The sequence below is a fragment of the Aquitalea sp. S1-19 genome, assembly GCF_024343515.1.
This window is the reverse complement of sequence record NZ_RJTZ01000012.1, coordinates 1-49,000: the sequence shown is the minus strand read 5'-3', so window position 1 is coordinate 49,000 and position 49,000 is coordinate 1. Positions and strand designations below refer to the sequence as shown.

The window sequence follows — 49,000 nt, the reverse complement described above, 5'->3', positions numbered from 1 at the left end:
CATCAGCGCCGCCATACGCAGCGCAAGTCGTGGGTGAACACCCAGATCGGGTTGATCTTCATCAGCGCCGCCATACGCAGCGCATTGCGCGCGTATTCGCTGAACATCAGGAAGGTGCCGCCATACGGACGGATGCCGCCGTGCAGCGCCATGCCGTTCATGATGGCGGACATGCCGAATTCGCGCACGCCGTAGCTGATGTAGTTGCCGTTGCCTTCTGCATCTATCCATTCCGAACCGGACCAGTTGGTCAGGTTGGAGCCGGTCAGATCGGCCGAGCCGCCGACAAACTCGGGGAACAGTGGCGAGAATGCCTCGATGGCAATCTGGCTGGCCTTGCGGGTGGCGACGGTCTGGGCGGCTTCATTAATGCGCGCCAAGGCGGCGGCTTTGTGCTCGGCCCAGCGTGCCGGCAGCTCGCCTGCCATGCGGCGGGTAAATTCGGCCGCCAGCTCGGGATAGGCGCGGCGGTATTCGGCAAAGCGCTCGTTCCAGGCGGCTTCGCGCTTGGCGCCGGCTTCGCGGGCATCCCATGCGCTGTAAACCTCGGCCGGACTCTCGAATGGCGCATGCGGCCACTTGAGGTTTTCGCGTGCGGCGGCGATTTCGGCGGCACCCAGCGGCGCGCCGTGTACATCGTGGCCGCCTTGCTTGTTGGGTGCACCAAAACCGATGGTGGTCTTGCAGCAGATCAGGGTCGGGCGCGCGCCTTCTTTCTTGGCGGTATCGATGGCGGTTTGCAGCTCGACTGCATCATGGCCGTCCACGCCGCGGATCACTTGCCAGCCGTAGGCTTCGAAGCGGGCCGGGGTGTCGTCGGTAAACCAGCCTTCCACATCGCCGTCGATGGAGATGCCGTTATCGTCCCAGAACGCGATCAGCTTGCCCAGGCCCCAGGTGCCGGCCAGGCTGCAAGCTTCGTGGCTGATGCCTTCCATCAGGCAGCCGTCGCCGAGGAAGGTCCAGGTGTGGTGGTCTACGATGGTGTGGCCGGCGCGGTTGAATTCGGCCGCCAGCATTTTCTCGGCCAGCGCCATGCCTACCGCGTTGGTGATGCCCTGACCCAGCGGGCCGGTAGTGGTTTCCACGCCCGGTGCGTAGCCGTATTCCGGATGGCCCGGGGTCTTGCTGTGCAACTGGCGGAAGTTTTTCAGGTCGTCGATGGACAGCTCATAGCCGCTGAGATGCAGCAGGCTGTAAATCAGCATCGAGCCGTGGCCATTGGACAGCACAAAGCGGTCGCGGTCGGCCCAGTCCGGGTTGGCCGGGTTGTGGCTCAGATGATCGCGCCACAGCACTTCGGCGATGTCGGCCATGCCCATAGGGGCACCGGGGTGACCGGATTTGGCCTTCTCGACTGCGTCCATAGCCAGAAAGCGGATCGCGTTGGCGAGCTCGGTACGGGAGACCATGCGAAAAACCTCGAGAGAGTTAGCAAGACGGCGATGGACGGGGTATCCGCCCATCAGAAAGTGGCGAAATTATCGCTGTTATGTCGCATTGCGGCAACCAGCCACGGCGACAGACATTGACGAAAGCATCTTTTCTGCCGACTCTTTAAGCAATATCAGAAAATTTTTGCCGGAGAATTCAAGCCATGTCCGATTTTGAAATGACGCCCGCGCCGGTTGCGCGCCCATCCGGCCCGCGCCAGTTGCCTGCCGGTCAAGGCTGGCAGTGGATTGTTGCCGCCTTTCGTCTGGTGCGCGAACAGCCGGTGACCTGGATACTGCTGGCGCTGGTGTATCTGGTCATCCATATCGGCGTCAGCATGATTCCCATGATCGGCGGGCTATTGCCCTTGCTGTTGTCGCCCATTTTTGCCGGCGGTTTTATTCTGGCGGCGAAAAAAGCCGAAGCCGGCGGCGAGCTGGAGCTGTCCGATCTGTTTGCCGGTTTTCGCGACCAGCCCAAGCCGCTGTTGGGGGTGGCGCTGGTTTATCTGGCGCTGTGCATGGTTGCGGTGATGGTTATGGTGGCCCTGGCCCTGCTGTTGGGCGGCATGGGCTTGATGGTGATGCCGGCCGAGGGCGAAACGCCTGGCACGGCCTCCATGCTGATGATGCTGCTGGTGTTCGGCGTGCCGATGTTTATTGTCAGCATGGCTTACTGGTTTGCGCCGGCGCTGGTGGTGATGCAGGGGCTGGCCCCGATTGCCGCCTGTCGCGCCAGCCTCAAGGCCGGCCTGTCCAACTGGAAGGCGCTGCTGATTTGCGGCCTGATGCTGGCTGTCATGCTGTTCCTGGCCATGCTGCCCTTTTTCCTCGGCCTGCTGTTATGGTTTCCGGTGATGTATGTCACCAGCTACACCAGCTGGAAGGCGGTGTTTGGGGGCTGATGTGGCTGTTGTCGCCCGCTGTGCGGGCTCCTACAGAGATACCCCGTAGGAGCCCGCATAGCGGGCGATTTCTGTTCAGTCGCGGCGCATGGTCACATGCAGGATGCCGCCATCGTCGTAGGGCTCGCTCACCGCTTTGAAGCCGAATGTCTGGTAGAAGCCCAGTTTGTCGGCTTGCGCCGACAGCATGACCGGACTGTCCGGCCAGTGGATTTCGCACTGGCGTACCGCTTCGGCCAGCAACGTTTTACCCAGGCCTGTGCCACGCAAGGCCGGCTCCAGCACTACGCGGCCTATGGCGCTGGCACCCTCGTATTTGTCGCCGGGGGCGATCAGGCGGGCATAGGCAGCCAGCCGGCCTTGTCCATCGTAGGCGCACAGGTGCAGACAGTCCGGGTCGACCCCGTCGATATCGCCATAGATGGAGTCCTGTTCCACCACAAATACCCGGTCGCGCAAGGCCAGTGCTGCGTATAGGGTGTGGATGGAAAAGCCGTCAAAACCGTGGCAGTGCCACGTCAGCGAAGTTGCCATAGTACAATCTCCCCCAAGTATTAATCTCACCAACATATCATGGCCGCCCTAGTGGCGGAACTGCCTGCCAGATGAACGACGAACCCGATCTGTTTGCCCCTGTCCCGGACGCTGCCCAGCCGCCTGTCCCGCCCGCTCCCGTGGTGGAGACGGAAGAGGAAGGCGATGGCTGGATTGCGCTGGATCATTATGCCGAGCGTGCCTATCTCGAATACGCGATGAGCGTGGTTAAAGGGCGTGCGCTGCCGGAGGTGGCCGATGGCCAGAAGCCGGTACAGCGCCGCATCCTGTACGCCATGCGCGATATGGGGCTGGTGGCCGGTGCCAAACCGGTGAAGTCGGCGCGCGTGGTCGGCGAGATTCTGGGTAAATATCACCCGCACGGCGACAGCTCGGCCTATGAAGCCATGGTGCGTATGGCGCAGGACTTTACCTTGCGCTACCCGCTGGTCGACGGTCAGGGCAACTTCGGTTCGCGCGATGGCGACGGTGCGGCGGCGATGCGTTACACCGAGGCGCGGCTGACGCCGATTTCCGAGTTGCTGCTGTCTGAAATCGACATGGGCACCGTCGACTTCGTGCCCAACTACGACGGCGCATTCGACGAGCCGGCGCTGCTGCCGGCACGCCTGCCCATGGTGCTGCTCAATGGCGCATCCGGCATCGCGGTGGGGATGGCGACCGAGATCCCGCCGCACAATCTGACCGAAGTGGCGCGCGCCGCGCTGGCGCTATTGGCCAAGCCGGAGCTGACGACCTCCGAGCTGATGGCCTATGTGCCGGGGCCGGACTTTCCCGGTGGTGGCCAGATCATTACCCCCGAAGCCGATATCCTGTCTGCCTATGAAGGCGGGCGCGGTTCGGTGCGCGTGCGTGCCAAGTGGGAAATCGAGCGGCTGGCGCGTGGCCAGTGGCGCGTGATCGTGACCGAGCTGCCGCCGGGCTCCAGCGCGCAGAAGGTTCTGGCCGAAATTGAAGAGGCGACCAACCCCAAGGTCAAATCGGGTAAAAAGACGCTGTCGCTGGACCAGCAGAATCTCAAGAGCCTGATGCTGTCCATGCTGGATAGGGTGCGCGACGAATCGGACAGCGCCTGCCCGGTGCGGCTGGTGTTCGAGCCTAAATCCAGCCGGCAGAATCCGGACGAATTCATCAATACCTTGCTGGTTCAGACCAGTCTTGAAGGCAATGTGTCGATGAATATGGTGATGATAGGGCTGGATGGGCGACCCGGGCAGAAGGGGCTGAAAGCCATTCTGTCCGAGTGGCTGGACTTCCGCCACACCACCGTCACCCGCCGCCTGAACTACCGCCTGGACAAGGTCGGTCAGCGTATCCACATTCTGGAAGGGCGCATGATCGCCTTTATCCATATCGATGAAGTGATACGCGTGATCCGCGAGGCGGACGAGCCCAAGCCTGATCTGATGCGGGCCTTCGGCCTGTCCGAGTTGCAGGCCGACGATATTCTCGAGATCCGCCTGCGCCAGCTGGCCCGCCTCGAAGGCTTCAAGCTGGAAAAGGAACTGGCCGAGTTGCGCGAAGAGCGCGATGCATTGCGCCATCTGCTGGCCGACCCGGAAGCATTCCGCGCCCTGCTGTCTGACGAAATCCGCAAGGATGCCGCCAAATATGGCGATGCACGCCGTACCGAAATCAGGGCTGCCGAGCGTGCGGTGCTTAACCAGACCGTTGCCGACGAGCCGATGACGCTGATCCTGTCGCAAAAGGGCTGGCTGCGCGCGCGCGTTGGCCACAATGTCGACTTGTCTGCCTTGTCGTTCAAGGATGGCGACAGTCTGGCCTGCGTGGTGGAAACGCGCACGGTGTGGCCGGTGGTGGTGCTCGACACCAAGGGTCGCGCCTACACCATCGATGCGGCGGCGGTGCCGACCGGGCGCGGTGACGGTGCGCCGGTCACTTCGCTGCTTGATATGCAGGAGGGTGCCAAGCTGGCGCAATTGCTGGCCGCGCCTGACGATACGCGCTTTGTGGTCGCAAGCTCGGGCGGTTACGGCTTCGTGGCCAAGGTGTCGGACATGACCGGCCGGGTCAAGGCGGGCAAGGCCTTCCTGACGCTGGACGAGCACGACACGGTGCTGCCGCCGGTGCGGGTTGGCACGGCGCTGGATAGCTGCAAGCTGGTTGCCGCCAGCAGCCATGGCCGTCTGCTGGCCTTCCCCGCCAGCGAGCTGAAAGAGCTGGCCAAGGGCCGTGGCCTGATGCTGATGGCGCTGGAAGAGGGGGACGCGCTGACCGCCGTGGGCTTAGTGGCCGGCGAGAAGGCCTTGCTTGCCACGACTTCGGTGCGCGGCAAGGTGGCCGACGAGAAGCTGAGCCTGGGCGAGTTTGAAGGCAAGCGCGGCCGCAAGGGCAAAGCCATGCCCAAGCGCTGGCAGGTGAGCGCGATTACCGATCTGTAAGACAGGGGAGTAGGGAGTAGGGAGTAGGGAGTAGGGAGTAGGGAGTAGGGAGTAGGGAGTGTGGCTGTTGGTCATCACAGCATCAAGCGCCGCGACTCCCCATTCCCCACTCCCCGATTTTATTCAAACTCCGGAATCACATTTTGCTGCTCGGGCAAGCCCGGGCCGCCGACTTTGTGTCCCTGCTCGAGTATCCAGTTACGGAAAGCAAGAAAGACGGGCGACTCCAGCAGTTCTTCGCGGTAGCACAGATAGTGGCCCTGATCGAGCACTTCGGCGCTGTCGAACGGCTCGATGATGCGGCCACTGGCGATTTCTCCCTCGACCAGACAACGCGGTACCAGCGCATACCCCATACCGATCTCGACGGCACTGATCAGCGAGCTGTAATGCTCGAAGCGTGCGCTGCTGCGCAAGGGTTGCGCGGCCAGACCGCGGACATTGCACCATTGCGCCCAGATATCGGGTTCGCCCTGGTGGATCAGAATGCGGGCCTGTGCAAGATCGGAGGCCGAGCGTGGCAGTGCGGCTGCATCAGCCTGCTGTGCCGAAGCAACCAGAATAAAGTGGCGGCCGGCGATATTGTCGGCAACGATACCCGGCCAGTGGCCGCTGCCGTAGCGGATGGCGATATCGACGTCGTGTGGTTGTGCCTGACGGCCGGACAGGTGCTGGTGAAAGGCCAGCGTGACTTGCGGGTAAGCGCTGCTGAAAGCCGGCAGGCGCGGACTCAGCCACTTGGTCATAAAGGTCGGCACGCATGATACGGACAGCGTGCCATGGCCATGCTGGCTGCTGGCCAGATCGTGGGTTGCTCTCTCCAGCATGCGCAGTGCCGGCTGGATACGCTGCAGGTAGTGGCGGCCGGTATGGGTCAGTACGAAGGCGCGGCCGACACGGGCAAGCAGTTCGACACCGAGGAACATTTCCAGCCCGGAAAGCTGTCGGCTGACCGCGCTGGGGGTGACGCACAGCTCGTCGGCCGCCTGCGTCACCGACAGGTGACGGGCCACGGCTTCGAATGCCAGCAGTTCGTGGATACTGGGGCAGGCTCGTTTCATTGCGCTCCATCATCATCTTTGCGTCAATCGCAAGCATGGGATGCCGTTTAATCATTCGGATGTAAACGGTCGCTAATATAATACCGGCTTTGCTGACTATTCGCAGGCTTCTCCAAGGCGACCCATGTTTATCCGGCTGGTTTCCCTGAGCTATATGCTCTACCTCGTTCTGCCCATCGCGCTGATTCTGGTCGGCTCATTTGGCGAGACCTGGGTGAATGCGCTATTGCCCGAAGGCTCGACCACGCAGTGGTATCTGGAGCTGTGGGAAGACCGCAGCTTTATCCGCGCTTTTGTCACCAGCCTGATTGTCGGGGCGGCATCGTGTGCGATCAATACGCTGCTGTGTGTGCCGCTGGCCTATTCGCTGGTGCATGGCGCCAAGCAGAAAAACCGCTTCGCCACCCGCTTGCTGACCCTGCTGCCAGTGGCGGTGCCGACCATCACCCTGGGCTTCGGCTACATTCTGGTATTCAACACCGATGCCATGCCATGGCTGGGCAGCACGCCCTTGCTGATTGCCGCCCATGTGGTGCTGACCCTGCCATATCTGACACAGGCCCTGGTGACCGACCTGCGCCACCAGCGGCTGGACCGGCTGGAAGAAGCTGCCGCTACATTGGGCGCGCGTCCGATCCAGCGCTTTTTCGGCATCATCGTTCCCAATCTGCGCGCCAGCTTGCTATCGGGTCTGGTGATGGTGGCGGCGCTGTCCATTGGTGAATTCCAGCTGTCCAATCTGATCGTCGGTTTCCAGAACCGTACTTATCCGGTCGTGCTGCTGCAGGCCTTTTATGGTGCAACCGGCTTTGCCTGTGCTGCGACCGTGATCCTGCTGCTGCTGGCGACCGTGGCTTCCCTGACCTCTACCCTGGCATCGAAAAAAGCATGAGCCTCTCATTCGAACAAGTCGGTTTCCAATACCGCGGCACGTCTATCGGCGTGCACGATGTGTCGCTGTCGCTTGCCAGCGGCGAACTGGTGGCCCTGATCGGCCCGTCCGGATCGGGCAAGACCACCTTGCTGCGCCTGACGGCCGGCCTGATTAGCGGCCATAGCGGCCGCATCGTTCTGGACGGGCGTGACCTGTCGGGCATGCCAGTGCACGAGCGCCATATCGGCATGATGTTCCAGCACTACGCGCTGTTTCCGCATCTGACGGTGCTGGAAAATGTCGGCTACGGCCTGAAGATGGCCGGTGTCGAGGCCGGCGCGCGGCGCAAGAAGTCGCAGGAAATGCTTGATCTGGTCGGCTTGGGACAACTGGCCGGGCGTCGTCCGGCACAGCTTTCCGGCGGCCAGCAGCAGCGCGTGGCGCTGGCACGGGCGCTGGCCTATAGCCCGCAGGCACTGTTGCTGGACGAGCCTTTGTCGGCACTGGACGCGTCGATTCGTGGCCAGCTGCGCGACCAGATCCGCCAGTTGCAGCAGCAGTTCGGCGCGACCACCTTGCTGGTCACCCACGATCAGGAAGAGGCGCTGGCCATGGCCGACCGCATCGCCCTGCTTGATCAGGGCCGTGTGCTGCAATACGGCACGCCGACCGAGCTGTATGAAAACCCGCTGAACGAAACCGTGGCCCGCTTTGTCGGTTTGTCGACCATCGGCACGGCAACCGTCTGTGGCGAGGGCGAGATCGATACCGGCTATGCCCGTTTGCGTTGTGACACCGGTGCGCGCGCGCCGGGCGAGCAGGTCAAGCTTCTGGTCCGTCCCGAGCATATCGAGGCCGATCCGCCACTGTTTGCGGTCAACCGCATGGAAGGCCACGTCACGCTCAACCGCTATCTCGGTTCGTTCAACCGTTACGATTTTATGCCGCACGGTGCGCAACAGCCGTGGCTGGGCGAGGCGCGCAGCGCCCCGGCTGACGCCATTGCCGTGGCCCCCGAACATATCCGCCTGCTGGCGGCCTGAACCCATCCCAAGTCCCGGAGAGAAGCTTCATGTCCTTGTTGAACCGTCGCCATATTCTGGCTGCATCGCTTGCCACGCTGTTTGCCCTGCCTGCACAGGCATTTACCGGCCCCGAGCTGTACTCGGGCGAAAAGGCGCTGTATCAGGCTGCCAGCAAAGAGGGCATTGTGGTGTCGTTCGATACCGGACCGGAATGGGCCAACTGGAAGTCGCTGTTCAAGGACTTCAAGCAGCGCTATCCGGAAGTAGAGCTGACCTATAACGACCTGGGCTCGGCCGCGACCGTGGTGGCGCTGGACAAGACCCGTCGCCGTCCGCAAGCCGATACTGCCTACTACTTTGCCCAGTCTGCCGTCGATGCCGTCGCCAAGGACGTGGTTGCGCCGTTCAAGCCGGTGAATTTCGACAAGGTCAGCCCGGTGATGCGCGAAGCGTCCGGCAAGTGGTTCGGCGTGCATTCGCTCAACGTCGCCTTCCTGGTCAACAAGAAGCTGGTGAAGAACGTGCCGCAAGGCTGGGCCGACCTCCTCAAGCCCGAGTACAAGAACAGCGTGGTCTACCTCGACCCGCGCTCGACCGGTCAGGGCCAGGTCGCGGTGCTGGCTGCTGCCTTCGGTAATGGCGGCTCGATGGACAAGCCGCTTGCTGGTACCGACTACCTGGGCAAGTTGCACAAGGCCGGCAATGTGCTGCGCGTTGAAGGCACGACGCCTTACGCCAAGTTCCTCAAGGGCGAGATCCCGATCTGGATCGGTTACGAGAACGACGGCCTCAAGGCCAAGTATATGGACGGCATGAAGGACAGCATCGCCGTGGTGATTCCGAAAGAGGGCAGCGCGGCCGCACCGTATGGCATGAGCCTGGTGAAGAATGCACCTAACCCGAACGCAGGCAAGCTGTGGCTGAACTTCGTAATGAGCAGCAAGGGTCAGGCGCTGTTTGCCGAAGGTTTCGTGCGCCCGGCGGTGGCGGGTGTTGCCCTGCCGGCGGCGGTGCAGGCCAAGATGCCGGCCGCGCCGCAGGTGAAGCCGGTTGATGTGATCCGCGCGCAAAAGCATAAGGCGGCGATTGACGCTGCCTGGACGCGCGCCGCCCTGTCCAAGTAAGGAAACGCATCATGATGCAGCGGTTCGGCGCGTGGCCCGCGCTTACCTTTATCGGCCTGTTTTTCGTGTTGCCGCTTCTGGCACTGGTCCCCGAGGCGGTGTCGGAAAATGGCGCAGCGTTCGGGCGTATGCTGGCCGACCCGCTGTTCTGGCCTGCGCTGACCAATTCGGTGTTGCTGGGACTGTCGGCCGGCGTGCTCTCTACGTTGGTCGGCGTGGCGGTAGCCTGGCAGCTGGCGCAGGCATCGCCGTTCTGGCGTGACAAGCTGATGGCCTTGCTGGGGCTGCCGCTGGCTTTCTCCGGCATGGTGATTGCCTACGGCTTCATCCTCGCCTTCGGCCGGGCCGGCTTTGTGACCCAGATTCTGGGTTATCTCGGTGCCGATACCGCCGAGATCGGCGGCTGGGTGTATACGGTCGGCGGGCTGACCTTCGCCTACGCCTACTATCTGATCCCGCGTGTTGCGCTGACACTGTACCCGGTGTTTGCCAACCTCGATCTGCGCCCGATTGAAGCGGCCCGAACCTTGGGCGCGACGCCGCGTCGTGCTTTTCTCGATGTGGTGGTGCCCGAGGTAGGCCCGTCGGTGCTGGGCTCGTGTGCCGTAGTCAGTGCGCTGGCAATGGGCACTTACGGCACGGCACTGGCCCTGGTCGGCACCCAGGTCAATATTCTGCCGTTGCTGCTATACGCCAAAATCGGCGATGGCGGCGCGGACTTCCCTGTTACCTCTGCTCTGTCCATTATCCTGCTTGCCTTGTGCTCGCTGGTGCTGGGTCTGGGCGATCACTTCAGTCAACGCCGTGAACATGCAACATTCGAATAAAGTCGCCACCGCCCTTGCTTCTCTTGCCGAGCGACAGAAGGGACGCGGGCGTTTAGCCCAGCCGGTTGCCATTGTCGGCCCGCGCGAGGCCTCGGCCGAGCAAGAAGCTACCGCCTACCGTCTGGCTCATGCGCTGGCCAGTGCCGGCGTACCGCTGGTGTGTGGTGGAAAGATAGGCGTGATGCAGGCCGCGGCTCGCGCTGCCAGTGATGTTGGTGGCACCTGCATCGGCTTGCTGCCGGAAGAAGACGCAGCCTACGGCAACCCCTATCTGACCGTGGCGTTGCCAACCGGCATCGGCCTGTCGCGCAATATGCTGGTGGCGCGTGCCGGCGCCTGCCTGATTGCCGTTGGCGGCGGTCTGGGAACCTTGTCTGAAATCGCGATGGCGCTGCAGTGGAAAAAACCGGTATTTGCCATCCGTGATGCACCGGATGTACCCGGCATGCAGGTGTTTGACGATGAAGATGCCCTGCTTGAGGCGGTCACCGATTGGCTGGCAGGCTTCCTGCCCGAGGGATGCCACGATCTGGGCGGTTAAAAGCGCTTGTGCACTCAGCTGTGATCAAAGCCACCCGGTACTATGGGTGGCTTTTTATTGGCTGTTCTCGCGGCGGGCGCGCCTTGCTGGCGCAAGCTAGTTGCTGTCCACCATCAGGATGGGGATCAGCTTACGCTGGATCAGGCAGTCGTAATCGCCTTCCTGATATTCGCGGCATACCCATGGACGCTGGGCGTAGATGGTGCACAGCATGGTGCGCCGGTCCAGCGCCGCGCACCAGCCGTCGTTCCGCCGGCGCAGCGTTTCTGCGCCCCAGTCATCCTCCACGATATAACGCGCTGGTACCGCGTCGTCGCCGGCCATCAGAATCACTTCCAGCTGGCAGCAGCAGGCCTTGCAGGTGCTGCAGGAGATGGTGGCGTCTATCGTGTCCGGCGCGCTAGGGTCGGCCATGTTCAGGCCGTGTCTTTGGCATCGGGGCGCAGTTTGAGCGTCAGCCCGCGCAGCAGGTTGCGCAGGAACTGGTCGCCGCATTCGCGGTAGTGCTTGTGATCGGGTTTGCGGAACAGCGCACCCAGTTCGGCGCTGCTGACGGTGAGCCCCGCACGCAAGATCAGCTCCTGAATGTCCTCCTGCTTCAGTTCGAACGCAATGCGCAGCTTTTTCAGGATCAGGTTGTTGGACATGCGTTGCGGTGCGGCGGGGGCTGCGCCGGCGGCCGGTTCGCGCGCGCCGCGCTTAAGTGTGATGACGCCGTCGAGAAATGCCGACAGCACGCGGTCGTTGCACGGCTTGAAGCCTTCGTCGTCATCGCGCTTAAGCAGGGCCGGGATGTCCAGATCGGCCGGATCGAGGCCGCCTTGCTGGATCAGCTTGGGTAGCTGGTTGTCGCGCAGGTCGAGAATAAAGCGCACGCTGCGCAGGATATCGTTATTAAGCATGAGGGTCTTTGCCTAGTAGGGGCGTAGTGGGCCGGGAGCAGAGAGTCGCCGCAGTGACTCCCCGCCCCCTATTCGCTACTCCCGCTGTTTCTTAGGGTGCCAGCCGCACTTTGTGCCAGCTGGCATCGCTGTTCAGTGTGTATTGTACGCGGTCATGCAGGCGGCTCGGGCGGCCTTGCCAGAATTCGATGCGATCGGCCACGACCGCATAACCGCCCCAGTGCGCGGGGCGCGGTACACCCAGCGGAAATTTGACGCCGAACATGGCCGCGCGCTTGACCAGCTCGGCCTTGGACGGGATTTCCGTACTTTGCTCCGAAGCCCATGCCCCCAGGCGGCTGGTATAGGGCCGGCTGGCAAAATAGGCATCGGATACTTCGGGGGCGACACGCGTCACCTTGCCCTCGATGCGCACCTGCCGCTCAAGCTCAGGCCAGAAAAAGGTCAGGGCGATCCACGGGTTGGCATCCAGCTGCTGGCCCTTGCGGCTGGCGTAGTTGGTGTAGAACAGGAACTGGCCTTGTTCTACGCCCTTGAGCAGTACGATGCGGCTGCTGGGGCGTCCGTCGCTGCCTACGCTGGCGACATGCATGGCAGTCGGTTCCATGACTTCGGCGCTGATGGCTTCTTGCAGCCAAAGCTGGAACTGGGCGACGGGGTCGCTCAGGCAGTCTTCCGGTGACAGTTCTTTTTTGGCGTAATCCTGACGGATGTCGGCGAGATTGAGCGACATGGCGGTCTCCTTTGGCCGCTATGATAGCGCGACTGCCGGCCCTCCGGCTTTGGCGTAGTGTGCTGTTTTGATGGGCAGGAGTGTGTAGCAAGTCGTCCTGAATGGCGGCATTTACGTTAAAATGCCGCTTTTATCCTGCGGCACACCGCTTCATGCACCTCGTCGCCTTCGGCCTTAACCATTTATCTGCCCCTGTTGCCATCCGTGAAAAGCTCGCTTTTCCGGCCGAGGTGCTGCCTGCGGCATTGACCGGTCGGGTCGACTCGCAGGCGGCCAAAGAGGTGGCCATTGTGTCGACGTGCAACCGCACCGAGATCTACTGCAATAGTCAGGATCCGTCGGCGGCATTGCTATGGCTGGCACGTTACCATGATGTGTCGCTGGATACGCTGAAACCCTATCTCTACCAGCTGGATGCGCCGGCAGCGGCACGCCATGCCTTTCGCGTGGCATCGGGGCTGGATTCGATGGTGCTGGGCGAGACGCAGATTCTGGGCCAGCTCAAGGATGCGGTGCGGGCGGCGGAAAATAGCGGCACGCTGGGCATTTTGCTCAACACCCTGTTCCAGAAAAGCTTTGCCGTCGCCAAAGAAGTACGCAGCCAGACCGGCGTGGGCGCAAGCTCGGTGTCGATGGCCGCGGCTGCGGTGCGGCTGGCCGAACAGATTTTCCCGACCGTGGGCGAACTCAAGGTGCTGTTTATCGGGGCCGGCGAGATGATCGAGCTGGTGGCGACCCACTTTGCGGCGCGCAACCCGCGCCAGATCACCATTGCCAACCGCACGCTTGCCCGTGGTCATGCGCTGGCCGAACGCCTGCCGGGCAATACCAATGCGGTGACGCTGGCCGAATTGCCCGAGCTGCTGGCGCAATACGATGTGGTGGTCAGTTCGACCGCCAGCCAGCTGCCGATTATCGGCAAGGGTCTGGTTGAGCGTGCGGTCAAAGCACGGCGCCATCGCCCCATCTTTATGCTGGATCTGGCTGTGCCGCGCGATATCGAGGCCGAGGTGGCCGAACTGGATGATGTGTTCCTGTATTCGGTGGACGACATCGCCGACATTGTCGAAGTCGGGCGTGAGGCGCGGCAGCAGGCGGCGGGCCACGCCGAGACCATTATCGGCGCGCGTGTGGCCGAATTTTCCGACTGGCTGCGCCAGCGCGAACGTGTGCCCCTGATCCGCAGCCTGCGCGACCATGCCGAGCAGCAGCGGCAGCAGGCGCTCAAAGTGGCGCTAAAACAGCTCGCGCGCGGCGAAGCACCCGAGGCGGTGCTGGAGCTATTGTCGCAGCAGCTGACCAATAAACTGATGCACCCGCCGACCCGGGCCTTGTCCGGCGGCAAGGGGGCTGATCCTGACGCGCTGGCCGATGCGGTGGTGCGTCTTTACCGTTTACATCCGGAGTCGTAATGAAACCGTCGATTGCCGCCAAACTGACGCAGTTGGCTGAACGACTTGAAGAAGTCACCCATTTGCTGGCCAGCGAACACGCGACCCGCGATATGGATGCGTTCAGGAAGCTGACGCGCGAGCATGCCGATCTGACCCCGGTGGTCGAGACCTTTGCTGCCTACCAGCAGTGCGAGCAGGATATGGTCGACGCCGGCGAAATGCTGTCCGACCCGGACATGAAGGAATTCGCCCAGGCCGAGATCGAAGAAGGCAAGGCGCGGATCGCCGCGCTGGATACCGAGCTGCAAAAGCTGCTGCTGCCCAAAGACCCGAACGACGACAAGAATATCTTTCTGGAAATCCGTGCCGGCACCGGCGGTGACGAGGCGGCCCTGTTTGCCGGCGACCTGCTGCGCATGTATACCCGCTACGCCGAGCGCAATCGCTGGCAGGTGGAGGTGGTGTCGGCGTCCGAGTCTGACCTTGGCGGCTACCGCGAGGTGATTGTGCGCCTGATCGGCCAGGGCGCGTTTTCGCGCCTGAAGTTCGAGTCCGGAGCCCATCGCGTGCAGCGCGTGCCGGCAACCGAGACGCAAGGCCGTATTCATACTTCGGCCTGTACCGTGGCGGTGATGCCGGAGGCGGACGAGATTGCCGAGGTGGTGCTCAACCCGGCCGATCTGCGCATCGATACCTACCGTGCCTCCGGTGCCGGCGGCCAGCACATCAACAAGACCGACTCGGCGGTGCGTATCACCCACTTGCCTACCGGCATCGTGGCCGAGTGCCAGGATGGGCGCTCGCAGCATGCCAACAAGGCCTCCGCCATGCAGGTGCTGGCGGCGCGCATTTACGATATCCAGTTGCGCGAGCAGCAGCAAAAAGAAGCGGCCGAGCGCAAGAGTCTGGTCGGCTCCGGCGACCGTTCCGAGCGCATCCGTACCTACAACTATCCACAGGGCCGTATCACCGATCACCGCATCAATCTGACGCTGTACAAGCTGGATCAGATTATGGATGGCGATCTGACCGACCTGACCAATGGCCTGCTGGCCGAACATCAGGCCGAATTGCTGGCCGCGCTGTCGGACTAAGCGCAAGCTGACGGATGGGCCGCCTGCGGGCGGCTTTTTTGCGTCTTGGGTTCATATGCCGCTTTTGCGTTCAATATATTGAAATTAAATATATTGAACAATATAATGAGTGGGCAAACCTGCAGCAAGGAGAACAAGATGCAAAAGAATATTGGTGGTACCGAACGCGTGATCCGCGTGGTTGCCGGTCTGGCGATTACCAGCCTCGCCTTCGTCGGCCCGGCCAGCCCATGGGCTTTTCTGGGTCTGGTGCCGGTCGCGACAGGCTTGATGGGCTGGTGCCCGCCGTATGCGATATTCGGGATTAATACCTGCAAGAAAAAAGCCTGAGCTCATTCAGGGAAAAACGCCGGTGCTAAGCCGGCGTTTTGTTATTCGCCGGCTTCGATCGGCAGCCGGATGCGTATGCTGAAGCCGCCATCGGCCTCATCGATAAAATCGAGCCGGCCATGATGCTGGCTGACAATGCGGGTGACGATGGCCAGCCCCAGCCCGCTGCCGCCATCGGTGCCGCGATGCGAGGCCAGTCGCTCGAACGGTGCCAGCGCGGCCTCGCGCAGTCCGGGGGCGATGCCAGCACCGTGGTCGGTGACGGTCAGCTGTGCCGTGTGATGATCCCGGGCAAGACGGACGGCAAACGGCGGCAGGCCATAGCGGCGGGCATTTTCCAGCAAATTGGACAGCAGCCGCTCCAGCGCCAGCGCATCACCATTGATTTCCAGCCCTTCTTCTATCTCCAGTGCGATTTCCATACCGTTGCGGCCAAAGCGGGCGACCACGCTATCAACCAGTTCGCTCAGCGCAGTCGGGGTCAGCGGGCGGGCTTCGCTGGCGCGGGCGAAATCGGAGAACTGGCTGATAATGCGCGACAGCTCGTCGATATCGTCCAGCATATCGCGCTGGTCGGCCCCCGCTTCCTGCATTTCCAGCATCAGTTTAAGCCGGGTCAGTGGTGTCCTGAGATCGTGTGACAGGCCGGCCAGCATCAGCCGGCGCTCGCGCGCGGTTTCATCCAGACTGTGGCTCATCTGGTTGAAATGCTCGGCCAGTGCGCGGATCTCGCGCGCCCCGCTCTCCGGCAGCGGTAGCGGCGTACGGCCGAGCCCTAGCTCGCGGACGGCGGCAGACAGTCGCGACAAGGGCCGGCTGATCTGCCAGGCAAAGCCGACCGCGAGCAGGGTGGCCAGCAAGGAGGCCAGCAGCGAAGCCAGCCACAGCGAGCCCAGTGGCCGTTCGCTATAACGCCCCAGCGGCATCACCAGCCAGTAGGCCTGATCCAGTACATGAACGGCCAGCCACATTTCCCGCCGCCCGTCGTGGCGGCGCATGCGGATACTGGTTTTTTCGCCCAGCGTCGCCGACAGGCGTTGGGTCAGCGCTTCGGTCATGGGACTGGCTTGGGGCCTGAAGTCCAGACCCTGATCTGCGCTGGCCGGCAGGAGTTGCGGAAAGCCCGGCCGGTTGGTGCTTTGCAGATAGCTAGCGCGTTCTGCTGCCGTTCTGCCGTCCAGTGCGTCTTCGGCACTGGCCAGCGTATCCAGTACCTCGTTGTACAGCTGTTCGCTGATCAGGCGGTGGCGTTCGGCCGAGGCCAGCCACAAGGTGATGCCCTGGGTAATCAGCACGGCGCTGACCACCAGCAGAATCAGGCGCGCACGCAGCGACAGTGAAGACAGGTGCTTCATTCGCCGCTTGTGCCGTCCGGCACGAACACATAGCCGTAACCCCACACCGTCTGGATGTGGCGCGTTTTGCTGTCTTGGCGCTCCAGCGCCTTTCTCAGGCGCGAAATATGGACATCGATGCTGCGGTCCAGCGATTCGCCATTTCCCTTGCCCAGAGCCATTTCCATGAGTTGCTCGCGTGTCAGCGGCCGACGCGGGTGGCGTGCCAGCACAGCAAGGACGGCGTATTCGGCGCTGGTAAGGCTGATCGCCTGGCCGTCGCATAACAGTTCGCGCTGCCCCAGATTCAGGACGAATTCGCCGAAAGCGAGTTTTTCTTCGGCTGTATGGCTGGCACTGAGTGCCGGTGTCGCATGGTGGCGGCGCAGCACCGACTGGATACGGGCGGTCAGCTCGCGCGGGTTGAATGGTTTGGCTAGATAATCATCGGCACCCATTTCCAGCCCCAGAATGCGGTCTATGTCTTCACCGCGCGCGGTCAGCATGATGACCGGAATATTTTCACCCGCTGCACGCAGGCGGCGCACGACGGCCAGCCCGTCATCGCCGGGCATCATTACGTCGAGCACAATCAGGTCGGGACGGTTGCGTGCCAGTTTGCGTTCAAGCTCGCGCGCATCCGGCAGGGTATCGGCGCTAAAGCCTTGCTGGGTCAGAAAGCGCGACAGCAAGTCGCGTAGTTTGGCATCGTCATCGACGACCAGAATCTTGGCGTTTTCCATGGCTCAAGCTTAACGCGTTCACCCGCGGCGGTCAGCCATGGCGTGTACAAGTGTTAAGCAGGGGGCGCTTCTTCACACTCCTTAACATTCGTGGCGGACTCGGGCACATTTGCGCAATACCCGCGCCTTACACTGCAAGTCTCGATACCGAAGCGGAGTGAATTTTCATGAAAAAAACCTTTTCCGTCAGCCTGCTAGTGCTGAGTCTGCTGGCCGGCAGTGCCTTTGCCGTTGAAACCAGCCAGGCCGCCAAGCCGAAAGAGGGCTGCAAGAATAGTGCTCTGCGTGCAGACATTCTGTCTGGTGCCTTGACGGATGCCGAGCTCAAAATCCTGCAAGCCGACCGCGCCGCCATGCGGGCACGTCACCAGGCTTTGAAGCAAGCAGGCCAGCCATTGAGCGAAGCGGCACGTACCGAACTTGGCCAGATGCGCCAACAGTTCAAGGACAAGGCTGCGGCGCTGGCGGCCAATGCCGAGCGCGGTTCTGCGCGCAGTGAAATGCCGGCCAACTGGTGCGCCGGTAAAGGCAAGGGTGGCAAGGCACGCATGGGCATGCCGGCCGGCCTGACACCGGCCCAGCAGCAAGCCTGGCAGCAGGACAGGGCAGCCATGCGCAGCAAGATGCAGGCAGCGCGTGCAGATGGCGTGGTGGATGAGGCTGAACGCGCCGAATTGCAGACGATGCGCACTGCGATGCAGAACAAATATCATCCGGCTGTCGTGGTTAAACCGTAAGATGTATGCTCGGGCGGTGACACCATGCCGTGCCGGACGCTAGAATTCATTCATGAAATCCATCCTTATCCTGCTGCTGGCCTGCTGTTTTACCCTGCCGGCCTATGCAGGCCCCCCCCGGCACAAGGACAAAGGGGCCGAGATACAGGGCTCGCACCGCTTGCGTGAACTACGCTTGCGTCAGGCGCTGAAAAACGGCGATATCAGCCCGCAGGAAGCCAATCAATTGCGCCAGGCGCGCAAGGAGCAGCGCAAAGAGCGGCAGGACGACCGGCGTCAGGGTATGGAAAAGCGGGAAAAGTGGCAGAAGGGTTCGCAACAAGAATTCTGGCGTGAGCAGCGCCGGCAGTTTCAGCGTGGGGCTGACGACGATTGATGGCGAATGCCATGAGTTTCACTCAAAGGGAATGCGATGCACCGCATCTGGCTGATCTTGGTTCTGTTGCTGTCTGCGCCATTGATGGCAGGCGTGGCAGATTGCAGCCAGAGCCAGGTGCCCAAGCGTTGCGAGGTGCTGAGAGCCGGGCAGGCAACGTGTCAGGATGTGGCTCCGGCACAGATGAAGGCCTGTCTGGAGGATTTTACGCCGGAGACCAGCTGCCGCCGTCAGCGTGATGTCGCGCGTTGCGAAGCACTACGCACGGCACAAAGTGCATGCAATACCTTGTCTGGCGCGGCGCGGCGCTTATGTGTGCAGCAGCAATTGCCACTGGCCGATTGTGCGCAGGCCAAGGATGTTGCGCGCTGCCAGCGTTTGGCCGAAGCCGAGGCCGCCTGTGCCGGCCTGTTTGGCGCCGAGCAACGCCAATGCGTGGCCCGGCGTTTTGCACAGTCGAAGTAGGATGCTTCTGCCCTAGCTGCGTGGCGGTTTGCTGCCGAACGGGCCGATATCGACCGAAGGGTCAACCGGCAGGCGGCCATTGTCGATGGCGCGGCGAAACGCGTCGTAATCCGATTCGACCTGATCGGCGTACAGCATCGAATACTGCGCCATCGAGTCGGCAAATTTCCCCGAATTCCCCATATATCCGGCAATCATTGCTGCCTGCCCGCTGGATTTGGCATGGGCACGTGCCAGCGTCCAGGCGCAAGCCTGGGCATAGGCTCTGAGCGTTTCGGCATCGAAGGTCTCCAGCTGGACCGAGGCTTTCATGTCGCGCAGCTGGCGCACATAAAAATCGCGCCCGGCGGGGCCGGTTGTCCAGCCCAGAAACAAATCGCTTGCCGCCTGCATTGTGCGCTGGCCAAACACCACACGCTTGCCCTGATGGCCATGCACGCACGGCTGGGTAAAGCGTTCCAGTACCGATGGCCGCGCTTCTTTCAACTGCAGGAACAGCGGCTGGTCGTAATCGTCCTGTAGCAGAATCACCATGCAGCGGGTGCCGACGCTGCCGACGCCCACCACCTTGAATGCCATATCGACAATGCGGAAACGCTTGACCAACTGGGCGCGATCTTCCTTCAGCGTGCTCAGGTACTTTTCCATCATCGGCGCAACCATGGTCAGGCTGTCCGGCGCTGCCAGCCATTGGTCCCCATCCGGCAGCAGCGTATCCGCCTCGTGCATATGAAATAGCGTGGGCGGCGTATCCTTGAGCCGCAGTGTCACGCCATCATCGGCTGTGATCTTGGGCAGCAGGCGCAAATGGGTACGGTTGCGCGCCCGTTCGCCTATCTTTTCCAGATGGCGGCGCAAATGGTCGGAAGGCGCGCTGTTATAGAGCAGCTCGTGCGAGACCTTGCTATACCAGACATCCATCTGGCTCATGCGCGAATAGTCATGCATGCGCCGGCGGTAAGTGCCGCTGGCCGCCTCGACGATGCCACGTGCAGTCAGATCGCTGATGCCCATGGTGCGGGCGGCCAGTACCAGGCTGACGGTCAATCGTTTGAGATCCCACTCCCATGGCCCTTGATGGGTTTCATCGAAGTCGCAGATATCAAACAGCAGATTGCGTTCGGGCGAAGCGAAAAAGCCGTAGTTCATCAGATGCGCATCGCCACAGGCCTGTACATCTATGCCCGAGTGCCCCTGGCTGGCCAGATCGGCGGCCTGCACCAGTGCAAGACCGCGGAAAAAGGAAAAGGGCGATGCGGCCATGCGGGCATAGCGTAGCGGCACGAGCGCCGGTACGCGCCCGGCGCTCGTGGCTTCGACGAGTGCTACCGGGTCGCGCTCGCTGGCGAGCGAGCATAGCGCCTGGCTGGTACGGGAGCAGAGCTGGCGGCGTGCCTGACCTGCGGCAAAAAGCTCTTCGAAGCGGGGGTGCTGTCTGGATGGCATGATGCGGCTCGGACGATGGACTGTTATTGATTTTACGCGGCCTGAGCGTCGTGTGTGCGTTCAAGTGCATGATTAGGGTCGCGCATGGATGATCGGCGGCTATGGCGAGCCGTAAAAATCGATGCCGTTATGATCTTGGCGGGAGGGCGCCGCCGATCCGGTAATGGCCAGTTTGTACCCCGGCTCGCAGCGCCTTGACCAAGATATCCACATGTATACCACATGCAGCTTGAGTGGCGGAACGGCTGGGTAAAAGTGCCATTAAAGGCGGGGCGTGACTTGTAAATGAAAGCAGGATGATAAGTCTTATGGACTTATCGGTAGCTTAAACTTATGCAATAGGTTTTTTTGTTCGCAATTACAGATAATTATCTATCAAAACAAAACAAAATTTTCGTTTTGTTTTCATGCGCTTGCTTATCTGGGCGGCCGCCATGCACTCCTGTTGTATCCGTCTGTTTTGCACAGTCCATGCCCTGCTTATCCACAAAGTTAGTCACAGGCTTGGCCGGCATGTTGTAGCTGTCGTGGTAGTGAGCTTTTTGTGGAATAGGGAAGGCCGCAATAGCACGAACTTGGGCATGGGAAAATCTGTTTGCTGATGGATCTGGTATCTGAAAAACCGATATTTCATCTTTAATTCTGCACATTGATGCTCTTGTCTGGCTACGAGCTGATATGCCCTGCAAAGCTGTCAGAACAGCTTTCTTTGTGCGACCACGATAGCGTTGATCAATGCAGGTTGATCAGGCATCAGTGTAATGTCAAAGGTATAATGCAGGCCTTTAATACATCTCAATCACCTGCCATGCGCGCCACTACTGACAATACCGAAGCTATGAATGAGAACGGCTATGCTGCCAAGGAGTGGGTGCGCTTATACGCGGATATCCCGCGGGTGTTGCGGGATCGCATCTTTCATTGCGTGGAGAAAAATGGCGAGGCGCTGGCCGATGCTTTCTATAAGCACATGATGGCCGATCCGATGGCGCAGCGTTTTCTCGATCACGAGATGGTCAGTACCCGGCTCCGGCATTCGATGCAGTTGTGGCTGGTTGAATTATTCCGCAGCGAGGATGAACGCTCGGTACAGGCGGCGATCGCTCACCAGCGCCATGTAGGCGAGGTGCACGCACGCATTCATTTGCCTCCACAACTGATGACGCGTGGCGCGCGTCTGTTGCGCAAGAATCTGGGCACCCTGATTGGAAAAGAGGATATCGATCGTGACGCCCTGATCCTGGCCCAGCATTTTATCGCCGAACTGATCGACCTCGCGATGGAGCTGATGAATACCGCGTACAGCAAGAGTGCTGCCCGTCATGCCCGATCCGAGGAAGCCTATCGCCATCATGCGCTTGGGCAGAATATCTCGCTTGAGCGGGAGCGCCAGCGTGCTGCCCTGCTCGAATGGGGGCAGCAGGTCTTGTTTATGCTGCACCTGAGCCACGGCGATTATCATCTGCCATGTATTCGGCGCTCCGAATTCGGCATGTGGATCAATCACAAGGCCAGGGTGATGTTTGAGGGCGCGCCAGAGTTGGAGGACATCGCTGTCCTGATTGAGCGCCTGGATGACACATTGCTGCCGCAATTGAGCAAATATCAGGCCGGAGCACTCGAGCATCAGCGCCAGTTGTCACGCGAACTGCAGGGCGAGATTGACGAGATCCGTTACTTGCTTTCGGCCATGTTCGATCGTTTTGGCGAGGTCGAGAATGGTCGTGATGTACTCACACGCCTGCTTAATCGTCGTTTTCTGCCTGCCGTGCTCGGTCGCGAGATCGCCCTGCACCAGAAATCAGGCAACGAATTTGGTGTGTTGCTGATTGATATCGACCACTTCAAAAACATCAATGACTGCTATGGGCATGAGGGCGGCGATCAGGTACTGCAGCAGGCTGCCCAGCTGATTGGTAATAGCGTACGTTCCGGAGACTTCGTGTTCCGCTATGGCGGCGAAGAAATTCTGGTCGTAGTGGTCGAGGCAAATGCCAAGCAGCAGGCTGCGATTGCGGAAGCACTAAGGCAGGCATTTGCATCCACTTCATTCATGGTCGGTAACGGCAAGCAGACTCAGGTGACGGTCAGCATCGGGACTGCAGGCTATGACGGCCATCCCGATTTCCAGTACCTGATTTCGCGGGCGGATGAGGCGATGTATCGGGCCAAGCATCGTGGACGCAACCGGGTCGAGTTTGCAGAATGAAGCACGTGTTGTTTCCTGTTTGAATACGCATAGCGGCGGCTGCCGCTTTCCCGCACTATCTGGCCTTTTCCAGTCAGGGCAGGAGGCTTGCCATGTGTTGGTTTCTCTATGTGCTCGAATGCCGGGGTGGCAGCTTGTATACCGGGATCAGCCGCAATGTGGCGCAGCGTTTTGCTGCGCATCAGGCGGGCAAAGGCGCACGCTATACCCGCATGCATCCTCCCGAGCGGGTGGTGTTGAGTATGGTGTTTGCCGATAAGCCGGCCGCCTTGCGCGCCGAACATGCGCTCAAGTCTATGAGTACCATGACCAAGCGCGCCTTTGTCCAGAAGCATGGGGTGCTGCAATGCGCTTCACCTCCCGACGCTGGCGTGCCAGAATCAGCAGATTCTGACTGAACCGGTACCCGAGCATGGCGCTGCAATTCGAAGTAATTCCCGTGACCCCGTTCGAGCAAAATGCCACCCTGTTGTGGTGTGATGTGACTTTGCGTGCGGCCGTGGTCGATGCGGGTGGCGATCTGCCGCGCATCCGCGCGCGCATTGCCGCACATGGCCTGACGCTGGATAAATTGTTGCTGACACATGGCCATATCGACCATGCCGGTGCTGCGGCCGAGCTGGCTGTAGAAACGGGTGTCCAGATTGAAGGCCCGCATCAGGCCGAGTCGTTCTGGCTGGATCAGCTGCCGCAACAGGGCAAAATGTTCGGTTTTGCAGCCAGCGCGCCACTGACGCCTGAACGCTGGCTGGCCGAGGGCGATACGGTCAGCGTGGGTAATGAAATACTGGATGTCATTCACTGTCCGGGCCACACCCCGGGCCATGTGGTGTTTTATAGCGCCGATGCCGGCCTGCTGATCGCTGGCGATGTGTTGTTTGCCGGCTCTATCGGCCGGACCGATTTCCCAATGGGTAATCACCAGCAATTGATCTCCGCGATTCGCGACAAGCTGTTCAAGCTGCCTGACGACACTGTGGTGTTGCCCGGACATGGTCCGCTGACTACGCTGGGCGAGGAAAAACGCCATAACCCTTTTGTGGCTGACCCGCGCTTCGGCTGATGTCGCCAGAATTCGAGAGGCGGGTATTGGGTGTCGTGCATGCCATCCCCGCAGGTCGGGTCTCTAGCTATGGCCGTGTGGCAGAGCTGGCCGGTTTCCCGCGCCATGCCCGCCATGTGGGCAAGTTGCTGGCTAATGCAGAAGGGGTGCCGTGGCAAAGGGTGGTAGCGGCCGGTGGGCGTATCGCACGCGCCGGTACCGAGGCTGCCGACTGGCAGCGATTGCTGCTTGAACATGAGGGTATCGTGTTCGAGGAGAGCGGGCGTATTGATCTGGCGCGTTATGGCTGGCCGTAAATTGATGCCATAAGGGTTTAATTGCTGTTATTTACTGCCAAATTGCAATAATTTGGCAGTTTTCGAATCTGCCATTATTCTGCGCGCCTCATGCCTTCAAACCGGCATGTTTTATTTCTCGCTCTCAGGATTTTCAATGTCTATTCGCTCGCTTATCGCGCTTGGCTGCGCACTGGCTGCACCGGCCGCTCTCGCTTCCAACGACTGGTCGTTCAAGAACGTCAGTGTCAACTGGCTGGACTGGTCCAATGGCACCGAGGCTCGTACCCAAAATGGCAAAAAAGATTTTGCCTACTTGGAGCTGGAAGGTGGCTTTGGCGGCAGCTGGGGTGAAGCTTACGGTTTCTTTGATATCGAGAATCCGGGCATGGGCTCGACCGAGACCGATAGTCGTGATCAGCGCCGTTATGCCGCCAAGGCGGTAGCCCGTTTCAATCTGGGCGAAGTGTCCGGCATGCCGGTACAGCTGTATACCCATCTGTACGATGCGCGTGACCACCACAATTTCTTCGACCAGAACCGCGTACTGGGTCTGGGCACCAGCTGGAGCAATGGTAATTTCTGGATCAAGCCTTTCATCGGCGCGCATCAGGAGCTGAAGTCTGGCGTCGGTGCGCACTTCAACGGCTGGATGGCCGGCTATGTGGCGGGCTACAGCTTTACCGCCTTCGGCCAGTCGTTTATGGCCACGCAGTGGCATGAAACCGAATTTGCCCGCAAAGAGCGTTTTATTCCGGAGGGTGGCAAGAAAACCGGCCAGAATGGTGCAGTGGCATTGTGGTGGAATGTGAACAAGGCGCTGACCACCGGCGTACAGTACCGCTACGCCGATGACAAACTGGGTTCCGCAGCCCAGCAGAACGCCATGATCTACTCGGTGAAGTACAACTTCTGATATTCGCACGTGCTAGATGAAGAAAGCCCCGGATAGCTTCCGGGGCCTGATCTTTCCGACAGGCCGGCGTGACCGGCCTGTTTTCACTCCTGGCTCGGGACTTCGCCTTCCGTGCCATCCATGTCCTGATCCACCTGGGCAAACCACTTCTCCACAATCTGCTCTACTGTCTCGCAACCGGATTTTTTCAGGCTGGAAAACAGCTGGATGCTGATCTGCGGGTAGGCCGACAGCTTTTCCTTGACCTCTTTGAGCGCCTTGGCCTGTTCCTGACGCGACAGCTTGTCGGCTTTGGACAGCATGATATGCACCGGACGGTTGGTCTCGATAAAGAAGTGCAGCATCTTCCAGTCCAGCTCTTTCAGCGGATGGCGAATATCCATGATCTGGATCAGGCCAACCAGACTTTCGCGTGTTTGCAGGTAGCGGCCGAGCAATTGCACCCAGTGTGCGCGTACCGCTTCCGGTACCTGGGCAAAACCGTAACCCGGCAAATCGACCAGATAGCGCTCGCTGCCCAGATCGAAAAAGTTGATGTGCTGGGTGCGGCCGGGGGTCTTGGAGACATAGGCCAGGCGGGTCCGGTTGGTCAGTGTATTGATGGCACTGGACTTGCCCGCGTTCGACCGCCCGACAAAAGCCACCTCGGCGCGCGTGGGCGGCAAGTCCTTCAGATGGTTGACAGTGGTATAAAAACTGGCGTTTTGGAAGATAGGCATAGTAGTAATGGACAAGTCAGTTGTTATAGAATAGCACGTTTGAAAATGCCTCTTTTATCGATATTCACGCATTCTCCCTAAGGAGCGACCATGAAACGTAAGATGCTGTTGGCGCTATCGGCTGCTTTGCTGGCCGGTGGTTCCCTGGCCGCAGCACCGACGCTGCAGGCGGATCCGGCCAAGGCCAAAGTTATCGTCGAGCAGGTTTGTGCTGCTTGCCACGGTGTGGATGGCAATAGTGTTGCCGCGATCAACCCGACGTTGGCCGGGCAGAGCCAGCAGTATCTGCATGCCCAGCTCGTCGCCTTCAAGGCGGGCAAGCGCCAGAACCCGACCATGCTGGGTATGGCCTCGACCCTGTCTGAACAGGACATGGTGAACGTAGCCGCCTACTTTAGCCAGCAAAAGGTCAAGCCGCGCGACGCCTCGGATAAGACCCAGCTGGAATTGGGCAAGCAGCTTTACCGCACCGGTAATGCCGCGACCAAGTTGCCGGCCTGTATGTCCTGCCATGGCCCTGCCGGTGCCGGCCTGCCGGAAAAGTATCCGCGTCTGGGCAGCCAGCATGCGAGTTATATCGTCAAGCAGCTGCAGGATTATAAGGGCGCCACGGTTCGCAATAACGTCATCATGACGGATATTGCGGCACGTATGAGTGATGCCGAGATGAAAGCGGTCGCTGAATATATTTCTGGTCTGCGTTAAGCGCAACTTTTGCCTGAGCCAACACTCATAGGGAGGGTGCCCGTTTCGGGCCCCTCTTTTTGTTTTATGCCGATATGAAAATAAAAAATCGCAATTCGCAGTGGTTATACCGAATTTATGAGCTTGTCAGTTCGATGCGCTTTGCCATCGGCCTGCTCACCATCCTGGCCATCGCCTCGATCATAGGAACGGTACTCAAGCAGAACGAACCTTATACCAACTATGCCTTTGAGTTCGGCCAGTTCTGGTTTTTGCTGTTTGAAAAGCTGGGGTTGTACGATGTCTACCACTCGGGCTGGTTCCTGACCATTCTGGCCTTTCTGGTGCTGTCGACCTCGCTGTGTATCGTACGAAACGGGCCGGGCTTCCTTAAGGAAATGAAGGCGTATCGGGAAAAAGCCTCCGATACCTCGTTAAGCCTGATGTCGCACAGTGTCGAGCTCGATGGCGAGGTGGAGCCCGAGGCGGTACGCGAACGCCTGCAGGCGCAGGGTTTCAGCGTCAAGGAGCACCAGCGCGAGGATGGCAGCCGCGTATTGGCGGCCAAGAAGGGCGCTGCCAACAAACTGGGCTATTTCTTTGCCCATATCGCCATGGTGGTGATCTGCATCGGCGGCCTGATGGATGGCAACCTGCCGCTCAAGCTGGGCGAGATGAGCGGGCGAGTGGTGCCGGAAACGCGCAATGTGCCGCAAAGCCAGATTCCGGCGCAAAGTCGTCTCTCTGCCGGCAACCTGTCTTATCGCGGTAATGTCACCATCGCGGAGAACCGCAGTGCCGACGTGGTCTTCCTGAACGCAGGTAAAGGTTATCTGGTACAGGAGCTGCCGTTTGCCGTGACGCTCAAGCAGTTTCATGTCGACTATTACAGCAACGGCATGCCCAAGCTGTTTGCCAGCGATATTGTGGTGACCGACAAGGCCACCGGCAAGGAAACCAAGGCCACGGTCAAGGTCAACCATCCGCTGGTGGTCGATGGCGTCGCCATCTATCAGGCGAGCTTTGGTGATGGCGGCTCGCCGCTGGAGCTGGATGCGTGGAATCTGGCGCAGCCGCAACTGGCACCGGTTGCAATCAAGGGGGTGTCGCAGGCGGCGCAGCCTTTACGCGCCAACGGGCAGGCGTACACGCTGGAGTTTGGCGACCTCAAGGTTTACAACGTCGAGAACATGGCCAAAACCGGCATGGATGGCGACAAAACGCTGGCACAGCGCATGAACGATGCGCGCTCGGTGAAGCACGAGAAGGCGCTGCAGAATGTCGGTCCAGCCATCACCTATAAGCTGCGCGATGGTCAGGGGCAGGCGCACGAATACCATCAGTATATGGCGCCCATTATGCAGGAGGGCGCCAGCTACCAGATCTCGGGTGTGCGCCGTCAGGTATCCGAGCCCTTCCAGTATCTGCGTCTGCCGCTGGATGACGAGCTGTCAATCAAGCGCTTTATGCGGCTGAATGCCGCGTTTGCCACGCCGGCCTTGTATGACGAGGTGGCGCGCCGTACGGCAGACAAGGCCATGCAGGGCGGAGCCATCAGCCCTGAGATGCGCGCCCAGTTTGAGAGCAGTGTGAAGTGGGTCTTGGCACGCTTTTCCGAGGGTGGCTTCCCTGCGCTTGAAAACTTCCTCGATGAGCGCGTGCCGCAGGACAAGCGTCAGGCAGTGGCACAAACCTATGTGAAGATACTGCAGGGCACGGTCGGCGACTTGATGGCCGTAGCGGATAGCCGCGCCGGTGTGGCGCCGCTAGCTGCGGAGCAGAACAGCTATCGCTTCTTGCTCGATAGTCTGGTCGCCAGCTCGGCGCTGCATGACTATGGTGCGCCGGTCTATCTGCAACTGGTCGGCTTTGATCAGGTACAGGCATCCGGCCTGCAGCTGACGCGCTCGCCGGGCAAGAATCTGGTGTATCTGGGCTCTTTGCTGCTGGTGATCGGCATCATCCTGATGTTCTATGTGCGTGAAATCCGGGTATGGCTGGTATTCCGCCCGGGCCGCTTGCGCCTTGCCATGACATCCAATCGCCACAACCGCGACCTCGATCGGGATTTCGATCGCGAGCGCGACGCACTTGAAACGCTAATCCGGGAGCAACCATGAGTTCCACTTACCGTCTTGCCGCACAGCCTGGCTTCTGGCGCAGTCTGGACTTGCGCGACTGGGCTTACGCCCTGTTCGTGCTGGTCGTCTGTGCCGGTGCTTTTTACCAGTACGACCATTTCATGGACGTGTACGAGGAGGCCATTCTGGCCGGTTCGGCCTTGAGTCTGGTCGCGCTGGGCTGGTTCTGGAAGCCGTGGCGCTGGTACTTTCCGCTATCCGGGGTGACTTCGCTACTGGCGATACAAGTATACGAGCATGATCTGGCGCGCGCGCAGAGTGCTTTTCTGTTGAAATACATACTGTCCAGCCAGTCGTCCATTATGTGGATGTGCACGCTATTCGTTCTGGCCACCGGCGTGTACTGGGCGGGTCTGCTGACGCGCTCGGCCACGCTGCAAAGAATGGGCAGCGGCCTGACCTGGGCTGCTTGCGTGATGGGACTGGCCGGTCTGGGGACCCGCTGGTACGAGAGCTATCTGATCGGTGCGGATGTCGGCCATATCCCGGTATCCAATCTGTATGAAGTGTTCGTGCTGTTCTGCCTGGTTACTGCACTGATGTACCTCTATTACGAGGCAAAATTTGCCGCCCGCCAGATGGGCGCTTTTGTGCTGCTGATTATCAGCGCGGCCGTGGTCTTTATCGTCTGGTATGCCTTCGACCGGCAGGCGCATGAAATCCAGCCACTGATCCCGGCCCTGCAGTCGTGGTGGATGAAAATCCATGTGCCGGCCAACTTTGTCGGCTATGGCGCGTTTGCCATTGCCGCCATGCTGGGTGCTGCCGAACTGATGGCAATGCGCGGCTGGCTGGCGGGCAAGCTGCCGCCGATGGAGGTGATGGATGAGGTGATGTACAAGGTGATCGCGGTCGGCTTCCTGTTCTTCACCATCGCGACCGTACTGGGGGCGATGTGGGCTGCCGATGCCTGGGGCGGCTACTGGAGCTGGGACCCGAAAGAGACCTGGGCGCTGATCGTCTGGCTGAACTACGCCGCCTGGCTGCATATGCGTCTGGTTAAAGGCTGGCGCGGCGCACCGCTGGCATGGTGGGCGGTGGTCGGCCTGTTTATCACCACCTTCGCCTTTATCGGTGTGAATATGTTCTTGTCCGGTCTGCATTCCTACGGCGGGCTGTAAACGCGGTTGCGCGCGGGGGTAAAATCAGGCTCCATGGTTATCTGGCCATGGAGCTTTTTTTCATGATGGAGGCCACGTGTCGCTACATAGGCTCAATCCGGTGCTCGGTTTTTATAGCTGGCAGCAGCAGCGTCTGGCTCGGGTGCCGGTGCTGTCGCCGATGCTGATCTGCGTGGTCGAGGGCGAGAAGCGGGTAGGCTCCGCCACGGGCGAGTGGGTGTGCCAGGCCGGGCAATGGCTGGTGCTGCCCGGGGCGCAGGAAGTCGAGATGCAGAACCGGCCCGACCCGCATACCCGTCATTACCGGGCGTGGTGCCATAGCATTCCGCGCGACTGGCTGGCACGCTGGCTGGCGCACTACGGCACTGCATTGCCCGCACGGCTCCCGCAAAGTACGCCGGTGTTCCGGCCCTCGGTTGCCGCGACTGAGGCTTTTTCGCGTTTTCATGCGCTGTCCGTGCCGGACGGGATGCCCCTGCATGCGGTGCGGATGGAGCATGCATGGCAGGGGCTGATGCTGGCGCTGGCGGCCGATGGCAGGGGGAGTGCGCTGTTTAGCGTGGCGCATGGCACGGTGCGCGATCAGGTACTGGCCTTGCTGGCTTTCGATCCGGCGCACGGATGGAGCGTCGACGAGATGGCCGGGCGACTGGCGATGTCGGCCGCGACCCTGCGCCGGCGCTTGTCGCAGGAGGACTCCTCGTTCAGTGCCTTGCTGGCGGATGTGCGCATGGAGCGGGCCTTGGGGCTGGTCAGCAGCAGTGCGTTACCGCTGCTGCAGGTGGCGCATGCCTGTGGTTACAGCTCGCCCTCACGTTTTTCCGCCGCCTTTCGCCAGCGTTTCGGTGTCGCGCCCCGCGCACTGAGGCAGGCCGCCTGAGCGTTTTGGGCGAGAGATTGAGCGTATCGGGCGCGCCGCCTATGGCAAGGCGGTGCACACTCTGGTGACTGATTGGCCACTCACCGGAGACTACCATGCGCACTTCCTCACTCGCCCTGCTTGCCCTCGCCTTCAGCCTGCCGGCCGTGGCTTTTGAACTCTCCAGCCCCGATATCCGCGATGGTGTACCGATGGACACGCAGCAAGAGTTCAACAGCTTCGGCTGCAACGGCGCCAATATCTCGCCGGCACTGGCCTGGAATAATGCACCGGCCGGTACCAAGAGCTATGCCGTGACCGTCTATGACCCGGATGCGCCAACCGGCAGCGGATGGTGGCATTGGGTCGCATTCAATATCCCGGCATCGGCCAAGGGCTTGGCCGCTGGTGCGGGTAATGCAGGCGGGCAACTACCAACGGGCACGGTGCAGAGCCTGACGGACTTTGGCAAACCCGGCTTTGGTGGCGCCTGTCCACCACAAGGCAGCAAACCACACCGCTATGTGTTTAAGGTGCATGCGCTGAAGGTCGACAAGCTGGATCTGGATGCCGGTGCAATGCCGGCCCTGGTCGGCTTTATGGTGAATGCGAACAGCCTGGGCAGTGCCAGTCTGACACCGACTTACGTTCGCCCATAAAGCCTATGCCTAAGTTTTTTAGTTTACCGCGCAGCGCCGGATCAGCCGGATCCATTGCCGCGACAGTTTGGGACCGCGTTCGAACAGGCGCACCAGCCCCGGCTCCATCACCACTTCGAAGCCTGAACGGCCGGTGGCCGGGTTGGTCAGACGCAGGCTATAACGCTCGGCCGTTTCTTGCGTACTGTCTATGTAATCCAGCGGTATTTTCCACCCCTTGATGCCGCTTTCCAGGCATTGGGCAACCTTGAACGGCGCGCTCAGGGTCAATAGTTCAAGCGAGGGAGTCGAGCGGGCGGCCCATGCCGGCACCGCCCAGAGCAGGGCGGTAGCCAGCATGAGGCCAGCGGAGCAGGGTAAGCGGGACATGGCGTTTGGCTTGGCGTGAAAAGCAAAGCGCCATCGTCCTGCGTTTACCGGGCTATTTCAATAGCAATTGGTTTCTGAATTGCATAATCAGGCCAGCGTAGCGAGGTAACGCCGCTCCCATGGCGTAATCTCGCCATGAAAACTGCTCAGCTCCAGCTCCTTGACCGCGACATAGGCACGGGCAAATTCGCCGCCGAACAGTGCTTCTGCCGTTTTATGTGCTTCCATCAGCGCCAGCGCCGCGTCCAATGTGCGCGGCAGACTAGCCTTGTCTTCGCCGAGGAAAACATTACCAGTGACGGCTTCATCGGGTACCAGCTCCTGTTCTATCCCTAATAGCCCAGCGCCCAGACTGGCGGCCAGTGTGAGATAGGGGTTGGCATCACAGCCGGGCAGGCGGTTTTCCACCCGTCGCGCCTGTGGGCCACTGCGCGGTACGCGCAAGCCGACCGAGCGGTTGTCGATGCCCCAGCTCAGGTTGACCGGCGCAGCCAGACCCTTGACGAAGCGACGGTAGGAGTTGGGGCTAGGGCAAAAGAGCGGCATCAAATGCGGCAGATAGCGCTGCATGCCGGCAAGGTAGTGGAAGAAACGCGCGCTCTCGCTGCCGTTTTTCTGGCTGAAGGCGTTATTGCCGGCCTGGTCGACCAAGCTTTGGTGGATATGCATCGAGCTGCCCGGCTGGCCGGCCAGCGGTTTGGCCATGCACACCACATTGAGCCCGTGCTGGTTGCCGATTTCCTTGAGCGCCGTCTTGAACAAAAAGGTCTGGTCGGCCAATTGCAGGGCCGGACCATGCTGGAGATTGATCTCGAACTGGCTGGGGCCCATTTCGTGCACCCAGGTATCGGTTTTGATGCCCAGCGTGTCGCAGGCGCGGTAGACATCGTCGAAAAAGGCTTCCAGATCGTTGAGCGTGGAAAAGCTGAATGAATCGAAGCCGGTTTCGCGCCGCCCGCTACGCAGTTGCGGTGACTGGAACGGCGCGTCCGCATTCGGGTTGGCGGCGAAGATGTAAAACTCCAGTTCGGGCGCCACGATAGGCGTCAAACCCAGTGCATCGTAACGGGCCAGCACCTTTTTCAGTACAGAGCGTGGCGCCAGCGGTGTCAGGGTGCCGTCCAGATCGATACAGTCGCAAATAACGAGTGCGCGTGGTGTGCGCGCCCACGGTACCAGACGCATCGTATTCAGATCGGGCACGAGCGCGACATCGGGGTCCTGCTCTCCATAAAAGCGGTAGTCGGGAAAATCACCGGTACAGCTCTGGATGGGCACCGCGCGCGCAATGCGCAGCTCTTGGCCGCGGATAAAGGCGGCGGCAGGCAGCGTCTTGCCGCGGGCAAAGCCGCTAATATCGGCGAAGCACATTTCTACATCGCGCACCTGGTGTTCGTTCAGCCAGCCGGCCTGCTGTGCGAGCAGTTCGCTTGCTGGGGTCGCTTGTGACATATCTCTCCTCGGTTTCCTTGCTTGCAGGGGGATTCCGTCTGTCTGCCATCGCGTCGATGGCCTGGCGTCTATTGCGCTTTGATATACAGAGTATGCCATCCGCAACATGTTGTTGCATAATTACCGGCTTTACTGATGAGAGCCTGTCATGAAACACCTATCCTCTTTCTTTGCGGCGCTCTGTTTGCTGCTCGCGACGACCTTGGTATCGGCCTCACCCTTGCTGATTGATGTACGTACTCCGGCTGAGTTTGCCGAAGAGCATGTGCAGGGCGCGCTTAACCTGCCGCTGGACAGTATTGCCCGCACCATCGCCCAGAGCGCGCCGGACAAGAATGCACCGATTGCGCTGTACTGTCGTAGCGGACGGCGTTCGGCAGAGGCCGAGCAGCAGCTACGGGCACTCGGTTATACCGAGGTACGCAATCTTGGCGGGGTGGCAGAAGCACGCAAGCTATTTGCACAGCCTTGAAAGCAACAGCTTGGGGTCAAGGGGGGGAATGATGTTCTGGTATGATATTAATTAATATCAATACATTGGTATTTAATCCGTGAATTCGGGCTGCGGGAATATTGCATGGCAAGGCCAAGATTATTCCTGTTTGTATCCTTCCTCTTTCTCCAATGCCATGTCGACGATAGAAAACGATTCCGCGGTCTGGGATGCTGATGCCCCTCACGCCGCCCGCGAGCTGAGCCCATGTCGTCAAGACGTGATAAATGCACCTGCGGATATCAAGGCGAAGGGCGTGGTTCTGGAGCATCTGGCATCGCCCTTGCCGGATGGAAGGCCATTGCTGGAAGACGCCCTCCAGCATCCGATGCTGGGCGTCTTGCAGCAAAGCGAAGCCAAATATCGGCAAATATTCAGCCATATGGCGGTTGGCGCGCTGCATTTCGACGCGGCAGGCGTGGTAACCGACTGCAATGACAGCCTGCTGCTGCACCTGAGCCTGCGCCGCGAGCAGGTACTCGGGCTGAGTCTGCTCTCGGTGAATGACAAAAAGATGCTGGCCGCTGTTCAGGCGGTACTGGCCGGGCAGCGCAGTGTGTATCAGGGCGATTACGAATCCACGCTGAACCACCGGGTGTTTGCCCTCAGGGTGGAGCTGATTCCCGTCATCGTGACCGGCCAGGTCTGTGGCGGCATTGCGCTGGTAGAAAACCTGAGCGGGCAGCGGCAGACCGAGCACGAATTACGGGCTTCGCGCCAGCGCCAGCATTTGCTGCGCGAGCAGACTGCACTGGCGATGATAGAGTGGGACGCGCATTTTTGTGTGCGGGACTGGAATCCGGCGGCACAGAAAATGTTTGGCCATAGCCGCGAGCAGGCGCTGGGTCAGCATGCGCACTTTATCCTGCCGGAGCCCGCTCGCCAGATGGTGAGCGAGGAGGTGCTGGATATTCTGCTTAAACAGCAAGGTGGCTCGCGCAGCCAGAACGCCAACCTGACACGTGACGGCCGCATCATTGAGTGCGAGTGGTTCAATACCACCTTGGTCGACGAATCAGGATGCACGCTGGGGGTAATTTCACTGGCTCAGGACGTGACCGAGCGCGAACAGACCGGGCGGCAACTGCGTTATCTGGCCCAGCACGATTCGCTGACCGGCCTGATCAACCGCGCATCGCTGGCCGAGCATTTTGCCTCGGCCATTGCCGCCAGGACTCCTTCCCTGGCGCTGGTATTTATTGACCTGGATGGCTTCAAGCATATCAATGATACGCTGGGACACACGGTAGGCGATGCCCTGCTGTGCCTGCAGGCTCAGCGTTTGTCGGCGCAGGTCCGCCATAGTGATAGCGTCGCGCGTTTGGGCGGGGACGAATTTATCCTGCTATTGCCGGACAGTGATGCCGAGGATGCCGTTACGCTGATTCAGCGCCTGAGCGAACAGCTGGCGCTGCCCTGTGCGGTGGAGGGACATGATATCAGTGTGACTTCATCCATAGGCATCGCACTGTATCCGCAGGATGGCAGCGACTTTGACACCCTGTTGCGCTGTGCCGATATGGCGATGTATCACGCCAAGCACGACGGGCGGAATACCTGGCGCTGCTTCCGGCCGGAACTGCTGGCCAGAAGTGCACGCCATCTGCAGCTGGAAAGTGCGCTGCGTCATGCTCAGGAGAGGGGTGAGCTCAGCCTGCATTACCAGCCGCAATATGATATTGCCAGTCGTCAGCTGATCGGACTGGAGGCCTTGCTGCGCTGGCAACATCCCGGACTGGGCTGGGTTTCCCCGCTAGAGTTTATTCCGGTTGCAGAAGAAAGCGGCATGATCATCGCGCTGGGCGACTGGGTACTGCATCAGGCGCTGAGCCAGTTGTGCGACTGGCAGCAAGCCGGCTATGTGCCGGTCAGGGTGGCGGTCAATCTGTCGGCAGCCCAGTTCCAGCAGGCGAACCTGCCGCAGCAGATAGCCGGCTTGTTGGAGGCGTACCAGCTTCCTGCCCGGCTGCTGGAGCTGGAGCTGACCGAGAGTGTGGCCATGCGCCGGCCGCAAGAGGCCGTGGCGATACTTGGCACACTGGACGCCATGGGGATCAAGGTCTCCATCGACGACTTCGGTACCGGTTATTCTTCGCTCAGCTATCTGAAGCGTTTGTCCCTGGAAACGCTGAAGATAGACCGCTCTTTTGTGATCGATATGGCCGATGATGCCGACGACCGGGCCATTGTCCAGGCCATCATTAGTCTGGCCAGAACGCTAGGCCTGAAGACGCTGGCAGAAGGCGTGGAGACAGCCGAACAGCTGCAATGGCTGCAGCAATACGGCTGTGACCGGGTACAGGGTTATTATTTCAGCCGTCCTTTGCCTGCCGGTGACATACTTGCTTTGCTGACACGGCTTGATCCGTCGGGCGAGAGTCTTTTGGCTGGCAGTTTGGGCCATGCCTGAAGCGGGCGCCTTGCGGCGCCCGGCTTGTCTTTAGCTGCGGATCTGTCCATCGCCCAGTACCACCCACTTCTGGCTGGTCAGCCCTTCGAGGCCGACCGGGCCGCGCGCGTGGATCTTGTCGGTCGAGATGCCGATCTCGGCGCCCAGCCCGTATTCGAAGCCATCGGCAAAGCGCGTGCTGGCGTTGACCATGACCGAGCTGGAGTCCACCTCACGTAGGAAGCGGCGCGCGCGGCTGTAGTCTTCGGTCAAGATGGCATCGGTGTGGTGGCTGCCGTAGTGGTTGATATGGGCGATGGCGCTGTCCAGATCGTCGACTACGCGGATGGCGATAATCGCTGCCGCGTATTCGGTAAACCAGTCGTCCTCGCTTGCCACACCCACTTTGTCGGCGCCGACGATGGCGCGCGTGGCTTCGTCGCCGCGCATTTCCACCCCCTTGGCCGCATAGATGGCGCAGATTTGCGGCAGGAATTCGGCCGCCACCGCCTTATGTACCAGCAGCGTCTCCATGGTGTTGCAGGTGCCGTAGCGGTGGGTCTTGGCGTTGTCGCATACGGTCAGCGCCTTGGCGAGGTCAGCCTTGTCGTCGACATAGCTGTGGCAGTTGCCATCCAGATGCTTGATCACCGGCACGCGCGCCTCGGCGCTGATGCGCGCGATCAGCCCCTTGCCGCCGCGCGGCACGATCACATCCACATACTCTGGCATGGTGATAAGCGCACCGACCGCAGCGCGGTCGGTGGTTTCCAGCACCTGCACCGCCGTTTCCGGCAAGCCGGCGGCTGCGAGGCCTTCATGCACGCAGGTGGCGATGGCCTGATTGCTGTGGAAGGCCTCAGAACCGCCGCGCAGGATGGTAGCGTTGCCGGATTTCAGGCACAGGCCGGCGGCGTCAGCCGTCACGTTCGGCCGCGCCTCGTAGATGATGCCGACCACGCCTAGCGGCACGCGCATCTTGCCCAGCTGGATGCCGGACGGGCGATAGCAGAAATCGTCCATCTCGCCGACCGGGTCGGGCAGGGTCGCGATCTGGCGCAGGCCTTCGGCCATCGTAGCAATAGTGTGTGCATTCAGGGTCAGGCGGTCGACCATGGCCGGCGCCAGACCTTCCGCCACAGCCTGTTCGACATCGCGGCGGTTGGCAGCCAGCAGTTTTTCGCTATCGCGCTCGATGGCCGTGGCCATCGCTTCCAGCGCGGCATTCTTCTGCCGGGTATCGGCGCGGGCAATCTCGCGGCTGGCCTGGCGTGCGGCCTGGCCGACGTTCTGCATGTATTCCTGAATGTCCATGTTCTGAATTTCCGCTGGGTGATATGGCTTAAAGATTACCCCAGCTTGCAGACCCGCCGCCAGTCTCTAGGTGGCCGATGGAGGCTGGGCTGTGCTGCTGGCCGCTTGTGCCGGCGCGGCATACCAGTTTTCCTTGCTGACCAGCACGGCCCCTTCGGGCTGGCTTTCGAAGTTGGGCGACATGATCTGTACGCCGAATTCGTTGAATACATCCAGAATCTGGCTGTGCAGTGCGGTTTTGACTGCCGGCGGCTTGGCATCCAGCGGCATGCGGGCTTCCAGCTCGTATTCGATGTAAAAATCCTGCAGATTCAGTTGGCGCACGATGGGGGCTTCGCTCTGATTCAGCCCCGCAGTGCGCCGTACCGCCAGCTCCAGCATGGCGTGAACCTGACGCCATGGCGTGTCGTAACCGATGGTGATTTTGGTCGTCAGCGGCAGGCCGCGGTCGCCGGCCTGGCGGGTGTAGTTGATGACCTTGCCACCGACCACGACCGAGTTGGGCAGGGTGACTTCATTGCCGTGGCGGGTAATGATCTTGGTCGACAGGGCGCCCAGCTCGCTGACAAAACCATCCACATCGCCCACCTGTACCAGATCTCCCGGTTTGAGGGCGCGCGAGTAGACCAGCACCAGTCCGCTCATGGCATGGGTCATGATGCCGGTTGAGCCCAGCGTGACCATCAGGCCGAAAAACACGCTGATGCCCTTGAATGCATCCGAATTGGAGCCCGGCAGATAGGGGTAGGCGGCGGTCAGGGCAAACAGCCACAGGGCTAGCGAGGTCAGGCGGCGTGTGGCGCCGACGGTTTCCTGATACAGGCCGGGCAGGCTTAGACGCTGGCTTTCGACGGCATTGAACAGCAGGCCCAGCCCACGTATGGTCAGCCGCGTCAGCAGAAAAATCACCGTGACCTTGACCAGCCCGGGCAGAGCGCCAAGGATGCTGTCGGCGATGTTGGCCAGCAGATCGAACAGCGACTGCCCGATTTGCAGCCCCCAGGGACGGGTATAGGGGAAGCGGGTCAGCACGAAACTCAGCCATACATGCAAGAGCAGCAGCATGCCGACCAGGGCCGACATATCGAGCAGGCGCTGCTCCAGCGTACGCAAAATGCCCTCGAAGTCCTGTCTGTCTTTCAGCCAGCGGTGCACGCGTAGCGGGCGCTTGAGTACGCGCTCAACGGCGCGCCGGTGCAGGCGTTTAAGCCCCCATAGCGCCAGCGCCAGTGCCAGTGTTGCCGTCAGCGACAGCGCGGCTGCGCGTGCGATCTGTTCCGGCGAGCTTTGTTCGAGATAAGTCAGGCGCAGCGTATTGAGCCGCTGCTGGACTTGCTGGGCGGTGGCGAGCAGATTGAGGTTATCGGAAGGATCAAGGTCGGCTTCGATGATGGAGAACAGCGGTTTGCCATGAATAATGAAGCGCAGCCCCGCCACGCCATTGCTTACAAATGGTGTGCTCAGTATCGGGCTTTGCAGATCGGCGTCATCCAGCGCGGCAATGCGCTGGCGTGCACGCTCGGCTCTTTGTGCCGGGCTGACCTCGCCTAAATCGGCGCGGAAGGTAAATAGCGTCTGATTGGCGATGGTCAGCGTTGCCGGTGCCATGGCCGGGTCTGCTTCGGCCGGCCAGGCGATGGCAGGCAGCAGGGCAAGGATCAGGCTCAATAGTAATAACAGGCGGCGCATGGGCATGGTGTGCTCCCTCGATATGCATTAAACATGGCATATCCGCGCCGTGTTTTCCGGCTTAACGATGTCCCAGTGCCTGCTTGGCCCTGTGTACGCCCCACCAGACGCCCAGCGCGACCAGCGGAATGGACAGCCCGGTAAGCAGTTCGGCATTGAGGTGCACACCGGCGGCCTTCACCGCCTTGGCCGCGTAGCCTATCAGGCCGACTGCGTAATAAGTAAGCACACCGACCGATAAACCTTCGACAGTCTGTTGCAGGCGCAGCTGCAATTCGGCGCGCTTATCCATGCTGGCCAGCAGCGCTTTGTTCTGCTCCTCGTTAATCACCTCGACCCGGGTACGCAGCAAGGCGGTTGCGCGTTGCAAACGGGCCGTCAGCCTATCCTGGCGCCGGCTGATGGTCAGGCAGGTATCCATTGCCGGCTCCAGACGGTGCGCCATGAATTCGCGGAATGGTTGCAGGCCGGGCAAGCGGCTTTCGCGCAACTCGCCTATGCGCCGCTCGACCAGCTGGTAATAGGCATGCGCCGCCGAAAAGCGGTACTGACTTTGTGCAATCAGGTTTTCGGTCGCTGCCGAGAGCTGGCTGAGTTCGCCCAGCATGGTCGCGTCGTCGCTGTCGGGCTGGCTCATGCGTTCGGTGATGGCGCGCAAGGCAAGCCCTAGTTCGTCCAGTGTCTGCATTTGTGCCTTGGCCATGGGCAGCGCCAACAGCGCCAGCATGCGGTAGGCTTCGATTTCAAACAGCCTTTGCAACATGCGCCCGCTTTGGCGTGGCCCCATGTCGCGGTCTATCACCACCAGCCGCGAGAAACCGCCAGCCAGGCGCGAGTCGGGATGCAGGCGCAAGTCGGTATACGCCACACCATTTCCGTCGCCGATTTCGGCACCGATCAGGCCATGGCCATCGAACCAGCGCCCGGCGATGGCGCGCGGAGAGTCCGGTATCGCGGCGGAGGATGGCAAGAGCAGGGCATGAATGCCGACCAGCGCCAGCCCTGGCAGGCTGGCAAGCCAAGCTTGGGGGATGGCATCCAGTGCGGTGGCCGCGAAATCCTGCGCCCCCTGGCCGTGTTGCACAAAGGTGTAGCGGGCAAACTCGGTATGCAGCGACCAGCGCAGCAGCAGGCCATTTTGTTCGGCGCGGTAATGGGCCTGGCCGCGGGTAGGTGGGGGAAAACCCAGTTGTCCGGTCAGTTGTTCCAGTGCTTCTTGCTGGCCGCCACTGTCGCGGTCAAAAAACAGCGTCAGCGTTGATAGTCGTGCTGGTGCCAGAATGGCCGCGGGTGGCCGGGCATGCGCTTCGTCATTCAGTGCCTGGCGTAGCGGGTGCGCAGGGATCTGGTCGGGCCGGTACTGGGCGTTCAAGAGGATTTCCTTTGTGAGCGGCTGGCGCATGAAGATATGTAGTCATATTGCATCGCAGGCCCGAGCGCTGGCAAGCCTGCTGCCCGGTGTGCACAAGGGCAGGCATAAGAAGCGGCGCTTTATTTCTTTGTGGAATAAAAGTATTTCACAACAGTATTTCTGGAAATAAGGCTATCTGGGTATCCTGCTTGCAATCCGTACCGCCAAGGAAAATCCGATGAAACGTCTTGCCCTGAAAACACTGACCGCCCTGCTGTTGTCGTCCGCCAGCGTCTCTGCCTTCGCCGATGTGACTTTGCTGAACGTCTCTTATGATGTGATGCGCGATTTCTACAAGGACTACAACCCGGCCTTCCAGAAATACTGGAAAGCCAAGGGTGGCGAGACGGTGACGTTGCAGCAGTCGCATGGTGGCTCGAGCAAGCAGGCGATGAGCGTGGTCAATGGCCTGCAAGCCGATGTGATCACGATGAATCAGGCGCCGGACATCAACATACTGGCCGAACGTGGCGCGCTGGTGCCCAAGGACTGGGCCAAGCGTCTGAGCAACAACAGCGTGCCGTTTACTTCGGCGACGGTGATTCTGGTGCGCAAGGGCAACCCTAAGGCCATCCGCGACTGGAAGGATCTGGCCCGGCCGGGGGTGCAAGCCATTATTGCCAACCCTAAGACCTCGGGTAACGGCCGTTATGCCTATCTCGGTGTTTATGGCTGGGCGTTGAAGCAGCCCGGCGGCAATGACGCATCGGCCAAGGCCTTTGTCGGCAAGGTGTTTGGCAATGTGCCGGTGCTGGATACCGGCGGCCGTGCCGCCACTACCACCTTTATGCAGCGCCAGATCGGCGACGCACTGGTGACCTTCGAAAACGAGGCGGAAATGATTGCGCGCGAATTCGGTCGCGGCAGTTTCGAGATCGTGTACCCGACACTGACCGTGGCGGCTGAAAACCCGGTCGCCGTGGTGGACAAGGTGGTGGACAAGAAGGGCACGCGCAAGCAGGCCGAAGCCTACCTTGGCTATCTGTGGAGCACCGAGGGCCAGACTCTGGCTGCACAGAACTATCTGCGCCCGCAAAACCCGCAGGTGCTGGCCAAGTTTGCCGGCCAGTTCCCGCCGGTCAAGACCTTTACCGTCGAGAAAGTATTCGGCAGCTGGGATGGTGTGATGAAGACCCACTTTACCGATGGCGGCGTGTTTGACCAGATTTACACCAAAAAATAAGGCTTAAGAATGGGAGTCAGGATCAGGGATTAGGGGATGGGGAGCAGATTCCCGATCACAGATCCCTGGCCCATGATTCCTGATCCCGGATTCCGAATATGACTTTTCTTGCCAAACGTTACAGCGTGCTGCCCGGCTTCGGCGTGTCGCTAGGTTATGCCATTTTCTGGCTGGGGCTGATCGTGTTGCTGCCGCTGGCGGCGCTGATCCTGAAGTCCTCCGAACTGGGCTGGGGTCCATTTTGGGAGACCGTCAGTGCGCCGCGTGTCGTGGCCTCTTTGCAGCTGTCTTTTGGCACGGCTGCGCTGGCAGCCTTGATCAATTGCGTGATGGGCTTTCTGGTGGCGTGGGTGCTGGTGCGTTACCGCTTTCCCGGCAAGCGCTTTGTCGATGCCCTGGTTGACTTGCCCTTTGCCTTGCCGACAGCTGTCGCGGGTATCGCGCTGACGACCATCTATGCGCCTAATGGCTGGCTGGGCCAGTATCTTGAACCGCTGGGTCTGAAGGTCGCGTTTACTCCGACCGGCATCGTGATTGCGCTGATTTTCGTCAGTCTGCCGTTTGTGGTGCGTACGGTGCAGCCGGTGCTGGAGGATCTGGAGGGCGAACTGGAAGAGGCGGCCACCTGTCTGGGGGCGGATCGCTGGCAGATTTTCCGCCGCGTAATTTTTCCGGCGACCTTGCCGGCGCTGATGACCGGTACTGCGATGGCCTTTGCCCGTGCCACCGGTGAATTCGGTTCGGTGATCTTTATCGCCGGCAATATTCCGCTGGTGTCGGAAATCGCGCCGCTGATCATTATCTCCAAGCTGGAGCAGTTCGATTTTCTTGGTGCAACGGCAGTCGCGGTGGTGATGCTGATGCTGTCGTTTAGCGTGCTGTTTGCGATCAACCTGCTGCAGTGGTGGACCAGTCGCCGCCACGGCATGAAGTGAGGTGAGTCATGGCGAGTCGTAGTCTACTGACCAGCGAGCAAGCCTGGGTGCGCTATGCGCTGACCACGTTTGCCCTGCTGTTCCTGCTGGTGTTTCTGCTGGTGCCGCTGGTATCGGTGTTCTGGGAAGCCCTGTCCAAGGGCTGGGAGCTATACGCTGCGGCGCTCACCGAGTACGAGGCCTGGCAGGCGATCAAGCTGACGCTGATTGCCGCAGCCATTGCCGTGCCCTTGAACTTGGTGTTTGGCGTGGCAGCCGCATGGGCGATTGCCCGCTTCGAGTTTCGCGGCAAGAGCCTGTTGACCACGCTGATCGACCTGCCGTTTTCGGTGTCGCCGGTAGTGGCCGGGCTGATGTATATCCTGCTGTTTGGTAGCCATGGCTGGCTGGGCAACTGGCTGTCGGCACACGATATCCAGATCATCTTTGCCGTGCCTGGCATCGTGCTGGCCACCGTGTTCGTGACCTTCCCCTTTGTCGCCCGCGAGCTGATTCCGCTGATGCAGGCGCAGGGGCAGGATGAAGAACAGGCGGCCATCGTGCTGGGCGCCTCGGGTTTTGCCGCGTTCTGGCATGTGACCCTGCCCAATATCAAGTGGGGTCTGCTGTACGGGGTGATCCTGACCAATGCGCGCGCCATGGGCGAGTTCGGCGCGGTCAGCGTGGTGTCCGGTCATATCCGCGGCGAGACCAATACCATCCCGCTGCATGTCGAGATTCTGTACAACGAATACAACTTTGTCGGCGCCTTTGCCTGCGCCTCCATTCTCGCCCTGCTGGCGCTGGTGACGCTGGCCATCAAGACGGTGATCGAGTGGCGCATCGAGCGTCAGCACGAGGCCTCGCTGGTCAGGACACAGCAGGCAAGGGAAGCATTGGTGTAGAAGGGATGGGGATCCGGGATCGGGCGTCCGAAACCCGCAGTGTGGCCGGCAACAATAGGCAGGCAGATAACAAGGACGGATCCCGGCTCGCGAGTCCCGGATCCCGCAAGGAACACAGTTATGAGCATCGAAATCCGCAATATCGAAAAACGCTTCGGCAATTTCACCGCGCTGGATAATGTCAGCCTCAAGGTCGAATCGGGCGAGCTGCTGGCCCTGCTTGGCCCTTCCGGTTGCGGCAAGACCACCTTGCTGCGCATCATCGCCGGGCTGGAACAGCCCGATGCCGGCCAGGTGCTGTTCAGTGGTGCCGACAGCACCCATACCCATGTTTCCGAGCGTCAGGTCGGTTTCGTGTTCCAGCACTATGCGCTGTTCCGCCATATGACCGTATTCGACAATGTGGCTTTCGGCCTGTCGGTGCGCCCGCGCAAGCTGCGTCCTTCGCGCGAGGAAATCCGCGAGCGGGTGATGAAGCTGCTGAAAATGGTACAGCTCGACTGGCTGGCCGATGCCTATCCGGCCCAGCTCTCCGGTGGCCAGCGCCAGCGTATCGCGCTGGCCCGTTCCCTCGCAGTCGAACCTAGCGTGCTGCTGCTGGACGAGCCTTTTGGCGCACTGGATGCCAAGGTGCGCAAGGACTTGCGCCGCTGGCTGCGTGACCTGCATCACCAGATGCACATCACCAGCGTGTTCGTCACCCACGATCAGGAAGAGGCGCTGGAAGTGTCTGATCGGGTGGTGGTGATGGATCATGGCCATATCGAGCAGATCGGCCGGCCGGACGATATTTACGAAAACCCGGCCACGCCTTTTGTCACCCGCTTCCTGGGCGATGTGAATCTGTTCCATGGCCGCGTGGATGGCGGCCATTTCACCCATGGCAACTTCGCCCATGCGCTGGATGACGGTGCACAGGCGGCATCGGATAGCGCGGTTGCCTATGTGCGCCCGCATGATCTGGATATCAGCCGTCTTGCCGGCGGGGCGCTGGCTACGGGCAGCATCGAGCATATCCATGCGGTCGGCCCGCTGGTACGCATCGAGGTGGCTCCGGATAGCGGCGACGCGATCGAGGTGGCGTTGAGCAAGGAGCGCTACCGCGAGCTGGGTCTGATGCTGGGTGACAAGGTGTTTGTTACCCCCAAGAAGCTGTCGGTATTTGTCGGCGCGCAGGATTACGCGATTTAAGCGTGTGCTAGCCAAAAAAAGGGCGTGTCCGGATGGACACGCCCTTCTCTGTTTCCCGCGTTTTAACGCAGGCGGAAGATGCTGACGTCCTGATTCAGCGCCTTGGCTGCACCGGCAATCTGGGCGGCATTTTCGCTGATATTGCACATGGCGGCGGTAGTTTCCTCGCTCATCTGTGCCATCTGCTCCATATTGCGCGCAATCTCGCTGCTGGCCGTGCGCTGCTCGTCTATCGAGCTGGCGATACCTTCCACATCGGCATTGGCCTGCTGCAGCACGCTATCGTTCTCGCGGAATAGTGCGGAAACACGGTCCGAGCAGGCGCGGCTGGCTTGTAGCGTATCGATGCCCTGCTGCACCACATCGGCCAGCGAAGCCGATTTCTCGCCCAGCTTGGCATTGAAGTGGTCAATCTCGGCGGCGGATTTTGCCGATTTTTCCGCCAGTTTGCGCACCTCGTCCGCCACCACGGCAAAGCCGCGCCCCTGCTCGCCGGCGCGCGCCGCCTCGATGGCGGCATTCAGTGCCAAGAGGTTGGTCTGGTCGGCGATGTCGCGCACTTCCTGCGTCATCTTGCTGATGGCCTGGGTGTTGTCGATAAAGTCCTGCGCCGAACTGGACAACTGGCTGATCACGGTCTCCATATTCCCCATGTCCCGCTCCAGCGTTTGCATTTCACCCAGCCCGCTCTGGCTGATTTTTAGGTTCTGCTGCGTCTTGCCGCGTAAGTCGCTGGTGGCATCGGCGACGCTGGCGATGCTGACCGTCAGTTGCTCAACCGCGCTGGCACTGGCGCTGGCCGCTTCCGACTGCTTGTTGCTGGCGACGTGGACCTGACCGGCCGCGCAGGCCAGTTCTTCGACCATGCCGACTGCCGCGCTGCTGCTGGATTTGACCTGATGCAGGGTCTGCGACAGTTTGGCAAGGCTGTTATTCAGTGCACCCAGCATATGGCCGATTTCATCCTGGCGTTCGATAGGAGCCTCGCGGCTTAAATCGCCGTGCGCCAGCGCATCGGTCAGGTCGACTGCCGTATCCATGGGGCGGGTGATCGAGCGCGCGAGAACGGTGCCCAGCAGCAGGCTGACCAGAATGGCGATACCGCTGCTGAGCGCGATGATCAGTACAGCCCGGTCGATATAGGCCAGCGCCTGACCGGTATCTTCCCGGGTTGATGCCATTTCCAGTTCGGCCAGCTCGCCCAGCGCTTTTTGCCAGGCAATGTTGACGGGTACGAGGTCCACGCGGATGACGGCTTCTGCTTCGGCGTACAGTCCTTGCTCGGCAGCGTGCTGTAATTTCTTGGTCAGGGCTTCTGCCTGCTGCTGATATTGGCGGATGCGTTTAGCCAGTTCCAGTTCCTGCGCCATGGTGTCGGGCAGAGCCAGTTTGGCATCCAGTTGTTGTGCCAGCTGGTTGTAGCTCTGTTGCTTCTTGGCCAGATCGGCCTGCAGTGCCTGAGTGGCTGCACCCGGAGGCGTGGACAGCAGGCTGCGCACCACCACGCGCTGTTCCAGCTGGTTGACCTGCATTTGCGATGCGAGACTCAGATTGACCTGATTGATTTCGCTGATGCCGAGCAATTCGCTGCGTACTTGCGACAGTCCCAGATAAGTGCTGCTGCCAGCGGCCAGCATCAATAGCGTGATCAGGGCGAAGCTGGCATACAGGCGGGTGGAAATCTTGAGATTGGCAAGCAGGCGCATCGTGCGGAGTCCATGAAGTATTGTTTATAGATATATGGCGCTATTTTCACATCATATTACGTTAAGCGCGCTTGAGTGTGGCTTGCGCCAAATCAATAGATGGGACTTAGAAAGACTGCGCAGGACGCTCAGTCTGGTGTGCGTTGTTTCTGATGCCGGGCCAGTCGTGCCAGTGCACGGGCCAGATCGGGATGGTCCAGCGTCTGTGCCGCCTGTTCGATGGCGGCAATGCCCTGTTCGCCGATGTGCAGGGCCTTGGGCTGGACCACAGTGCGATATTGCGGGGCAATGCGTACCCGGGCGCGCTGGGCGATATAGCCTTGGCGCGCCAGCGTGGGCAGCAGGCTGGTGGCCAGCATGCGCAGGCGTGCGCCGACCATGCCGTTGTCGGCAAACAGCACCAGTTCTTCGTCGCGGATGCGTACCGCGCGGCATTGCCCGGCCAGTTCGGCCGGCAGCAGCTTCTGGAAGGCGGCATCCAGCGCAAGCAAGGCACCGGCCTCGGCGGTGAGCCGGGACAGGGCGTTATTCTGGCGGGCAAAGTCCTGGAAACGTTGGCTGCTCATGCGCTGGGGCAAAGTAAGGGTAAGAGTGCTGCATTCTACGCGATCATGCGCTGGCTTGTGGCATGAGATCTTGCGGTGCGCACTCCGCGCCCATGTGTCCGGTTATGTGTTGTTTTTATCCCGATCCCACCAAGACTTGATACATCGCAACCATGCCCCCATAAACCTTGCTTACGCATGTGCTAAACTCGACTGCATTTTTCCGGCCCGCTAGGCCCTGTGGATCACTCAATGATTTCGACGCTACTCAAGAAAGTTTTCGGCAGCCGTAATGACCGGCTGATCAAGCAGTATCGTCAGGAAGCAATGCGCATCAATGCCCTGGAAGAGGGAATGCGCGCGCTGTCTGACGATGCACTGGCGGGCAAAACCGCAGAATTCAGGCAGCGCCTGGCGCAGGGCGAGACGCTGGACAAGCTCTTGCCCGAGGCATTCGCCGTGTGCCGCGAAGCCAGCCGCCGCGTGCTGGGCATGCGCCACTTTGACGTGCAGCTGATTGGCGGCATGGTGCTGCATGACGGCAATATCGCCGAGATGCGTACCGGCGAAGGCAAAACCCTGGTCGCTACCTTGCCGGTGTATCTGAATGCCCTGACCGGCAACGGCGTGCATGTGATCACGGTCAACGACTATCTGGCCAGCCGCGACGCTTCCATCATGGCCAAGCTGTATAACTTCCTCGGCATGAGCGTGGGGGTCAACCTCAGCCAGATGGCGCATGATGCCAAGCAGGCGGCTTATGCCTCGGATATCACCTACGGCACCAACAACGAATTCGGCTTCGACTATCTGCGCGACAATATGGTGTTCGCCACCAGCGAAAAAGTGCAGAAAAAACTGGCTTTTGCCGTGGTCGACGAGGTGGACTCCATCCTGATCGACGAGGCGCGTACCCCGCTGATCATTTCCGGCCCGGCCGAAGACAATATCGAGATGTATCGCCGCATGAATGCGGTGCCACCCATGCTCAAGCGTCAGGAGGTGGAAGACGGCGAGGGCGACTACTGGGTGGACGAGAAGGCGCATTCGGTGATGCTGTCCGAAGCCGGCCATGTGCATTGCGAGGAAATCCTCGAACAGCTGGGTCTGCTCAAGGAAGGCGACAGCCTGTACTCGGCGGCAAATATCACGCTGATGCACCACCTGATGGCGGCGCTCAAGGGTTTCGCCCTGTTCCACAAGGACCAGCATTATGTGGTGCAGGATGGCGAAGTCGTCATCGTCGACGAGTTTACCGGCCGCCTGATGCCGGGCCGCCGCTGGAGCGAAGGCCTGCATCAGGCCGTCGAAGCCAAGGAAGGGGTCGAGGTCAACCGCGAGAACCAGACGCTGGCATCGATTACCTTCCAGAACTATTTCCGTCTGTATAGCAAGCTGTCGGGCATGACCGGTACCGCCGACACCGAAGCCTATGAATTCCAGAGCATTTACGGGCTGGAAACGGTGGTCATTCCGACCAACAAGCCTATGGTGCGCAAGGATACGCAGGACAAGGTCTATCGCACCAATAAGGAAAAGTACGACGCAATCATTGCCGACATTCAGGATTGCGTGAAGCGCGGCCAGCCGGCACTGGTGGGCACCACCAGCATCGAGAACTCCGAGCTGATCGATACGCTGCTGACCAAGGCGGGTATTGCGCACAATGTGCTGAACGCCAAGGAACATGCGCGCGAAGCCGATATCATCGTGCAGGCAGGTCGTGCCGGCATCATTACCGTGGCGACCAATATGGCCGGTCGCGGTACCGACATCGTGCTGGGCGGCAACCCAGAGCCGGAAATCAAGGCGATCGAGGCGGACGAGCGCCTGAGCGCGGATGAGAAAGCGGCAAAAATCGCCGCGATCCGCGCCGAATGGCAGTTGCGCCACGACGCAGTACTGGCGGCGGGCGGCTTGCATATCATCGGCACCGAGCGTCATGAATCGCGTCGTATCGACAACCAGTTGCGCGGCCGTTCCGGTCGTCAGGGTGATGCCGGCTCCAGCCGCTTCTATCTGAGTCTGGAAGACCCGCTGTTGCGCATCTTCGCCTCCGAGCGTGTTGGCGCCATCATGGAAAAGCTCAAGATGCCGGAAGGCGAGGCGATCGAGCATCCGTGGGTGAGCCGTTCGATCGAGAATGCGCAGCGCAAGGTAGAAGGCCGTAACTTCGACATCCGCAAGCAGTTGCTGGAGTACGACGACGTTGCCAACGACCAGCGCAAGGTGATCTACGGCCAGCGCAACGAGATCCTGGAAGACGAAGATGTCTCCGCCGTCGTGACCCATATGCGCGAAGGCGTGATTGCCGATCTGGTTGATCTGTATCTGCCGCCGGAGTCGATGGAAGAGCAGTGGGATATCCCGGGCCTGGAAACCGCGCTGGAAGGCGAATACCAGCTGCAGGCACCGATAGCCGAATGGATCAAGGCCGAACCGGCGCTGGACATTCCGCAGATCAAGGAGCGCGTGCTCAAGCTGGCCGAAGA

The 49,000-nt window shown here is 60.6% G+C and carries 47 protein-coding genes and 1 pseudogene; 30 read left to right on the top strand and 18 right to left on the bottom strand.

Translation table 11 applies throughout. From position 1 onward, the window contains the following. Window positions 1–26: 26 nt before the first annotated feature. Window positions 27–1,412, bottom strand: a pseudogene (gene tkt / locus EGI20_RS03440) (transketolase); the annotation flags it as partial. A 185-nt stretch (window positions 1,413–1,597) separates the two neighbouring features. On the opposite strand from tkt, the gene EGI20_RS03435 reads away from it, so the two are divergent. Continuing rightward, on the top strand, window positions 1,598–2,338 hold the full coding sequence (locus EGI20_RS03435) for a BPSS1780 family membrane protein (RefSeq protein ID WP_498629645.1): 741 nt from the start codon (window positions 1,598–1,600) through the stop codon (window positions 2,336–2,338). 75 nt (window positions 2,339–2,413) lie between these two features. Here EGI20_RS03435 and EGI20_RS03430 read toward each other — a convergent pair whose 3' ends face one another. After that, the gene (locus tag EGI20_RS03430; RefSeq protein ID WP_498629643.1) at window positions 2,414–2,872 is read right to left on the bottom strand and encodes a GNAT family N-acetyltransferase; all 459 of its coding nucleotides are present in this window, start codon (window positions 2,870–2,872) and stop codon (window positions 2,414–2,416) included. A 71-nt stretch (window positions 2,873–2,943) separates the two neighbouring features. Here EGI20_RS03430 and parC point away from each other — a divergent pair, with 71 nt between their 5' ends. Then, window positions 2,944–5,295: a DNA topoisomerase IV subunit A gene (gene parC, locus EGI20_RS03425; protein ID WP_498629641.1), complete on the top strand. Its 2,352-nt coding sequence runs from the start codon at window positions 2,944–2,946 to the stop codon at window positions 5,293–5,295. Between the two features lie 119 nt (window positions 5,296–5,414). Here the strand turns inward: parC and EGI20_RS03420 are convergent, their stop codons facing one another. Next, window positions 5,415–6,356: a LysR substrate-binding domain-containing protein gene (locus tag EGI20_RS03420; protein WP_498629639.1), complete on the bottom strand. Its 942-nt coding sequence runs from the start codon at window positions 6,354–6,356 to the stop codon at window positions 5,415–5,417. A gap of 124 nt (window positions 6,357–6,480) precedes the next feature. Between EGI20_RS03420 and EGI20_RS03415 the strand changes: the two genes are divergently transcribed. From EGI20_RS03415 to EGI20_RS03395, 5 genes are read left to right on the top strand one after another with little or no spacing between them, the layout of a single operon-like run. Continuing rightward, on the top strand, window positions 6,481–7,248 hold the full coding sequence (locus EGI20_RS03415) for an ABC transporter permease (RefSeq protein ID WP_498629637.1): 768 nt from the start codon (window positions 6,481–6,483) through the stop codon (window positions 7,246–7,248). Then, window positions 7,245–8,273, top strand: coding sequence for an ABC transporter ATP-binding protein (locus EGI20_RS03410; protein WP_498629635.1), 1,029 nt, complete (start codon window positions 7,245–7,247; stop codon window positions 8,271–8,273). The genes EGI20_RS03415 and EGI20_RS03410 overlap by 4 nt, the downstream gene beginning before the upstream one ends. Before the next feature lie 29 nt (window positions 8,274–8,302). Continuing rightward, window positions 8,303–9,379: an extracellular solute-binding protein gene (locus tag EGI20_RS03405; RefSeq protein ID WP_124734978.1), complete on the top strand. Its 1,077-nt coding sequence runs from the start codon at window positions 8,303–8,305 to the stop codon at window positions 9,377–9,379. An 11-nt stretch (window positions 9,380–9,390) separates the two neighbouring features. Further along, entirely contained in the window at window positions 9,391–10,206 is an 816-nt protein-coding gene (locus EGI20_RS03400; RefSeq protein ID WP_220789307.1) for an ABC transporter permease, read from the top strand. Continuing rightward, entirely contained in the window at window positions 10,190–10,747 is a 558-nt protein-coding gene (locus EGI20_RS03395; protein ID WP_498629633.1) for a TIGR00725 family protein, read from the top strand. The genes EGI20_RS03400 and EGI20_RS03395 overlap by 17 nt, the downstream gene beginning before the upstream one ends. Before the next feature lie 96 nt (window positions 10,748–10,843). On the opposite strand, the gene EGI20_RS03390 is transcribed toward EGI20_RS03395, so the two are convergent. From EGI20_RS03390 to pdxH, 3 genes are all read right to left on the bottom strand, one after another. Beyond that, window positions 10,844–11,161, bottom strand: coding sequence for a YkgJ family cysteine cluster protein (locus tag EGI20_RS03390; RefSeq protein ID WP_498629631.1), 318 nt, complete (start codon window positions 11,159–11,161; stop codon window positions 10,844–10,846). Between the two features lie 2 nt (window positions 11,162–11,163). Further along, a complete protein-coding gene (locus tag EGI20_RS03385; RefSeq protein ID WP_124735105.1) occupies window positions 11,164–11,649 on the bottom strand; it encodes a YehS family protein in 486 nt (161 codons plus the stop codon). A 91-nt stretch (window positions 11,650–11,740) separates the two neighbouring features. Next, the gene (gene pdxH, locus EGI20_RS03380) at window positions 11,741–12,382 is read right to left on the bottom strand and encodes a pyridoxamine 5'-phosphate oxidase (RefSeq protein WP_498629629.1); all 642 of its coding nucleotides are present in this window, start codon (window positions 12,380–12,382) and stop codon (window positions 11,741–11,743) included. Window positions 12,383–12,534: 152 nt separating this feature from the next. Here pdxH and hemA point away from each other — a divergent pair, with 152 nt between their 5' ends. The 3 genes from hemA to EGI20_RS03365 all read left to right on the top strand — a co-directional run bounded on the left by hemA (window position 12,535) and on the right by EGI20_RS03365 (window position 15,200). Then, window positions 12,535–13,794: a glutamyl-tRNA reductase gene (gene hemA, locus EGI20_RS03375; protein WP_498629627.1), complete on the top strand. Its 1,260-nt coding sequence runs from the start codon at window positions 12,535–12,537 to the stop codon at window positions 13,792–13,794. Then, window positions 13,794–14,870 (top strand): peptide chain release factor 1, encoded by a 1,077-nt coding sequence (gene prfA, locus EGI20_RS03370; protein ID WP_124734985.1) that lies wholly within the window; start codon window positions 13,794–13,796, stop codon window positions 14,868–14,870. Before hemA ends, prfA begins: the two co-directional genes overlap by 1 nt. A gap of 138 nt (window positions 14,871–15,008) precedes the next feature. Continuing rightward, the gene (locus tag EGI20_RS03365; RefSeq protein ID WP_124734986.1) at window positions 15,009–15,200 is read left to right on the top strand and encodes a YgaP family membrane protein; all 192 of its coding nucleotides are present in this window, start codon (window positions 15,009–15,011) and stop codon (window positions 15,198–15,200) included. A 41-nt stretch (window positions 15,201–15,241) separates the two neighbouring features. Here the strand turns inward: EGI20_RS03365 and EGI20_RS03360 are convergent, their stop codons facing one another. Together EGI20_RS03360 and EGI20_RS03355 are read right to left on the bottom strand one after the other, a co-directional pair. After that, entirely contained in the window at window positions 15,242–16,555 is a 1,314-nt protein-coding gene (locus EGI20_RS03360) for an ATP-binding protein (protein ID WP_498629625.1), read from the bottom strand. Beyond that, window positions 16,552–17,277: a response regulator gene (locus EGI20_RS03355; protein WP_124734988.1), complete on the bottom strand. Its 726-nt coding sequence runs from the start codon at window positions 17,275–17,277 to the stop codon at window positions 16,552–16,554. The genes EGI20_RS03360 and EGI20_RS03355 overlap by 4 nt, the downstream gene beginning before the upstream one ends. Window positions 17,278–17,444: 167 nt before the next feature. Between EGI20_RS03355 and EGI20_RS03350 the strand changes: the two genes are divergently transcribed. From EGI20_RS03350 to EGI20_RS03340, 3 genes are read left to right on the top strand one after another with little or no spacing between them, the layout of a single operon-like run. Continuing rightward, window positions 17,445–18,014: a hypothetical protein gene (locus EGI20_RS03350; protein ID WP_498629623.1), complete on the top strand. Its 570-nt coding sequence runs from the start codon at window positions 17,445–17,447 to the stop codon at window positions 18,012–18,014. Window positions 18,015–18,066: 52 nt separating this feature from the next. Beyond that, window positions 18,067–18,390: a hypothetical protein gene (locus EGI20_RS03345; protein WP_498629621.1), complete on the top strand. Its 324-nt coding sequence runs from the start codon at window positions 18,067–18,069 to the stop codon at window positions 18,388–18,390. A gap of 36 nt (window positions 18,391–18,426) precedes the next feature. Beyond that, entirely contained in the window at window positions 18,427–18,855 is a 429-nt protein-coding gene (locus EGI20_RS03340; protein ID WP_498629619.1) for a hypothetical protein, read from the top strand. A gap of 12 nt (window positions 18,856–18,867) precedes the next feature. Here EGI20_RS03340 and EGI20_RS03335 read toward each other — a convergent pair whose 3' ends face one another. After that, window positions 18,868–20,301: a DUF2252 domain-containing protein gene (locus tag EGI20_RS03335; RefSeq protein ID WP_498629618.1), complete on the bottom strand. Its 1,434-nt coding sequence runs from the start codon at window positions 20,299–20,301 to the stop codon at window positions 18,868–18,870. Window positions 20,302–20,669: 368 nt separating this feature from the next. Beyond that, a complete protein-coding gene (locus EGI20_RS03330) occupies window positions 20,670–20,951 on the bottom strand; it encodes a hypothetical protein (RefSeq protein WP_498629616.1) in 282 nt (93 codons plus the stop codon). A gap of 158 nt (window positions 20,952–21,109) precedes the next feature. On the opposite strand from EGI20_RS03330, the gene EGI20_RS03325 reads away from it, so the two are divergent. The 5 genes from EGI20_RS03325 to EGI20_RS03305 all read left to right on the top strand — a co-directional run bounded on the left by EGI20_RS03325 (window position 21,110) and on the right by EGI20_RS03305 (window position 24,764). Next, window positions 21,110–22,510: a diguanylate cyclase gene (locus EGI20_RS03325; protein WP_498629614.1), complete on the top strand. Its 1,401-nt coding sequence runs from the start codon at window positions 21,110–21,112 to the stop codon at window positions 22,508–22,510. Window positions 22,511–22,602: 92 nt separating this feature from the next. After that, window positions 22,603–22,908 (top strand): GIY-YIG nuclease family protein, encoded by a 306-nt coding sequence (locus EGI20_RS03320; RefSeq protein ID WP_498629612.1) that lies wholly within the window; start codon window positions 22,603–22,605, stop codon window positions 22,906–22,908. 14 nt (window positions 22,909–22,922) lie between these two features. After that, entirely contained in the window at window positions 22,923–23,573 is a 651-nt protein-coding gene (locus EGI20_RS03315) for an MBL fold metallo-hydrolase (RefSeq protein ID WP_498629610.1), read from the top strand. Next, window positions 23,573–23,869 (top strand): MGMT family protein, encoded by a 297-nt coding sequence (locus tag EGI20_RS03310; RefSeq protein ID WP_498629608.1) that lies wholly within the window; start codon window positions 23,573–23,575, stop codon window positions 23,867–23,869. The genes EGI20_RS03315 and EGI20_RS03310 overlap by 1 nt, the downstream gene beginning before the upstream one ends. Before the next feature lie 136 nt (window positions 23,870–24,005). Further along, entirely contained in the window at window positions 24,006–24,764 is a 759-nt protein-coding gene (locus tag EGI20_RS03305; protein WP_498629606.1) for an outer membrane protein OmpK, read from the top strand. 83 nt (window positions 24,765–24,847) lie between these two features. Here the strand turns inward: EGI20_RS03305 and yihA are convergent, their stop codons facing one another. Next, complete coding sequence (gene yihA / locus EGI20_RS03300; protein WP_498629605.1) at window positions 24,848–25,483, bottom strand: ribosome biogenesis GTP-binding protein YihA/YsxC; 636 nt, start codon at window positions 25,481–25,483, stop codon at window positions 24,848–24,850. A 90-nt stretch (window positions 25,484–25,573) separates the two neighbouring features. Between yihA and EGI20_RS03295 the strand changes: the two genes are divergently transcribed. The 5 genes from EGI20_RS03295 to EGI20_RS03275 all read left to right on the top strand — a co-directional run bounded on the left by EGI20_RS03295 (window position 25,574) and on the right by EGI20_RS03275 (window position 30,947). Continuing rightward, the gene (locus EGI20_RS03295) at window positions 25,574–26,188 is read left to right on the top strand and encodes a c-type cytochrome (RefSeq protein ID WP_124734998.1); all 615 of its coding nucleotides are present in this window, start codon (window positions 25,574–25,576) and stop codon (window positions 26,186–26,188) included. A gap of 134 nt (window positions 26,189–26,322) precedes the next feature. Then, a complete protein-coding gene (locus tag EGI20_RS03290; protein WP_498629602.1) occupies window positions 26,323–28,287 on the top strand; it encodes a cytochrome c biogenesis protein ResB in 1,965 nt (654 codons plus the stop codon). Continuing rightward, the gene (gene ccsB / locus EGI20_RS03285; RefSeq protein WP_498629600.1) at window positions 28,284–29,429 is read left to right on the top strand and encodes a c-type cytochrome biogenesis protein CcsB; all 1,146 of its coding nucleotides are present in this window, start codon (window positions 28,284–28,286) and stop codon (window positions 29,427–29,429) included. The genes EGI20_RS03290 and ccsB overlap by 4 nt, the downstream gene beginning before the upstream one ends. Before the next feature lie 76 nt (window positions 29,430–29,505). Beyond that, window positions 29,506–30,309: a helix-turn-helix transcriptional regulator gene (locus EGI20_RS03280; protein ID WP_498629598.1), complete on the top strand. Its 804-nt coding sequence runs from the start codon at window positions 29,506–29,508 to the stop codon at window positions 30,307–30,309. 95 nt (window positions 30,310–30,404) lie between these two features. Beyond that, window positions 30,405–30,947, top strand: a complete 543-nt coding sequence (locus tag EGI20_RS03275; protein ID WP_498629596.1) for a YbhB/YbcL family Raf kinase inhibitor-like protein — start codon at window positions 30,405–30,407, stop codon at window positions 30,945–30,947. Between the two features lie 18 nt (window positions 30,948–30,965). On the opposite strand, the gene EGI20_RS03270 is transcribed toward EGI20_RS03275, so the two are convergent. After that, complete coding sequence (locus tag EGI20_RS03270; RefSeq protein ID WP_498629594.1) at window positions 30,966–31,316, bottom strand: hypothetical protein; 351 nt, start codon at window positions 31,314–31,316, stop codon at window positions 30,966–30,968. An 87-nt stretch (window positions 31,317–31,403) separates the two neighbouring features. Continuing rightward, window positions 31,404–32,768 (bottom strand): glutamine synthetase family protein, encoded by a 1,365-nt coding sequence (locus EGI20_RS03265; protein ID WP_498629592.1) that lies wholly within the window; start codon window positions 32,766–32,768, stop codon window positions 31,404–31,406. A 148-nt stretch (window positions 32,769–32,916) separates the two neighbouring features. Between EGI20_RS03265 and EGI20_RS03260 the strand changes: the two genes are divergently transcribed. Both EGI20_RS03260 and EGI20_RS03255 read left to right on the top strand, forming a co-directional pair. Then, window positions 32,917–33,240, top strand: a complete 324-nt coding sequence (locus tag EGI20_RS03260; protein ID WP_498629591.1) for a rhodanese-like domain-containing protein — start codon at window positions 32,917–32,919, stop codon at window positions 33,238–33,240. Window positions 33,241–33,517: 277 nt separating this feature from the next. Continuing rightward, window positions 33,518–35,671 (top strand): putative bifunctional diguanylate cyclase/phosphodiesterase, encoded by a 2,154-nt coding sequence (locus EGI20_RS03255; RefSeq protein WP_498629589.1) that lies wholly within the window; start codon window positions 33,518–33,520, stop codon window positions 35,669–35,671. 30 nt (window positions 35,672–35,701) lie between these two features. Here EGI20_RS03255 and EGI20_RS03250 read toward each other — a convergent pair whose 3' ends face one another. From EGI20_RS03250 to EGI20_RS03240, 3 genes are all read right to left on the bottom strand, one after another. Beyond that, a complete protein-coding gene (locus EGI20_RS03250) occupies window positions 35,702–36,964 on the bottom strand; it encodes a glutamate-5-semialdehyde dehydrogenase (RefSeq protein WP_498629587.1) in 1,263 nt (420 codons plus the stop codon). A gap of 66 nt (window positions 36,965–37,030) precedes the next feature. Further along, on the bottom strand, window positions 37,031–38,659 hold the full coding sequence (locus EGI20_RS03245; RefSeq protein ID WP_498629585.1) for a mechanosensitive ion channel family protein: 1,629 nt from the start codon (window positions 38,657–38,659) through the stop codon (window positions 37,031–37,033). 55 nt (window positions 38,660–38,714) lie between these two features. Continuing rightward, the gene (locus EGI20_RS03240; RefSeq protein ID WP_498629583.1) at window positions 38,715–40,025 is read right to left on the bottom strand and encodes a DUF3422 family protein; all 1,311 of its coding nucleotides are present in this window, start codon (window positions 40,023–40,025) and stop codon (window positions 38,715–38,717) included. Window positions 40,026–40,242: 217 nt separating this feature from the next. Here EGI20_RS03240 and EGI20_RS03235 point away from each other — a divergent pair, with 217 nt between their 5' ends. The 4 genes from EGI20_RS03235 to EGI20_RS03220 all read left to right on the top strand — a co-directional run bounded on the left by EGI20_RS03235 (window position 40,243) and on the right by EGI20_RS03220 (window position 44,257). Then, window positions 40,243–41,247, top strand: a complete 1,005-nt coding sequence (locus EGI20_RS03235) for a sulfate ABC transporter substrate-binding protein (protein WP_498629581.1) — start codon at window positions 40,243–40,245, stop codon at window positions 41,245–41,247. Window positions 41,248–41,345: 98 nt separating this feature from the next. After that, entirely contained in the window at window positions 41,346–42,182 is an 837-nt protein-coding gene (gene cysT, locus EGI20_RS03230) for a sulfate ABC transporter permease subunit CysT (RefSeq protein ID WP_498629579.1), read from the top strand. Window positions 42,183–42,190: 8 nt separating this feature from the next. Then, window positions 42,191–43,066: a sulfate ABC transporter permease subunit CysW gene (gene cysW, locus EGI20_RS03225; protein WP_498629577.1), complete on the top strand. Its 876-nt coding sequence runs from the start codon at window positions 42,191–42,193 to the stop codon at window positions 43,064–43,066. 120 nt (window positions 43,067–43,186) lie between these two features. Continuing rightward, the gene (locus tag EGI20_RS03220; RefSeq protein ID WP_498629575.1) at window positions 43,187–44,257 is read left to right on the top strand and encodes a sulfate/molybdate ABC transporter ATP-binding protein; all 1,071 of its coding nucleotides are present in this window, start codon (window positions 43,187–43,189) and stop codon (window positions 44,255–44,257) included. Between the two features lie 62 nt (window positions 44,258–44,319). Here EGI20_RS03220 and EGI20_RS03215 read toward each other — a convergent pair whose 3' ends face one another. Both EGI20_RS03215 and EGI20_RS03210 read right to left on the bottom strand, forming a co-directional pair. Continuing rightward, window positions 44,320–45,963, bottom strand: a complete 1,644-nt coding sequence (locus EGI20_RS03215) for a methyl-accepting chemotaxis protein (RefSeq protein WP_498629574.1) — start codon at window positions 45,961–45,963, stop codon at window positions 44,320–44,322. A gap of 128 nt (window positions 45,964–46,091) precedes the next feature. Next, a complete protein-coding gene (locus EGI20_RS03210) occupies window positions 46,092–46,529 on the bottom strand; it encodes a DciA family protein (protein ID WP_498629572.1) in 438 nt (145 codons plus the stop codon). A gap of 231 nt (window positions 46,530–46,760) precedes the next feature. Here EGI20_RS03210 and secA point away from each other — a divergent pair. Continuing rightward, window positions 46,761–49,000, top strand: a 2,240-nt coding sequence (secA, locus tag EGI20_RS03205; RefSeq protein ID WP_498629570.1) for a preprotein translocase subunit SecA, incomplete at its 3' end; no start/stop codon positions are given.

Bases quoted from the DNA above. Each gene is read 5' to 3' on its own strand.
- EGI20_RS03365 (WP_124734986.1), top strand. From the start codon at position 15,009: ATGCAAAAGAATATTGGTGGTACCGAACGCGTGATCCGCGTGGTTGCC.
- EGI20_RS03305 (WP_498629606.1), top strand. From the start codon at position 24,006: ATGTCTATTCGCTCGCTTATCGCGCTTGGCTGCGCACTGGCTGCACCG.
- EGI20_RS03215 (WP_498629574.1), bottom strand. From the start codon at position 45,963: ATGCGCCTGCTTGCCAATCTCAAGATTTCCACCCGCCTGTATGCCAGC.
- EGI20_RS03245 (WP_498629585.1), bottom strand. From the start codon at position 38,659: ATGCCCATGCGCCGCCTGTTATTACTATTGAGCCTGATCCTTGCCCTG.
- EGI20_RS03345 (WP_498629621.1), top strand. From the start codon at position 18,067: ATGAAATCCATCCTTATCCTGCTGCTGGCCTGCTGTTTTACCCTGCCG.
- cysW (WP_498629577.1), top strand. From the start codon at position 42,191: ATGGCGAGTCGTAGTCTACTGACCAGCGAGCAAGCCTGGGTGCGCTAT.
- EGI20_RS03390 (WP_498629631.1), bottom strand. From the start codon at position 11,161: ATGGCCGACCCTAGCGCGCCGGACACGATAGACGCCACCATCTCCTGC.
- yihA (WP_498629605.1), bottom strand. From the start codon at position 25,483: ATGCCTATCTTCCAAAACGCCAGTTTTTATACCACTGTCAACCATCTG.
- EGI20_RS03415 (WP_498629637.1), top strand. From the start codon at position 6,481: ATGTTTATCCGGCTGGTTTCCCTGAGCTATATGCTCTACCTCGTTCTG.
- EGI20_RS03385 (WP_124735105.1), bottom strand. From the start codon at position 11,649: ATGCTTAATAACGATATCCTGCGCAGCGTGCGCTTTATTCTCGACCTG.
- EGI20_RS03295 (WP_124734998.1), top strand. From the start codon at position 25,574: ATGAAACGTAAGATGCTGTTGGCGCTATCGGCTGCTTTGCTGGCCGGT.
- EGI20_RS03405 (WP_124734978.1), top strand. From the start codon at position 8,303: ATGTCCTTGTTGAACCGTCGCCATATTCTGGCTGCATCGCTTGCCACG.
- EGI20_RS03320 (WP_498629612.1), top strand. From the start codon at position 22,603: ATGTGTTGGTTTCTCTATGTGCTCGAATGCCGGGGTGGCAGCTTGTAT.
- EGI20_RS03435 (WP_498629645.1), top strand. From the start codon at position 1,598: ATGTCCGATTTTGAAATGACGCCCGCGCCGGTTGCGCGCCCATCCGGC.
- EGI20_RS03315 (WP_498629610.1), top strand. From the start codon at position 22,923: ATGGCGCTGCAATTCGAAGTAATTCCCGTGACCCCGTTCGAGCAAAAT.
- EGI20_RS03430 (WP_498629643.1), bottom strand. From the start codon at position 2,872: ATGGCAACTTCGCTGACGTGGCACTGCCACGGTTTTGACGGCTTTTCC.
- EGI20_RS03220 (WP_498629575.1), top strand. From the start codon at position 43,187: ATGAGCATCGAAATCCGCAATATCGAAAAACGCTTCGGCAATTTCACC.
- EGI20_RS03360 (WP_498629625.1), bottom strand. From the start codon at position 16,555: ATGAAGCACCTGTCTTCACTGTCGCTGCGTGCGCGCCTGATTCTGCTG.
- prfA (WP_124734985.1), top strand. From the start codon at position 13,794: ATGAAACCGTCGATTGCCGCCAAACTGACGCAGTTGGCTGAACGACTT.
- EGI20_RS03310 (WP_498629608.1), top strand. From the start codon at position 23,573: ATGTCGCCAGAATTCGAGAGGCGGGTATTGGGTGTCGTGCATGCCATC.
- EGI20_RS03400 (WP_220789307.1), top strand. From the start codon at position 9,391: ATGATGCAGCGGTTCGGCGCGTGGCCCGCGCTTACCTTTATCGGCCTG.
- EGI20_RS03395 (WP_498629633.1), top strand. From the start codon at position 10,190: ATGCAACATTCGAATAAAGTCGCCACCGCCCTTGCTTCTCTTGCCGAG.
- EGI20_RS03330 (WP_498629616.1), bottom strand. From the start codon at position 20,951: ATGTGCAGAATTAAAGATGAAATATCGGTTTTTCAGATACCAGATCCA.
- EGI20_RS03235 (WP_498629581.1), top strand. From the start codon at position 40,243: ATGAAACGTCTTGCCCTGAAAACACTGACCGCCCTGCTGTTGTCGTCC.
- EGI20_RS03290 (WP_498629602.1), top strand. From the start codon at position 26,323: ATGCGCTTTGCCATCGGCCTGCTCACCATCCTGGCCATCGCCTCGATC.
- EGI20_RS03420 (WP_498629639.1), bottom strand. From the start codon at position 6,356: ATGAAACGAGCCTGCCCCAGTATCCACGAACTGCTGGCATTCGAAGCC.
- pdxH (WP_498629629.1), bottom strand. From the start codon at position 12,382: ATGTCGCTCAATCTCGCCGACATCCGTCAGGATTACGCCAAAAAAGAA.
- cysT (WP_498629579.1), top strand. From the start codon at position 41,346: ATGACTTTTCTTGCCAAACGTTACAGCGTGCTGCCCGGCTTCGGCGTG.
- EGI20_RS03250 (WP_498629587.1), bottom strand. From the start codon at position 36,964: ATGGACATTCAGGAATACATGCAGAACGTCGGCCAGGCCGCACGCCAG.
- EGI20_RS03410 (WP_498629635.1), top strand. From the start codon at position 7,245: ATGAGCCTCTCATTCGAACAAGTCGGTTTCCAATACCGCGGCACGTCT.
- EGI20_RS03340 (WP_498629619.1), top strand. From the start codon at position 18,427: ATGCACCGCATCTGGCTGATCTTGGTTCTGTTGCTGTCTGCGCCATTG.
- EGI20_RS03275 (WP_498629596.1), top strand. From the start codon at position 30,405: ATGCGCACTTCCTCACTCGCCCTGCTTGCCCTCGCCTTCAGCCTGCCG.
- hemA (WP_498629627.1), top strand. From the start codon at position 12,535: ATGCACCTCGTCGCCTTCGGCCTTAACCATTTATCTGCCCCTGTTGCC.
- EGI20_RS03325 (WP_498629614.1), top strand. From the start codon at position 21,110: ATGCGCGCCACTACTGACAATACCGAAGCTATGAATGAGAACGGCTAT.
- EGI20_RS03260 (WP_498629591.1), top strand. From the start codon at position 32,917: ATGAAACACCTATCCTCTTTCTTTGCGGCGCTCTGTTTGCTGCTCGCG.
- EGI20_RS03355 (WP_124734988.1), bottom strand. From the start codon at position 17,277: ATGGAAAACGCCAAGATTCTGGTCGTCGATGACGATGCCAAACTACGC.
- EGI20_RS03210 (WP_498629572.1), bottom strand. From the start codon at position 46,529: ATGAGCAGCCAACGTTTCCAGGACTTTGCCCGCCAGAATAACGCCCTG.
- EGI20_RS03350 (WP_498629623.1), top strand. From the start codon at position 17,445: ATGAAAAAAACCTTTTCCGTCAGCCTGCTAGTGCTGAGTCTGCTGGCC.
- parC (WP_498629641.1), top strand. From the start codon at position 2,944: ATGAACGACGAACCCGATCTGTTTGCCCCTGTCCCGGACGCTGCCCAG.
- EGI20_RS03270 (WP_498629594.1), bottom strand. From the start codon at position 31,316: ATGTCCCGCTTACCCTGCTCCGCTGGCCTCATGCTGGCTACCGCCCTG.
- EGI20_RS03335 (WP_498629618.1), bottom strand. From the start codon at position 20,301: ATGCCATCCAGACAGCACCCCCGCTTCGAAGAGCTTTTTGCCGCAGGT.
- ccsB (WP_498629600.1), top strand. From the start codon at position 28,284: ATGAGTTCCACTTACCGTCTTGCCGCACAGCCTGGCTTCTGGCGCAGT.
- EGI20_RS03265 (WP_498629592.1), bottom strand. From the start codon at position 32,768: ATGTCACAAGCGACCCCAGCAAGCGAACTGCTCGCACAGCAGGCCGGC.